Source organism: Catalinimonas alkaloidigena, assembly GCF_900100765.1.
Classification (GTDB): Bacteria; Bacteroidota; Bacteroidia; order Cytophagales; family Flexibacteraceae; genus Mooreia; species Mooreia alkaloidigena.
On sequence record NZ_FNFO01000008.1, the window covers coordinates 228,594 to 286,264 of the forward strand.

Consider the following 57,671-nt stretch of genomic DNA (forward strand, 5'->3'; position numbering starts at 1 on the left):
CCCGTCCACCACGGGTCGCCGCCCAGCGACACCAGCACCAGCCCCGCGTACAACGGTCCCAGGTACCAATACGCCACGCGTTCCAGCAGCCGTTTTTCCTGCGCGACGTAGGCGCGGGTCGCTTCCAGTTGTTGCTTGAGGCTGGACGTCTCTGCGGGGGAAGGGCGGTAGCGTTTCACGTGCCATAGCCGGTACGCGATGTAGCATCCCGCCACGACGATCACCCCGCAGCCAACCTGCGTCAGTCGCGAATCGGTAAAGTAGCCGATCAGGCCAAAGGCCAGGATTACCAGCGCATCGGCCCCGTATTCCAGCCGGTCGCGTTGCCGGATGCGCTGCGCAAGGCCGTCGTACTCCCGTCTCAGGGCCCGGACTAACTGCGGCGGATCGAGTTGAACGTCCATCTCGGCTTGTCCCTGCCAGAGGGCCTGAAGTTCCTGCTCATTCATATAATTCGAGGGGTAAACAAGTGCGTAATTTTTCTTTGATCCGCTTCATTTTCACGGCCACGTGGTTCTCCGAAATGCCCACAACCTCGGCGATTTCGCGGTAGGCCATGCCTTCGAGAAACAAAACAACCAGACTGCGGTCCGCTTCGGGTAGCGCGGCAATACACCGGTGCAGCAGCGCGTGCCGTTCCTGTCGTTCCCAGGTCGGTTCGTGCGACTCGCTCCGAAACTGAATTCCTTCCAACTGCACCTGCCGGCGCTGGTGGCGGTCCAGCTTGCATTTGGCTTTGATGCACACGTTTAGGGCGATGCGGTACAGCCACGTGGCGCGGTGAGCGTCGCCCCGGAAGGTCTCGAACGATTGCCACAATTGCAGCACAACTTCCTGAAACAGATCTTGTTGCGTGGCCTGATCGGACGCGTAGGCGCGGCAGATCCGCAACACGCGGTGTTTGTTGGCTTCGAGTAAGGCTAAAAACGGTTCCTGGTCCATGCCGGAAGCGGGATCTTTAAAGAAGTTAGTCCTCGCCTGCCGAAAAATATGACAACGGAACGCAAAAAAAGTGAGAAACCGCCCGAACGACCGGCTATTGATCGAAGGTGGCGACCTGCAGCTGCGTACCTACGGTACGATAGAGGCGGTATTTTTTCTCGTCGGCCCCGTACGTAAGGGCAATCGGATGGGGCGTGCGGAGCGGTTCCTCCAGCAACGAAACCCCTTGCCCGTTGTAAAGCCACGTAGAGCCCAGCGTAGTATCCGTCACTGCGATCACCTGCTGATCAGGCCCGAACGAATAATAAGTGACCACTTTGGGCGACGCCGATAGGTACGTTTTCTCCCAGCGTTCCGCCAGCGCGGCATTGAACAGGGTCAGGCGGTTGCCATCCTGCCGGGCCAGCACGTAAGCGCGGCCGTCGGCGGTAGGGCACAGTTGAAACCGGCTGTTGCGGCTGAGGCGCACCAGTTGTGTCCGGCGCTCGACCTTTCCTTCCAGGCTCAGACGCACCACCTCACCGCCGTCGGTCAGCAGCGTCAGGTACGAATCGCGCAGCCGTACACCCGGTTCCCAAAACGAAGCGCCGTACAAAGAATCGCCCAGGGTTACGGGGAACCCGGCGTATGTTTCGCCACGGCGGTTCAGCAGGTGTACGGTCCCGTTGCGCTGAATCACCACAAAACAGTCGCGTGTGCCCACCCGCACGTGGAAGGGAGCCGTAGCCAGCGGTGCTTTTGTGGCCAGCGGCTTCCAGCCGTCGAGCAGTTGGCCGTCGGTGTTGTAAAGGTAAATCGCTCCGCCCTGCGTAGCCGCCAAAATCCGGTACCGCCGACTTCCGTCGTAGTCGATGGCGCGCAGGTACTGAATCGGTAGCGTATCGGGCACGGTCCAGGGAAATCCTTTCACCGCATCGCCGTTCCGGTCGAGCAGCCATAGCTGGTGGGACGTAGCAAACAGGTAAGAGGGGGCTTTATCAGTCAGTTGCACTTGCGACAAATCGCTGACCAGCGGCTGTTCCAGCGCGCGGCGGAAAATCAACTGCCCCCGAGGCGACACCAGATAAAGCGCTCCGGACGAGTCCTGCATGCCGACCTCCTGCGGCCGGTGTTGTGCGTCGTGCACGAGCAGCGGGGCGGTGGTGAGTGAAGCCTCGGCCGAAACGTCGTACAACGACGCCAGCGCCCGTCCGCCTGGGGTTTCCAGCGTAGCATCGCCGGGCGTGTAGCGTAGCAGCAGCGTAGCGGGCATTTGCGTCCCGGTACGGCTCAGTTGTGCCGCCACAAAGCCGAACTGCCGCCACACAGGCGCGTACTGTTGCAACAGCGCCCGTCCTTCGGCCGAAGCCCCCGCCAGCAGGCGTTTCCAGGCCAGCCGGACGTTGACCATTACGCTGAGGTTGGCCCGCTCGGGCAACTCTTCGCGCCAGACATTCTGCTGCACCGACCGGCCCCATACTTCCTCGGCCTCAATGTCGAAGACCCAGGCTTTCAAGGTACGGACGCTGTTGGCCATCACCACCACGTCCTTCACTACGGCATAATAGGTCTGGTCAAAGCCTGAAAACGAGTTCCCGAGCCATACGGTCGGAAACTGCGCGACGGGCAACTGGCGGATTTCCGCCCCGATGTACGTCTCGACGTAAGGCTCTTCGTCGGCGCTTTGCAGTGTATCGCTCAAGGCTCGCAACTGACGTCGTGCCTCGGTCAGGTCGCTGGGGGCCAGAATCAACAACTGCTCCGGCACTTCGCTGCCGCCGCTTTCCAGCTGACAGAAGGCGACTTCACGACCCATCCAGCCGAACCAGTTGCGCAAATCGACGCCTTTCTGCCGCAACTGTTGCCAGGTGGAATCGGGCCGGGAGCCGTGCTTCTGGCGGTAACGCCACAGCGAATCGCCAAACGCCTGCGCATCAGAAATGCCCCAGTGGTACAACAGCGCCGTCCGGTTGGGCACCATGTCGAGCAGCGTAAGGGGCTGCGGCTCCTGCCCTTGCCACAGATCGATGAAATGCGCAGCGGAATCCGACGTAAACTGGCCGTTCATCAGAATTTGTTCCGCGCCGACGCTCACGTCGAACGAGGCCGATTGCGCCAGCGCCCGCCACGCCGCCGCCGTTTCGGGACGCGCCAGGACGTCGAGCCAGCGGGCCGAGCGGTCGGTGTTCAGGTACAGGTTGGCGGCATCGAGCTCCCAGTGAGCACCCTGCCGGATCTGCGGATTGAGGCGCAGGAAAGTAGGGCCTTCGTTGTTCCGGTTTCGGATCTGGTTGATGACTTCCTCCACCAGATCGGCCGAAAAACTGCCCACCAGTACGTTGTGGTAGCGCAGGTACGAAAACGTAGTGCTGTCGGCCGAAAGCTCGTGAATGGTGTAGCCCTGCAACGTGCGCCGGTGGGTTTGGATGGCCGGATTACGGCTGATTTCCCGCAGCAGCCGGTCAATTTCGCGGGAGAGGCCGGACGAACGGACGTCCAGCCAGAACAGGGCGGCGACGCGCATCCCCCGTGCATGGACCGAAGTCAGCAGAGGAATTTTGGGGCGTTCGCGTTGCGGACCTTCCTGAAACAGCGAGTCGAGGGGGTTGAGATGAGCGCTCATGACCTGTACGAGCGGCAGGCTATCCAGCGCCTGCCAGGGCGACTGCTGCGCCACTGTGTGCCAGCTACGCCACAAATCGGGCGTTTCGATCACCAGGGCGGTTTCGGCCGAAAGAAGCGTCCACGGGTCAAGCGGGGTGCGCGACTGTTGCCAGCGCCTGAAAAGCAAGAAGCCCAGCAGCAGCGCCACCACGACAAAGAAGAAAAGAAGAGTTTTTCGGTTCAAGCTAACGGCTACTTTGACGCAAAACTAGCCAATACGGCCCAACGCAACGAGTCCCATTTGAAAGGCGGAGTTTTCTCGTTTTCAGGGGGTTAGTCGGCGGCTTTGACTACGCGCTGCAAGTATCACATACACGGGACGCACGCCCTCCACTCCGCCTGCAAAGCTGTTTGCCCATCGTCCTTTCTTTTTATTTCGTCGAGCATTCCTCGTTTTTATTGCCGCATCTCTCTGGTGCTTCGTTTACCTTTGTTAAAACAAGTTTACTCGACAACCTATATGCAAAAGTTTCTATTTTTTTGGCTCGGCAGCCTCCTGCTGAGCGGTTCGCTCCTGGCCAGTGGGTTTCAGGTAGCGTTGCAGGGACAGAAACAGGTGGGTATGGCGCACACCGGCACCGGCCTGGCCCTCGACCCGGCCGCCCTCTTCTTCAATCCCGGCGCCATGAGTCACCTGCGCGAAAACGGCTTTACGCTCGGTGCCAGCGGCATCATCAGCAACATTGCGTTTGTCCGCAGTGGCACCACCACCACCTGGAACACCGACAACCCGGTCAGCACTCCCTTTGCGGTCTATGGGGTCTGGGGACCGAAAGACAGTCCCTTCAAATTTGGCATCGGGGCCTACACCCCTTACGGCAGTACCGTTCGCTGGGAAGAAAACTGGATCGGACGCAATCTGCTCGAACAGCTTTCGCTACGGGCCATCGCCATTCAGCCTACCATCAGCTACAACCTCGACGACCGCTTTGGGTTCGGCATTGGCCTGGTGTACGTCATCGGGGGCGTCAATCTGCAACGCCAGTTGCCCGTTACCGACCAAGCAGGCAACCCTGGTGAAGTGGAACTCGACGGCCGCGCCAACGGACTGGGCTTTAATGCCGGTTTTTACTTCCGCCCCCTCGAAGGGCTGTCCTTAGGAGCCACGTACCGCTCGCGTGTTGCCATGCAAGTCGACGGCGGCGACGCGAATTTCGACGTACCCGCCAGCGCCCGCGCCAGTTTTCCGGCCGGGAACACGTTCAACGCGACCCTGCCGCTGGCGGCCGTGGCCAGCATCGGCGTTGGCTACGAAGTCACCGACAAGCTTACGCTCGCCCTCGACATCAACTACACCTTCTGGGAAACGTACGATTCCCTCACTTTCGAGTACGAACAACCGCTGGTGGTGAACGGCCAACCGACCTCACGCACCGCCTCGCCCCGCGAATACCAGAATGCCTTTGCCTACCGGCTGGGTGCCCAATATCAGGCTTCGGAAGCCCTGGCGTTGCGTGCCGGTGCCTACTATGACGAAACGCCCGTCCGTACCGGCTACATGACGGCCGAGACGCCCGACGCCGACCGGGTAGGTCTGTCGGTAGGTGCAGGCTACCGGGTAGGGAAACTGGCCATCGATGCCTCGCTGCTGTTCATTCAGGGCATGGAGCGCGAGCAGACCGAGCAGGAAGTGGACGAGGCCGGCACAGCCAGTCAGGTCTTGCCCGGCCGTTACCAGTTGCAGGCGCTGATTCCCGGCGTTTCCGTTTCGTATCATTTTTAAGACTTTTCCTCCGCTTTGTATATGAAGAAGTATTCTTTTCTCGTCATAACGGGTCTGTGGTGGCTGGCGTCGGCTTGCGAACCCCAGATCGATGCACCGGCCCCCTCGTCGGGCGAACTCGACCTTTCGCGCTACGTGGCGGTCGGCAATTCGCTGACGGCAGGCTACGCGAACAGCGGCCTGTACCGCGAAGGACAATTGGTTTCGTATCCCAACCTGCTGGCGCAGCAATTTGCGCAGGTAGGGGGCGGTACTTTTGAACAGCCCCTTTTCGACGAAGCGCAGCGCAACGGCTCCGGCTACCTGACGCTTACCGGTTTTGCCAGCACGGGCGCTCCCCTCCTGACACCCGTCGCGGAAGAACGCGCCATCATCGGTATTGCTAAAAACGGCGTTTCGCCCCTCCTGATGCCTTATCAGGCGCAAAGCGGTACCACCGTGCAGAACCTGGGCGTGCCGGGCTTGCGGGTAGACAAAGTGACCGCGACCAATTACGGGGCCGACGTAGGACAGCCTTCGACTGATTTTAACCCTTTCTTTGAGCGGCTGGGGCCGGGCAGCGCGTCGTATACGACGTATGTGGGCCGCAGCGCGCCTTCGTTTTGTACGGTCTGGCTCGGCAACAACGACGTGCTGGGTTACGCTTCGTCGGGGGGCGTGGGGGCGTCCATTACGCCGGTCGGCACGTTTCGGTCCAATTTGCAGGGCGTTTTAGACGCGTTGATGCAACAGGACAGCGTACGGGGGGCCATTGCCAACCTGCCTTCTGTGACCGCAGCGCCCTACTTTACAACCTACGCGTACAACCTGTTAACTCTCACGGCCGAACAGGCCCAACAAGCCCAACAAGGATACGCGGATTACAACGCAGGCGTTCGCCAGTACAACGCGTCCGTACCGGCCGAACGGGCGCTGGATACCATTGCATTTCAAGCCGGCCCGAATCCGCTGGTCATCTTCGATGCCAGCATCCCGGCGCAATTGGGACAACGACGGCAGATCAAACCCGGCGAGCTGGTCCTCCTGACGCTGCCCACCGATTCGCTTGCGGCCGGGTGGGGCACGGCCAAGCCCGTTCCGAATCAGTACATCCTCACACGCCCTGAACTGGAGGCTGTGCGTGTCGCCACCGATCAGTTCAATGCCATCATCAGCGAACTGGCCACCGACTACAACCTGGCGCTGGTCAACATGAACCAACTTCTGAACCAGGTCCGTACCGGGCTCTCGTTCGACGGTGTGACGGTCAACGCTGGCTTTATCTCCGGAGGGGTGTTCTCGCTCGACGGCGTCCACCTCACACCTCGGGGCAATGCCCTGACTGCCAATCAGTTTATCCGGGCCATCAACGAAAAATACGGCACCGCCATTCCGTTGGTCAACGCCGTCGACTACGAGGGTGTCCGGCTACCCTGACCGCTGAGGCTCCACATAAAAAAGCGTTCTTCTGCCGACAGAAGAACGCTTTTTTATTGCACAAACGGTTCGTTTCAATCCTTCAGAAGGGGTCAGGCGTTGGTTTGCATGTCAAAAATCTTTTCCATCTTCAGCCACTTTTCACCGGGTTGAGCGTGCGGAAGGGATTTCTGAAAACGCCACATCAGGTTCTCCCACTCCTGCACTTTCGGATTGCTGGCGTCGAGCGCAGCTTTTTTCTCAAACGAGAAGTCGGGCGTGGTTTCCATGATCATAAAGAGTCGATCGGCCACGCGGTAAATCTCCATGTGCAAAATGCCGCTTTCGCGGATCGAATCGGCGATTTCGGGCCAGATGCGTTGGTGATAGCGTTCGTATTCGGCGATTTGCGCGGGGTCGTCTTGCAGATCGAGCGCCAGGCAATGGCGTACAGTAGAGGTCATAGCGTAAAAGCAGTTGCTGCTCAAAAAAACAAAATCTCTTTGTACCTGCCTGCGCGAAGCTTTGCATGCTTACCCCCCGCTGGCCAGCTCCATCAGCAGTCCGCAAAGGTACGCCGCGTAAGTACCGAGGGCGTAGCCCAGCACCGCCAACATCACCCCTACGGGAGCCAGCGCCGGATGAAAAGCCGAGGCCACCACCGGTGCCGACGCCGCACCTCCCACGTTGGCCTGGCTGCCCACCGCCGTAAAGAAGAACGGCGCGCGGATCAGCCACCCGACCAGCAGCAGCACCGTCACGTGTACCGCCATCCACACCAGCCCAATGGCGAAATAGCCCAGGTTGTTGAAAATCGCCAGGACGTCCATCTGCATTCCGATGGTGGCGATGAGTACGTACAGTAATACACTGCCCACCTTCGACGCCCCGACCCCTTCGAGCTGGCGCGCGGGCGTCAGGGAAAGCAACAATCCGCCGGTGGTGGCGATCACCACGATCCAAAACGTTTGCGACGTGAGGCTAAACTGTTCGAGCGCGGGCGCGTGGATGGCGATCCAGGGCGCAATGCTGCCAGCCAACAGGTGCGCCAGGCCGGTGACACCGAAGCCTGCCGCCACGATCAGGATCAGATCGGCTAGTTGAGGAATGCGGGCGATGCTGGCCTGGTAGTTTTCGACCCGCCGCTGGACGTCAACAATGGCCGAGCTATCGGCCCGGAACCAGCGATCGACCCGGTCGGAGATGCCCGCGCCGTACAGAAGAAAGGCCATCCAGACATTGGCGACCAGCACATCGACCACCAACATGGCCGAAAAGAGCGCTGCACTGGGTTCGAAGGTGCCCTTCATCGCGACCTGGTTGGCACTTCCGCCAATCCAGCTGCCGGCGATGGTTGCCAGCCCGCGCCAGACCGCATCCGGCCCTGAACCACCCACCAGATCGGGATCAAATATGGAGACCAGTAGTATGGCAATCGGGCCACCCACTACAATGCCGAGCGTCCCCGCCAGGAACATCACCACCGCCTTCGGCCCGAGTCGCACGATGCCTTTCAGGTCGATGGAGAGCGTGAGCAGCACCAGACTGGCCGGCAGCAGGTACCGCGCCGCCACCCCGTCCAAGTCGGACCGCGCGGCCGAAATGACGCCCAGCGAGTTGAAGATCGCCGGTACGAAGTAGCACAGCAGAAGCGCGGGCACGTAGCGATAAAATGCCTGGAAGGCCGGTTGCCGGGAAGTCCAGAAAATCGCTGCCAGAATGCCCAGCAGCAACCCTAGCACCACGGCATCGTTGGTAATCAGCGGTTCGGATGCATCCATAGAAATCTTGAAATTCGCCAAAAATGTAATTTAAAGGCCACAACCCCAAACGCACTCGCCCTTTCCATGACTACCGTCAAAGACATTCGGCTCGGCCTGCGCAGTTACGGAACCGCCCTGGCGATGATCCGGCAGCACCGCCTCTGGTACTTTTTTCTGTTGCCGGGCGTCGCCAACCTGCTGCTGTTTGCCCTGGTTTTTTACTTCGGCTGGCAGGTCGCCTACAACACGGGCCAGGCGGCCGAGGGAAAATTTGCCGACTGGGGAGCCACCGGCGGGCTGGCGCAGTCGGTGGGACTGCTGGTGTCTATCACCCTGATGCTGGCTACGCTGCTGCTCTATTTCAAGCTCTACAAATACCTCTTGTTGATTGTGCTGGCGCCATTGTGGGCCTGGATTGCCGAACGAACGCAGGAGCTGGACGGCGCACCGGCTGTGCCGTTCAGCATGCGCCTGTTTCTTAAAAATCTGACCCGCGGGCTAAAAATCGGGCTGCGCAGTCTGGTATGGGAGATGCTCATCACGGGCGGGCTGCTCCTGTTGCTTTTGGTGCCGTTTATCAACCTGATTGTGCCGCTGCTGTTGTTTCTGAACGAAGGCTTCTGGTGGGGATTTTCCGTACTGGACCTGCGCAACGAATACTTCGGCTGGAACGACCATTCGAGCGTCCGGTGGATCAACTACCACAAAGGCCTCGCCCTCTCGAACGGAATCGTCTTCCTGCTGCTACTCGCCATTCCGTTGCTGGGCCTGCTCGTTGCGCCGGTGCTTTCCGTCATGGCCGCCGGGCTGGCCGCGAACCGGGCCGAAGACGCCAGTGAGACGATGAGCCGAGAGCCCGGTGCCTAGCCTAAAGCCGACCTACCAGATCCAGACCCTGAACATCGCTTCCCCTCATGACCCAAGAAAATTTTCAACCGTACCTCTTTTTCCTGGCATCGCTGGTATTTTCCTACAGTTTTTTGCTGGTTCTGGTCAACGGATACGAGCAGTACACCTCCCTGGTGTTGCTTGAGGAAGGCCGCGAAGATCTGATCGTACGACTAGGATTTATAGCTTTCGCAACGGGAGTTTTGTATTACCCCCTCGTGCTGATCCCCGTTTTGCTACTCACGTGGCTTTCCAAGAAGCACCAGCGCCTCGCCGGTAGTGCCGTGTGGTTCTACTCGCTCATGGCGGTGCTGCTGGTGGGCGCACTGTATTACACACACAGACTCGATGTTTTCCTTGCACCACGAAGAGCTTCCTGGGAGCTGGGAATCGTCGGCATGATCCTGGCCACGGCGTTGTACTGGAACACGCTGATCCGGAAGAAAGTCCGAACCGGGTACTCCTCCTAACCGGGCCTGCGAACCCCACGCCGGCCCCATCCCGTATACGCTAGACACACGCATCACATTTTCTTTTTCATCCATGTCCATTGCCACCGTCAACCCGCTGAACAACGAAACCCTCAAAACGTTTGACGAACCCGCCCGCCCCGACATCGAATCGACCCTGGAGCGAGCGCAGAAAACGTTCCTGGAATGGCGCAAGCGCCCGTTTGCCGACCGCAGCAAACTCATGCACAAAGCGGCCGACCTGCTGCGCGAACGCAAGGAGCGGTACGCCGACCTGATGACCCTGGAGATGGGCAAGGTGCACAAGGAGGCGATTGCCGAAGTGGAAAAGTGCGCGGATGTCTGCGACTTCTACGCCGACCACGCCGCCGAATTTCTGGCCGACGAGCCGGTCGAGACGGAAGCGCACAAGAGCATGATCGTCTACAATCCGCTGGGGGTGGTGCTGGCCATCATGCCCTGGAATTTTCCGTTCTGGCAGGTGTTCCGGTTTGCGGCCCCCAACCTGATGGCCGGCAACGTGGGCGTGCTGAAACATGCCTCGAACGTGCCGCAGTGCGCCCTGGCTATTGAAGAAGTGTTTCGGGATGCCGGTTTTCCGCCCTGCACCTTTTCCACGTTGCTGATTTCGTCCGAACAGGTCGAAAGTGTAATTGCGCATCCGGTCGTCAGGGCAGTCACGTTGACGGGCAGCGAAAAAGCGGGACAGAAAGTGGCGGAAACGGCCGGCAAATACCTGAAGAAAACGGTGCTGGAACTGGGCGGCAGCGATCCGTTCATCGTGCTGGCCGACGCCGACCTGGAAAAAGCGGCGAAGGTGGCCGTGCAGGCGCGGATGATCAACACCGGACAGAGCTGCATTGCGGCCAAACGGTTCATCGTCGAACAGAAAGTGGCCGACCGGTTCCTGGAGCGGATGCGGCACCACATGGAAGCCTTGCAAGGCGGCGATCCGAACGACGACGTCGACTACGGCCCCATGGCCCGCGAGGACCTCGCGAACGATCTGCTGGAGCAAGTCGAGCAGTCGGTAGCGATGGGCGCACGTGTGGTGCTCGGCGGCAAACGCCCCGACCGCGAAGGGGCTTTTCTGGAGCCGACCATCCTGACCGACGTGAAGCCCGGCATGCCCGCTTGGGAAGAAGAATTGTTCGGCCCCGTGGCGGTGGTGATTCCCGTGCAGGACGTCAACGAAGCCATCGAAGTCGCCAATGCTTCCCCGTACGGCCTTGGCGGATCGGTCTGGACGCAGGACCTGGAAAAAGGCGAGCAGGTGGCCCGCGAACTGGAAACGGGTGGCGTGTTCATCAACGCTCTCTACAAATCGGACCAGCGGCTTCCCTTCGGCGGAGTGAAACGGTCCGGCTACGGTCGTGAGCTTTCCTACATCGGCATCCGCGAGTTCATGAACCAGAAAACGGTCTGGATCGAGGCCAAAGACAGCAACCGGCACCACGAAAAGGTCCAGAGCGAGTAAGAGGGGCATGTTCCGGGGTGGACGATGCTTTGCACCTTCGAGCCTTTCCGCTTTCAACTACTCGTACTTCAGCGTTTGGGCGGGGTCAAGGGCGGCCACGCTGTACATCTGGTAGCCGACCGTAGCGAGGGCGAACAGACCGACTATCCCGAGCGCACCTGCGGTCAGAAGCCAGGGAAAGGCAATGCGGAAGGCGTAGTTCTCCAGCCAGGAAGTCATGCCCCAATACACGACCGGAAGCCCCACCAACGCCGCTATGCCCAGCAGGATCAGAAAATCCTTATAGAACAAGACGATGATGCTGGGAATCGTTGCGCCCAGCACTTTGCGCACGCCCACCTCTTTTGTCCGTTGCACGGCCAAGAACGACGCCAGTCCGAACAATCCCAATAAAGTGATGCAGATGGTCAGTCCCGAAAACGCACCGAAGATGTCGACGAAGCGGCGGTCTTGCTCATACAGTAAGGCGAACCGATCATCCAGAAACGTATAGGCGAAGGGCGTATTCGGAAAAAACTGCGCCCAGGTTTTCTGTACATACGCCAGACCCGTCTGATACCGATCCGGGTGTAGTTTGATCACCCCACGGGCGTTGGAAGGCGCATAAAAGTAGATCGACGGCTCCACCGCATGCTTCAAAGTCGTCCGGTTAAAGTCCCGGACAATGCCCACAATCGGAAACCGGGGACTTTCGTCATCGGTCCCGAATTGCAGCGATTTTCCCAGGGCCTGGTGCGGATCGGCCACGTTGAGATGGCGCAGAAACGCCTCGTTGACCATGACGGCCGCCGAATCGGACGCCTGGTTACGGTCAAAATTCCGGCCCGCCATCAGGTGCAGGCCGACGGCCTCCAGAAAGTGCTCGTCGTTGTTTTGCGTATAGTAGGTGCCTTCCACGCGGTCGGTCAGTTCCACAATGCGCATTTGCGAAGTGGTGGTGTTGATGTCCGACGCGCCTCCTCCCGGCAGGTTGGAGGTGGTGCCGACCGCTTCGATCGCCGCATGGTAGCGCAATTTGTCGTGAAAGGCCGCCACTTTCGAATCCAACGTCGGCTGTTCTTCCACCCGTGAGGCGGCGGGCAACGTCACGCCCATCACATACGCTGTTTCGATGCCCATATCGCGCGCCTGCATGAATTGCACCTGGCGGTAGACAATGCCCGTAGCGGCAATCAGCCCGATCGACGCCGCAAACTGCACGACCAATAGCCCCTTGCGGAGCCATACCCCCCGCTGCGACGCGTGAAATCTGCCTTTCAGCACCACGGTCGGCTTGAAACCGGACAACACCAGGGCCGGATAAAACCCGGAGACGAACGTCCCTATCCCAAAAAAGAGCAACAGGTTGCCCCAAAAGGCGTACTCCAGGGTTGGCTTCAGCCTTTTTCCTACTAGCACGTTGAACAGGGGCAACGCCAGTTCGGCCAGCAAAAACGCGAGCCCTGCCGCCAGGAGATTGACCAACAGCGCTTCGAACAGAAACTGCCCGATCAGGTGCGATTGACGCGCGCCGATCACCTTCCGCAGCCCCACTTCCTTAGCGCGTTCTACCGCCCGTGCCGTCGAGAGGTTGATGTAATTGACCCACGCGATGACCAGCATAAACACGGAGATAAGTTGCACCATGGAAACCGCCCTGGCGCTGCCTGTAAGCTCCGGCTCGAACGTAAAATCTGATTTCAGGTGAATGTCTGACAGCGGATAGAGCACAAACCGGTTGAGGTTGCCCTCGCTCAGGTACTTTGCCGAGAGCGCATCGAGCTTAGCTTGCAGCGCCTTGGGGTCGGCGTGGGGGGCCAGGCGTACGAAGGTGTAATAATCAAAATACCGCCAGCTGTTGTAATCGAACCGGTCCTGAATGCTCTTGTCCGACATCAGGATCTCGAATGTGTAATGCGTATTGTCGGGCACGTCTTCCATCACACCCGTCACCGTGTACGGCTCGCCCTCTACTTCAAGGATTTTTCCCAACGCGCTTTCGTCCCCAAAATACTCCCGTGCTTTGCTTTCGGTCAGTACCAAACAGTGAGGCTGGCGCAGCATCGATTCGCGCGCGCCTTCCAAAACGCGGTAAGTCAGCAGGTTAAGAAAATTGGAATCGGCCGTGACCACTCCCCTTTCGTACTTCGGGTGTTCCCCCTTCCGAAAAATCACCTCGTCGAACTTCAGCGACGTCGTAGCGGCTTCCACCTCCGGCACTTCTGCGGTCAATGCAGCTCCTACCGGATAATACGACATGGCGTCTTTTACCTCGGCCGACCCGTTGATGCGCGAAACGCTCGACACCCGGTACAACCGATCGGCGTGCGCGAAGAAACGGTCGTAGCTCCTCTCGAAACGGACGTATTCGTTCATGAGCAGGAAGGCGGCCAGCCCAATTGCCAGGCCGGCGACGTTGACGACCGTGAACAGTTTGTGGCGCAGAAGCTGACGCGCGCCAATGGTGAAGTAGTTGCGTAACATGAAGAGAGAGAGAGAGAGAGAAAAGCCAAGAAGGACTTGAAGAAGAGGACTCGTGGTGCAGCAGTTATGGAGGCGTTCCGCCAAGTTCACTATGTGGTGAGGTCATTCCGGTTTCCGGTTCCAGTAGACTTTCAGGTTGTGGGAATCGCGGCCGGCGGCAATGATGTCCAGGCGTCCGTCGCCGTCGAGGTCGGCCACGTTGAGGTCCTCGCAGGCCATCCCGTTTTCGTCGACCCAATGTGCCGTCCATGCCGTTCCGCTCGCATCGGTCGGCACAAACAGTTGGATGCCTACTTTGCCGTCGGCGTCCGGATTGCGCCACCCGACCACGATCTGGTCATAGCCTAGCGCCAGCAGATCGGCACACGCCAACGCATGTCCCTGGTTTAACCGATCCGTCAACACCTGCCGCTTGCCCTCCCGGTAGACCACCAACGCATTGCCGTGCATCGGCTCAATCGTCGCTACAAACGGTGTTTTTCCTTTTCCCAGCCGGACTTCGCCCGCCCCCTGGGTCATCCCTGCGAGGGGTTTGCTTTGCCACGTTCCGCGGTGGTACGTCAGCTCCAGTACGCCTTCTTTCCCGGCCAGCAGCAGGCGAGGCCGCCGGGTAAGGTCGACCGCCAGGTTGTGTGTCATGTGCATTTCCTGATTCACCGTCAGCGTATCCCAGCGGCGCGCCGGTGCGGCCGATAGTGCAGCCTCCGGAAACCGGTAGGCCAGGACTTTCACCCCCGCCCCTTCACCGTTCTGATTGCCCCGCCCGTGCAGCGGCACCACCACCAGATCCCACTGCTGTTGGCTCGTAGGCACCCAGCGCATGCGGTGAACGGTCGGTTCGTGAGGTAACGCCACGGCCTGCCACGGCTGGGTCGGGTCGGCGGGACGCACCAGGTAATGCACCGACCCGGACTGGGTTGCATCGCTCGTTTCGCCGGGATTCCATTGCGCTCCGACCGCCACTTCCACCCGACCGTCGCCGTTGAGGTCTTTTGCGGCCAGACACACATTGTCGTGTTCTGTCAGGTTCTCGGCCATCACGAACCGCCGCCAGTCCCGGTTGCGGTACCAGAAGATTTGTTTCTGATCGGCCAGCAACACATCCGGGCGCTGGTCGCCATCTACGTCGCCAATGGCCAGACCATACCCGATGCGAATGCTGCTGTCCAGCGTTTGTGCTTCGAAGCGCGGCTGTGCCCAGAGCGGAAGCGAAATCAGCAGAAGCAGAAAATAACGCATGGCGGGAAAGGTTGAAGTGGACTACTAAACGTAGGAAAAAAGCGGCAGAAAGCGACATGCGTACGAGCCTCGGCCTGCCGTAGCCGGGTTAAAAACCCAGACGCCGCACCGACTTCGCTTCGCCGGCTGGTTGTCGGCGAAGCGCCACCGCTCCTCTTGCCTGAATGTATAAAATTTGTCAACTTGGGGCTTCCCACCCGTTTTTCACCTTCCAACTTTTACTGCTTACCTATGTCTGTTTTTACAAAACTCCTCGTTCCGGCGGCGTGCGGAGCCCTGCTGCTCAGTTGCCAATCGTCCAACTCTACCGGCAAAGAAACGGCCCTTGCCGACTCAACGGCCCACGCCGATTCCGTACACTTTGCCGTATTTACCGTCGATACCCACGTGGACACGCCCATGCAGATGATGGATTCGACGTTCGACCTCACCGAAACGCACGACGCACACGCCACGGGCAGCCAGGTCGACTTTCCGCGCATGAAAGAAGGCGGATTGGATGCGGCCTTTTTTGCCGTGTACCTGGGTCAGGGTGACCGTACGCCGGAAGGCCATGCGGAAGCCAAGCGACGTGCGCTGGCCATTTTCGACACCATCCACAAAGCGGCCGAACGCCATGCGGACCTGGCCGGCATCGCCATGACGGCCGATCAGGGCGAGCAACTGGTGGAAGACGGCAAAATTGCGATGTTTATCGGGATGGAAAACGGCTGGCCCGTGGGCAACGATCTGTCGCTGCTCAAGACCTACTACGACCTGGGCGGGCGCTACATCACCCTCAGTCACACGTCGAACAACGACATCTGCGACTCGTCGACCGACAAAGAAGGTCCGGAATACGGCGGCCTGAGCGCCTTTGGCGAAGAAGTGGTGAAAGAGATGAACCGGCTGGGCATGATGGTGGACGTCTCGCACGTTTCCGACTCGACGTTCTGGGACGTGATGGCGCTCACGACCGCCCCTGTCATTGCGTCGCATTCCAGTGCATACGCCCTCTGCGACCACCCCCGGAACATGAAGGACGACATGCTGAAACGGCTGGCCGAAAACGGCGGCGTGATCCAGGTCAACCTGCTGGGCGACTACGTCAAGAAGATGGAACAAGACCCCGCCCGCGACTCAGCCTTTGCGGCCCTGCGCGAGAAATACCCCAACTTTGGCGACCTGTCGCCGGAAGATCGGGAAAAGGCGCGCGAAGAATTCAGGGCGTTGAACAAAGCTTATCCTAAAAAGTTGCCTACTATTGCCGACGCCGTCGATCACATCGACCACATTGTGGAAGTGGCCGGCATCGACCACGTGGGCATCGGTGCCGACTTCGACGGCGGGGGTGGCCTGGCCGACTGTTATGACGTGAGCGAGTACCCGAAGCTCACGGAAGAGCTGGTGCGCCGCGGCTACTCCGACGAAGACATTGCCAAAATCTGGGGCGGCAATCTGCTGCGCGTCATGCGGGCGGTAGAACAGGCCGCCGAAGCGCCGTCTGCCCCCACGGCCTCTATGTAGTTGACTATTTTACCTTTACCCTTTTTATGCGAACCTTTCTTTTGATCGTAATGGGTTGCCTGGGCTACGTCGCAACGGCGGGAGCGCAGGCAACCGTTACCCAACCCAACGAAGACAGCCTCTATTTTGTCACGCACTACCGGCAGGACAGCGCGATGATCGAAATGCGCGATGGCGTAAAGCTGTACACGGAATACTTTATTCCCGTCGATGCCTCCAAGAGCAAGCAGTATCCCATTCTGATGACGCGTACGCCTTACAACGCTTCGCGGGGCGGGTCGGGGCTGTACAGCCGCTCGGGATACGTGAAGCTGATGCGCGAGGGCTTTATTTTTGCCTTTCAGGACGTGCGCGGACGTTGGCGCTCCGAAGGCGACTTTGTGCACGTGCGGCCCGAGGGCGACAACCCGAACAAGAAAAAACAGAAAGAGCCCGACGAAAGTACGGATACCTACGACGCCATCGACTGGATGGTGAAACACCTCCCCGGCAACAACGGCAACGTGGGCATTTTCGGCGTTTCGTATCCGGGGTTCTACAGCACCGTTGCGGCCCTGAGCAACCACCCCGCCCTGAAGGCCGTTTCGCCGCAGGCCCCGGTAACGGAGTGGTTCATCGGCGATGACGTGCACCACGGCGGCGCGTTTTTCTGGATGGACTTTTTCGTGTTCCTTCCCCGGTTCGACCAGGACAACCCCTATGGCGTGAATGACCGCACGTTCGGCGTACTGCCGTTCAAGTCGCCCAACAACTACGAGTTTTTCCTGCACGAGGTGCAAACGCCCAAGGGTGCGAACGAGAAGTTTTTCAAAGACAGCATTGCGTTCTGGAACGACATTCTGGCGCACCCCGACTATGATGAGTACTGGAAAAGCCGCAATCCCCTGTCACACGCCAAAGGGGTAAAGCCCGCCATGCTGACCGTGGGCGGCTGGTACGACGCTGAGGACTTGTACGGTGCGCTGGAAACCTACGAGCAACTGGAAGCGCAAAATCCCGGGGCCACCAACAAGCTGGTGATGGGTCCGTGGTGCCACGGATGCTGGTGGCGCGACGCGCAATCGCTGGGCGACATCAGTTTCGGAGCTCCGACGGGCGAATACTTTGTCGATTCGCTCTTCCTGCCGTTTATGAATTACCACCTGAAAGGGAGGGGCAACGCCCCTGCACTGGCCGAAGCCACCATGTTTGAAACGGGCGCCAACCGGTGGCAGAAGTTTCCGACCTGGCCGCCAAAAGAGCTGGACCGCATGACCTATTACCTGGGCGACAACGACGCGCTTACGACGTCGGCGCCTACGGCCAATACCTCGTTTTCCGAATACCTTTCGGACCCGGACCACCCGGTACCTTACCAGAACGCGATCCACTGGCAGCGGACGACCAGCTACATGCTAGACGACCAGCGCTTTGCGTCCCGTCGCCCCGATGTGCTGACGTTTATGTCCGAGCCGCTCACGCAGGATATCACCTGGGCCGGGGCCGTCGTGGCCGAACTGATGGCCAGCCTTTCCACCACCGATGCCGACTTCGTGGTGAAGATCGTCGATGTGCATCCGGATGACGATACGCTGGCCCTGGCCTCGCTGGAAGGCACGCCCCCGGTGATGGGCGGCTACCAGGAACTGGTGCGGGGCGAAATTTTGCGCGGCCGGTACCGCAATGGTTTCGAGCGGGGCATGGCGTTTAAACCGGGAGAGATTACGCCCGTCACGGTGACGCTTCCCGATGTGCTGCACACGTTCCGGCCCGGGCACCGCATCATGGTGCAGATCCAGAGCTCGTGGTTTCCGCTTGCAGACCGCAATCCGCAGCAGTTCATCAACATCTACAAAGCCGATCCGGAAGACTACATTCCTTCGACCATCCGCATCTACCACGACGCCCAGCATCCGTCGGCGATTAAGGTGGGGGCCATTCCGGCGTGGCCGAAGTAAGCACGATGGAATTTTCTAAGAAAACGTCGGGCCGAGCAAAACGGTCCGACGTTTTGCGTTAAGCACGTTCGGGTTACGGTTGCCGGTAGAGAACGCCGCCCTTCATCACCAACCGGACCTGCCGCAGGGCAGCAATGTTTTTTACCGGATCGCCTTCGACGGCGACCAGATCGGCCCACAGGCCAGGCGCAATGTGGCCTACCTGATCGGCGACGCCAAAGACCTGCGCGTTCACCGACGTGGCGGCGCGCAACACCTCCAGGGGTTTCATGCCGTAATCGACCATCATCTCCAGTTCGCGGGCGTTGTCGCCGTGCGGAAAAACGCCTACGTCGCCGCCGGCGCAGATCGTAACCCCCGCCTGTAAGGCCGCCCGAAAGCTTTCGCGTTTTTCCTGAAGTCGCGCGGGCTCTGGCTCCGTGCCTTTCTGCCAGCCCCGGTACTGCATGATGGCATCGCCAGCGGCCAGGGTCGGGCACAGCGCCACCCCACGTTCTTTCATCAGTTGGAAGACTTCCGGCGTGCCACCATCGCCGTGTTCGATGGTGCGGACCCCCGCCAGCGTGGCGCGCCGCATGCCGTCTGCCGTACTGGCGTGGGCCACAACCGGACGGCCGCTGCTGCGCGCCGTTTCGACAATGAGGTCCAGTTCTTCTTGCGAATAGGTCGGCTGCGATTCGCCATGCAGCCCCCAGCGGTAGTCGGCATACACTTTGATCACGTCGGCCCCGGCACCGATCTGCCGCCGAACCGCCTTTAACAGGTCATCGGTGCCGTCGGCCGCTTCTGCCCCGAGGGGTGTGTCGTACTTCGGTTCGAATCCACTGGGACCGTAACTGCCCGTGGCGACCAGCGCACGCGTGGCAATCAGCATGCGAGGTCCGGGAATTATGCCTTCGTCGATGGCACGTTTCAGTCCTACGTCCGCGTAGCCCGCGCCTTCCGTACCCAGGTCGCGAACCAGGGTAAACCCGGCTTCCAGCGTTTGCTTGGCGTGTACAGTGGCGCGGGCGACGCGCAACGCCTCCGGCTCGTACAGCACCTGCGTGTCCCAGGGCGTTTGGTTGTACGGATAGAGGAACAGATGCGAGTGGCCTTCGATCAGCCCGGGCAACAGCGTCATGCCCGGCAGTTCCAAAATTGTCGCGCCGGCGGGAGCTTTGACCCGGGAAGCGGGTCCCGCGGCCGTGATGCGCTCGCCTTCGACCAGCACCACCCAGCCTGCATGCGGCTCCGTGCCATCGAACACCCGGTCGGGTCGTAAGAGGAATACCGTAGGCTGGTCGGCCTGAGCGCGCAGCGAAATCAGTAGGAAAATGCAAAGTAGGAGGCGAGGCAACGATGTCATGCCCCGAAGATAAATCTGCCCGCGGCCATGCAACGCCTTTTCGAACGAAATTCGACGAATCGTGGCAATAGGCGGATTGCTCACCGAACAGGTAGCTGATTATGAGTCGATTAGCTGGCCAGTGCTCGTAACAAAGGCCATCTGGCGGATCAAGCACATCAGGCTTGCCTCGGGCCGCGAGCGGAGATTTCGCTTTTTCCCGCTTTTCGCTCATTTATTTTGATAATTTCGCTTGTGCGTGCCCTTGTGTCCCGGCACGTTTCCTTACCGTCGACCTATGCAAGAGGGCATCCATCCGGCCTGGTTTTTTCTGATTTGCCTGTTAGTCTGCAACGCCGTTACGCTCTCGCTGGTCATTGTGCTGTTTGTGCGGCAGCAACGCCACCAGGAACTCCTGCTCGGTCAGCATCAGACCGCCCAGACGCTGCTGACGCAACTGCCCCGCAAGCTGTCGCGCCGCCTCCTGCGGCGTCTGCTCCAGGAACTGCCGGCCGCCCTGCAACACCAACTGGTTCGCACCCAGGAGGTACGCCAGGCCGCACACCTGTTTCATCAACATTACCAGCAGTACCACGCGCAACTGGAAGAGGTGCTGTTCCTGTCGAAATACGCCGATGCGGCCCCGTACCAACAGGCGCTAAACGCCCTGGCCGAGAAAAAACGAACGCTGCGCGAGAGTTACCGGAAGTTGCAGGGCGTGGCGCACGACCCGGTGTTGCAGGACCAGAGCGAAACCCTGCACGAACGCTGCAATGTGCTGTTCGATGACGTTATGCTCTACGCGCACGGGTACCTGGGGCTGCTGCGAAACGTTGCCCACCGGAATTTTGCGATCGACCACCACACCCAATGGAGCGAGGCGCAGAAGGAACAGCAGCGGACCGTGGTGGCGCACGAGCGGCTCGCTCAGACGCAGGAGTACCTGCAACACCCGACCCAGCGGCTGCTGCGCGATGAAATTACCGGCCACCTGGCGCAGATCAGGGCAGACCGCCAGCGCTTTGCGGAACGCATGGGCCTGGAGCAATCACCTGCATGACCCCAACGAAAGTTGCGGGCGTTCGTACGATTTGCTATGAAGCTAGCCGACTACTCGCCCGCGCCTCCCGACGAGGCCGACAAAAGCAAGATCAAAGAAGAAACCGAGCATCTGTTGCAAACCATTCAAGAGCGGCAGAAAATGCTCTACGCGCAGGGAAAATACAGCCTGTTGGTGATTTTGCAAGGCCTGGACGCTGCGGGAAAAGACGGTGCCATCAACGATGTGTTCAGTGGGTTGAACCTGCTGGGCATAGGCGTGACGGCCTTCAAGGCGCCTTCGGAGTTAGAGAAGTCGTACGATTTTCTGTGGCGGGTGCATCGGGAAGTGCCCGCGCGCGGCATGATCCGGGTCTTCAACCGCTCGCATTACGAAGACGTGTTGGTGCCGAAAGTGGAACAGTGGGTCGACGAAGAAACCGTCACGCGGCGCTACGCGCACATCAACCACTTCGAACAGCTGCTGGCCGACCACGGCACCGTTCTGCTGAAATTTTACCTGCACAAGTCGCAGGAAGAACAGCTGAAAGACCTGACCGAGCGCGTTACCAATCCGCAGAAGTACTGGAAACATAACGACGGCGACTGGCAGATCATCCCGAAACGGGACCTATACCTGGACGCTTACGAGCAGATTTTTGCGCACTGTTCTGAGGTAGCGCCGTGGCACATTGTCCCGGCGAACAAAAACTGGTACAAGTCCTATTGCATTGCCAAACAGGTGGCCGCCACGCTGGAAGCCCTGCCACTGGCCTGGCCTTCCCTGGGGTAAGCCCCACTCCGCCCCGGTGGCATTTGTGTCTCTTCCGCCCTACTTTTTGACTTGACTCGAGTCGCAATTACTCATAGAATTCAGGCTAATTTTTGTCCAACGAATGCTCTATTTGGCAGAACCCCGCCGAAAGTTTCGACAAAAATTTTCGAAAAAAAGCTTGTAATTATCTAATCTCTTTCTCAACTTAAAGTCCTGGTTCCTAGAAGTTTTGTTCTAGAAAGCTGATTTTCTCTCCTGCCTGGAGACCTCTAGTGCCGTAATTGTTTATCTCCAATTACGGTCGCATTTCATTACCGCTCGTTTCCCTTTTCATTTCTCTCCTAAACGCTAATGCGTATGCACTCGCCTATGTCCATGCCACAGGTACCTGTGTCGGCTTCCCCCAAGCCTGCTTCTGCCCAATTCGACCGCCTGGTTCGTCAATGGCAATCTCGGCCCTACGCCGCCGGTCCCGACGCCTTCGATTTTCACGAATGGCTTCACAACGATCCGGTGCTCCGGCTATTCCTCACCCAAAGCCCCTGCCTCACCTGGGTACTCGACATGCGTACGTTGCAGTACGACTTCATCAGCCAGAATGTGGAGGAAATGCTGGGGTACGAAGCCGAGGCTTTTCAGAAGGGCGGCGTGGCGTTCACCATGTCGCTGCTGCATCCGGACGATTTTCCGAAACTCACCGCCCTGATGCAACGCCTCTGGGACTACCTGCTGGCCCAACCGGCCTCAGCCCTGGCCACGTACCAGCTCAGCGGCGACTACCGCATCCGCAAGGCCGACGGCGGTTACATTCGTCTGCTCGAACAAAACTCGATTTTGCAGGTAGACCGGAACGGGCAAATCACCCACCTGCTGGGCATGGGGTCCGACATCACCTCCTGGAAAAAAGACCATAACCTGTTTGCGTCGGTGCACTCGACGGAATTAAACAAGTGCCTGCAATGCACGTCGGAAGATCCGCAACTTAAGGAGTGTCAGCAGCTAAGCGTACGCGAACGCGAAATCGTGGAGTTGATGTCGCATGGCCACAACAGCAAACAGATTGCCGACCGGCTTTCGATCAGCTTCCATACCGTGAATACGCACCGGCAAAAAATGTTGGAAAAGACCCACACGCGCAACTCCGGCGGGCTGATTCAGTTTGCCATTCGCCACGGCATCATCTAGACCATGGCTTCCTGCGGGGAGGCGGCCACGGCAGACACCAGCGGCATGGTCAGGTACGTAGTGGTGCCCTGCCCGGGCGAGCTTTCGATCCGGAACGTCGCATCGATCATCTTGGCACGGTAGTACATGTTGTTCAGCCCGGAGCCCTGGCCCGACTTTCGTAACGTATCCACCTCGAAGCCGCGGCCGTCGTCGGCGACGCGGATGGCTAGTTGCTCGTTGTGGTACTGCAAGGCGATGGAAACCGATTTTCCCTCGGCGTGTTTGAGCATGTTTTGCAGTGTTTCCTGCACGATGCGGAACGCCACCAGTTGTCGCGAGGGGTCGATCGGCTGCTCGTTGCCCTCCAGCTGAAAATGCGTTTCGAACAGGCCGCTTTTGCCGATCAATGCCAGCTCCCGTTGCAACGCCTGCGACAAAGACTGCTGCCGCAGGTGCTCGGTGTTGAGCGAATGCGACAGGTTTCTGACTTCTTTGATCACCTGGTTGACCAGCTCGCGCAAGGACGTCAGTTTTTGCGCTGCCGGGGCCTCCGGCTCGACCGGCACGGAAAACAGGTGGAGTTTGGTAAGTGCCAGAAGCTGGCCAATGTTGTCGTGCAGTTCCTGCGCGATGGTCCCCATGGTGCGTTCCTGCACCTCTAGCTGCACTTTCAGCAGTTCGCGCTGGTATTCTTCCCGCAGTTGGGTCAGCTCTTTCTGGTGCTGCACGTAACGGCGCTGGTAGGCAAAGAAGAAAAACACAATGAACCCGCCCAGCAACAGCGAGAGAATGACACTCGTCAGGATGATGAATACTATTTCCGACTGATCGTATTGCATAAGCGTCTCAGGAGGTACGGCGTAGAAGTAAGCAAACTAGACATGCGCACGCAATAAGTCTACGGGCGAGCCTCAAACCGAACTGCGTTTGAGTGGCCCATGTGCACGCGCTCCGCACAGAAACCCTGCGATGTAGAAAGTAAATTTGACGATGTTCAGCATCATACCGATGATGAAGAAATTTCGCGCAATCACCGGAAAGTTATGGATCAGGTAGTTGATCATACCATACATGGGGATGTTGCCGAGGCAGTAGAAGAGCAGCCCCGTACTGATCCAGAACATCGGCTGGCGTTTCAGGTCCGGAAACACCGGATCGATCAGCAGCTCGACGAAGTACTTCACCACCATCAGGACGATCCCGATGCAGCCTACCACGTACGGATACGTATTGAACGTTTGCCAACCCTGCACACCGATCAGGTTGATCAGAAAATAGACCGGATAAGCAAGGCTGTAGACACCCGCTACCATTTTCAATCGCCGGTTACGGATGGTCCGGTAGTAGATGTAATTCAAGAAATTGAATTCGACGAAAATGAAGATGTTGTAGACCCAATGGTTGTTGATGCCCTGCCATGCCAAACTTGTTCCCCATCCTTCTAAAAACATTATTGTAATCAGGTACCAAAGAAACCCTTTTAAGTAATAGGGCGAAAGGAAACGATACGTAAGCGCAGCTACTAAGGAAGAACTGATAAAAAAGAAAAAATAGATAAAATCCATTCGATTCGTCCGCAGGTTAAGCTCTCTAAAATAAAGTAAAACCACAACAGCACGCTATATTTTCTATCAGGTACTGTTGTGGTTTGTGAGTCGACAGACTTAACCTCGAAGCAAGTACATCAATGTTTAGTGCATCGCGCCATTGCAGTTGGGTGGGCAAAGCTTGCCCCCATTTTCCAGGGTCTCGTCCTGGTCGTTGTCGGTGTCGCCCTCACCCGTAGATTCCGTGGAAACCATAACCAGGGTGTGCTTCAGGTCCTCTTCGGCGGCGTAATAGAACCGCACGCCGGACAGGTTTTGAGTCATGGTGCCTTCCTGTTTCAATTGGGCCGCCGTTTTGGCGATGCCGAGCATTTTCAAAAGTTGATCGGCACTGAACCAGCACGCGCGAGCGTCCTGGAACGTAGGGTTTACTGCCCTGATGGTGGTTTGGTACGGCTGAAGACGCGCTTCCTGGTAGCGCTCGATCATTGCGATCAGATCTTCTGCTGTGGGATTGTCAGCCATGGTTAACGTTGAGAAGATGAATAATTGAACATAGAGTTATAAGAAACCTTGAAATTAAGCTTCTCTCTTTCCCATACAACCGCCAACCCGTACCGGTCGCCTATTCACCAAATGATATATCTTTGATAATCAGTGCATTATAAGATAGTAAGCTACACCCTGGCGTAGTTTCTCCCCCAAAGCGGCGTAGTATCCGACCCACGTGAGCGTAGAATTACGCCGCATTTTGCCGCTTTGGTGCGTTCCTCCAGTCGAGCTAGTAGGTTGACACTAAAGCGCTTAACTTCACCACCACCCCTTGTGATCTCACGATTTTTCCCCACTTCTCATGACAACGCTCCAACGCATCCCCCCCTCTCCCAAGGTCATGAACGACCTTTACCTCGAATATCTGCACGACAACCCGGGCATTCCGTTTGCCGAGTTTCTGGAACAGAAAGGCCTGGTGAACCATTCGCACGAGCACCCCGGCATGGACGACAGCCTGCGCTTGCCGCTGGGGTTGGCAACGGCCGCCCCACTGCCGCAGCTCATCGACATTCCCCGGTTGCCGGTCCGGGGCGCGGTGAAGGTCAAAGTGCTGCTGGTCGATTTTGCCGACCGGGCCGGAGCGCTTCCCGCGGCGCATTACGAAGAACTGCTGTTTTCGCAGGGCAGCCTGCCGACCGGCAGCATGCGCGAGTACTACTCGGAGGTGAGCCGCGGCGCCATCGACATCACCGGAAGTGTGCACGGCTGGCTGCGCCTGCCGCAGCCATACGCTTTTTACACCAACAACGCCTCGGGCACGGGCGGCTATCCGGGCAATGCGCAGAAAATGGCCGAAGATGCCGTCCAGACCGCGTTGGCCAGTGGCGTTACGTTCGAAGCATCGCTCGACGTGCTCCACGAAGGACAAGTCACGGCGCTGTTCATCATCCATGCGGGCGTGGGCGCGGAAACCATCGGTAACACGCCGGAAGGGCGGCGCGAAATCTGGTCACACAAATGGGCCATGCAGCAGCCGGTCACCGTCGCGCCGGGTCTGGTCGCCAGTACGTACCTGACCGTTCCGCACGACTGCCGGATAGGCGTTTGCGCGCACGAACTAGGCCATCTGGTGATGCAGTGGGAAGATTTTTACGACATCAACGGCCAGTGGTCGGGCACCGGTTTCTGGGACCTGATGGCGAGCGGCTCGTGGGGTGCGGGCGGCGTGCGACCCACGCATCCCATCGGTCTGCACAAACTGCAACACGGCTGGGTCGAAGCGCTGGACGTCACCACGACGGTACAGCAGCTGACCCTCCCCCCGGTAGAAGCGAGTGGTCAGGTGGTTAAAGTAGTGAGCCCCGCCTACCGCGACGGTCAGTACCTGATTCTGGAAAATCGCGCCAACATCGGTTTCGATAAGGAATTGCCGGGCGAAGGGCTGCTGGTCTGGCGCATCGACGAGGCGGGAATCATGACCAACGTGGCAGCACCGGGTGCCTTGCTGATTCAGGCCGACGGGTTGCACCAGCTGGAAAACAGCAACCTGATCAACCAGGGCGACGACGGCGACCCGTTTCCCGGACTGGCCGATACCCGTCAACTGGACGACGACGGCAACATCTCGACTTCCTTCCCCGCAGGACCTTCGGGCGTGACGCTGACCAACATTGCGTGGGACCTGACCAGCAAAACGGTGACGCTGGATATTCTGTTCGAGAACGCCCCGCCCCTTCCCGAACCCATGACGCCCGGCCTGATCGTCAAAGTCGACATCCGTGGGCGCGGCATCGAAAGCTATACGGAAAATCAGCTGGCAGGCTGCAAGTATCCGTTCTTGCAGGTCGAGCGGTTCTCGGTCCAGTTCAATCAAGCGATTTCCGACCTAGGGCTGGAGTACCACGCGGTGCTGGGCAACAATGCGGATACCGGTTTCGTGGCGGGTGGCGCGTTCTGCGGGCAGGAAGGCGAGCGCATCATCGGGTTTGCCGTCCGGCTGACCGGCGCGCAGGCCAACCGGTACACGGTAACGTATCGGGGGAAGTTCGGCATCCAGAAACCTACCGAATGGGTCAGCGACGGAACGCTGTGCGCCCCCCGGGGCGGGCGGCGCTACGGACTGAAGGGACTGTACGTGAAGATCGAAAAACGGTGACGCTTAAGCGTAGCCGATCAGTTTATACACCACGTAGCCAACCATCTCGTGAATCAGCAACCCCCACTCGGCAAAGGCTTGTTCGGTGGGGGCAATCCACTTTTCGAACGAATAGGGAAGCGAGGAACTGTGGAAATCGGTCGCGAAAGGATCAGCCTGAATGCCCACCTTTCGGAAACAAGCTTCGGCCCGGCGCAGGTGAAAGGCCGACGACACCAGCAGGTAGCGCTGACCGGGAAACCGGCGTTGCAGGATGGCCGCTGAATAGAGCGCGTTTTCGCGGGTATTGACCGACTGCGTTTCTACGGTGATGACCGAATCGGGAACGCCACACAGCAGCATCACGTCCCGCATGTTTTCGCTTTCGCGCAGAAACTTGCCGTCGAGCGTGCGCCCTCCCCCGCTCAGCAGAATGTGCCGCACCTTGCCGAGTTTGTACAGTTGTACTGTGTGCATCACCCGGTCGGCCCCACGCCCGAAGTGCACACGATCGTCCGGCCTCTGCTCTCCGTTGGTGACGCCCCCCAGCACAATTGCCACGTCGTAGGTGCTGTCCAGCGCGGCGTAGGGCGTGCCCGGCCGCTCCCACCATGCGTACAATTCGTTGATCGGAATGGTATGTCCCAGTATAAAAACCAGTGCCAGTGTCCCTATGAGTATACGTTTGCGTCGCCGCGGATGCCGGGTAAGCAGGGCCAGCCCCAGCAACAGCATTACCCACGTCAGGGGCATCACCAGGTAGTAAAGTGTTTTGGAGAGAATGTAAAACACGAAGATTACGTTAGAGAAATCATGCGGAGCAAAGGTAGGTATTTGAGCCTGGTGGCGGGCTGGTGGCTGGCGGGGTTGTGCTGGGCACAAGCGCAGGACGTCACCCAAACGTACGACGACGGACGCCTGAAGGCGCAAGGCACACTACAGGAAGGGCACCGGCACGGACGCTGGACGTTCTACTATCCCGACGGCACGGTCAGCGCTACCGAACAGTACCGACACGGGCAACTGGAAGGGCTCGTTCAGTATTACGACTTCGCGGGGCGGCTGATCGGCCGCGAGCAGTGGCACGAAGGCGCGCCCGAAGATTCGGCGGTGTACTACCATCCCAACGGGCAGGTCGAGAAAACGGGCGTGTACCGGGCCGGCCTCTACGAAGGCGACTGGTTATTTTACAATCCCGACGGCAGTTTGCGGCAACGGGGGCAGTACCACCAGGGATTTCCGCACGGCGAGTGGTTTATCTACGACGAAACCGGCACCTTGCAGCAACATGGTTTTTACCGCCACGGTCAGGAAGACGGCCCGTGGGAATTTTACGACGCTAAAGGGCGGCTCCAGTACAAAGGAACGTTTGCAGCGGGCCACAAAGTAGGCGACTGGCAGGAGTACGACCGGCGCGGACGCGTTCGGGACACGCAACACCACCCTCTGCCATGAGCACGGACGATACGCCCACCCACCCTGTCGATTCGACCGTTCTTACCGAATCTGTTTGCAGGACCCGCTTTAGCGCCGGTAAATTAGTTTATTGCGTAGCCTTGTTCGACCATTGTGTTGAGAACCGCTACTTTACCATGTTGAAAAGATCAGATGAAACAGGCTGTTTTGCCGTCAACGCGCCTCCCGTATTTTCCTAGTATGAAAACGTTAGCCCGCGAACAGGTATATTGGATTTGTCAGATTGTCGGCTGGAGTGCCTACGGCTTAATCTCCCTCTTTATCTCCTACTTTGCGGCGTCTGGCGAAGAAGCGCCCGCGCTCCAGATCCAGGAAATACTTTCGAGCCTGATGGTCGTGATCCTGGGCATCGGGCACACCCACTTTTTCCGGCATTTGTTGAAACGCTGGGGCTGGACGCAACTTTCGCTCGACCAGTTGATTGTCCGGGTTCTGATTGCCGACGTAGTCATGGCCGTTTCGCTCGTGTTCATCATGTTCATGATCGACCTCATTCTGGGGCTGGTGCCGCTGCCGCTCCGCAACATCGATCTGGGCAGCCTCCTGCTGTCGCTGCCGGGGTTCAGCCTGACGTTTTTCATGTGGTCGCTCATGTATTTTGCCATCACGTCGTTCCGGAACTACAAGCGCGAAGAAATTGAGCGCCTCAAGTGGGAACGCTCCATCAAAGACTTCGAGCTGAACAAGCTGAAGTCGCAGATGAACCCCCATTTTGTGTTCAACGCCCTCAACAGCATCCGCGCCCTGGTGGAAGAAGATCCGGAGAAGGCCAAATCGTCGATCACCCAACTGTCGAATATCCTGCGAAATTCACTGATTGCCGGCCGCAGCAAAACCATTTCGCTCGAAGAAGAAATGCGTACGGTGAACGATTACCTGTTGCTGGAAAAGTTGCGTTTCGAAGAACGGCTGGACGTCAACATTCACCTGGCCCCCGAAGCGCTGCAAATCCGCGTCCCCCCCATGATTGTGCAGACCCTGGCCGAAAATGCCGTGAAACACGGGATCTCCAAAAAAACCGAGGGGGGCTTTATCGAAATTGCGGGCCACATGGAAAACAATTGCCTGCAACTGTCCATCCGGAACACCGGGGTGTTGAAGTCGCTTAACAGCGGAGGATTTGGTATTTTGAATACCAAACAGCGTCTGGAGCTTCTGTACGGCTCCGAAGACTACTTCACCATCACCCAGGAAAGCCCTGATGTTGTCCACGTAAACTTAAAAATACCTTGCTGATGAGAACTTTAATCGTCGACGACGAACGATTAGCACGAAACGAATTGCGTCGCCTGTTGCAGGCTTACGACCAGATCGAAATTGTGGGGGAGGCGGTCAACGGAGAAGACGCGCTGGAAAAGATCAAAGAATTACGCCCCGAACTCCTGTTTCTGGACATTCAAATGCCCGGTAAGAATGGCTTCGAGGTGCTGATGGAATTGAAAGAGAATGTACCGGAAGTCATTTTTACGACGGCCTACGACGAATACGCACTAAAAGCGTTCGAGTTCAATGCGCTGGACTACTTGTTGAAACCTATCGAACCGCAACGTCTCGATGCGGCCATTCAACGCCTGGAAGCCAACGAGCCCAACGAACGTCCGCTTACGCAGGGCTCTTCGGCAGAACCCGAACAAAAGATTCTGGGCGAATTCGATCAGGTATTTGTGAAGGACGGGGACAAATGCTGGTTTGTTACCCTGGGCAAAGTGCGCTTGTTTGAATCGATCGGCAACTACGTACGGCTTCACTTCGATCACCACAAGCCTCTGATTTTGCGGTCGCTCAACGCCCTGGACGAGCGGCTGGACTCTAACGTATTTTTCCGGGCCAACCGCAAACACATCATCAACCTGCGGATGATTGAAACCATTGAGCCTTATTTCAGTGGAGGACTGGTGGTGCGTCTGAAGGGCGGGGATCGGATCGAGATTTCGCGGCGTCAGGCCATTCGGTTTAAGGAACTGCTCAGCCTCTAATCACGTAAGGGCATAAAAAAAGACAGTCAGACCCACCACAATCTGACTGTCCAAACAACCTACTTTATACACCAAATTAACCAAAAGCGGTAAAGAAAGGACTTGAACCTTTGTTGGCTGCCGGTTTCAGCTCCTTACCCAACAACGTGTGATTTTGGTCGCCGCGTTGTTTTGATGTATTGCAAAGATAGATGCGTCAGGCCGATTTTTAAAATAATTGAAATCTACCCCCTTAATTTTTCAATTATTTTTATAGCTGTCCTATGTAGATTTAATTTTTTCTAAAGACAGCGCAAAATTGATAAGTCGGATTACCAATCTGACAACGATTTCAACCAACGCAACCGCCTACGCGAATCTCCCTGATAATCAAGCACATTTGCATGTAGAGTTATCCAAATCCCTATGCCTAAACGCGCGATTTTCAATCAAAAATTTTGTATATCTACGATAGCTAATTAATCCGGTTGCTTGCGAAGCACTCCTACCGACGATTCTTCGGTCAAAGCGGCATTCACTACTTGTTCGCTGATCTGAAAGAGAAGAAGAGGAATGAGAAAAGAAAAATCTTAGGAGAATATCCTCTGCGATTGAGGTCCCTACCGTGGCATGTATAGTGGGTACAAAAAAAAGACAGCCAGACCCCACCACAAGTCTGGCTGCTCAAACAACCTACTTATACACCAATTTATTTTTTTAGCTGTTCATGCCGAGTAGCCATTTGACTAACACCGACAATGCAAATATACGACCTATCTCGACATTATTGACATTTCCGCATTTTAAGAAGGAAAATATTCATAAAATTTATTTTTAGATCTTATTATTAAAAATATGATACCCAATCGCTTGGTTTCATAACAAATATTAATAGATCTTCAAGAACCCAGTTTTGCATATTCGCATACCAGAATACACACTTCAATTCATAACCATCAGAGGAACATTCGACTTTAGCTACCCTGCGCCCACAGGGAGTTGCTAACTTCACACCCGGAAATATGATGAGATCTGCTGGGAAGGAAAGTGGGCTAGAGTAGGTATAAACAAAAAAAAACAGCCAGATCCACCACAATCTGACTGTTCAAACAACCTACTTTATACACCAAAAGCTGTAAGGGAAGGATTCGAACCTCCACGGAGCGGTTAGCGTTGGCATTTCAGAAAGGAAGGTTCCTTGCTGAACCGCCAAAGTTTATCCCGAACTCTCCACCCCCGAGACAGGAGGGCATGTCTGCCAATTTCATCACCTTACAGTGTGAGCCGGACTATTTCCGACTTGATTTATGACAAAGGTAAATACACCAGATTTATTTTGAAAATATTCAACAAAATTTCCTTAATTTTTTTATTATTTTTAATTTTGGCGAGCATAATTTAACAATCAACAAAACAACCTCAGCGCAAATGGCCGCAAATTCAGAAATTGACAATGTTGACCTGAAAATCCTGAAATTACTGATGGACAACGCCAATATTCCTTATACCGAAGTGGCAAAACGGGTCTTTGTTTCCGGGGGTACCGTACACGTGCGGATGCGCAAAATGCAGGAATTAGGGGTAGTAACGGGATCGCAACTTAAAATTGATTATACCAAGCTCGGGTACGACATCAGCGCCTTCCTCGGCATCTACCTGGAAAAGAGTTCGATGTACGCGGAAGTGGCCGAGAAGCTGCGCGAGATTCCTGAGATTGTCAGCATGCACTATACCACCGGACTATATTCTATCTTTGCACGAATCATTTGCCGGGATACCATTCATCTCCGCAGTGTGCTGCACGACAAAATTCAACGCGTGCCTGGTATACAACGTACCGAAACGTTTATCTCGCTGGAGGAAACCCTCGAACGATCGGTGCGGCTGGACCAGGACCTGAAATAGGCAACCTTCTTTGCACATAGGTTTACCTTATATTAGGATAGGAAATATCTATGGGCGACCCTCTGTAAAAAGTGGCGCAAAGGAAACCTTCAGACCGAATTTTTGTTATATTTTTGTAAAACGTAGAATCATTCTAAATTAGATTCATGGCCAAGGAAACCGAATTATTAGAAAGCCTAACGCAGTCGGAATACAAGTACGGATTCGTCTCGAACATCGAGGCCGACGAAGCCCCGAAAGGGCTGAACGAAGATACCGTTCGCTTTATTTCGGCGAAGAAGGGCGAGCCGGTGTGGCTGCTGGAATGGCGTCTGAAGGCGTTCGCGCTGTGGAAGAAGATGACAGAACCTCGGTGGCCTAACGTCAACTATCCGGCAATCGATTACCAGGACATTATATATTATTCTGCGCCCAAGCAGAAAACCAAGCCCAAAAGTCTGGATGAGGTAGATCCCGAGTTGCGCGCTACGTTCGAAAAACTGGGCATTTCGCTCAACGAACAGAAGCGTCTGACCGGCGTAGCGGTCGATGCTGTTCTCGACAGCGTCTCGGTCGCGACTACCTTTAAAGAGAAGCTCAGCGAAATGGGCATTATCTTCTGCTCAATGAGCGAAGCGGTAGAAAACCACCCAGAACTGGTCAAGAAGTATCTGGGATCGGTGGTACCGGCCAGCGATAACTATTTCGCAGCCCTGAACTCGGCGGTGTTTAGCGACGGTTCGTTCTGCTACATTCCGAAAGGTGTGCGGTGTCCGATGGAACTTTCGACCTATTTCCGCATCAATGCGGCCAACACCGGTCAGTTCGAACGGACCCTCATTGTGGCCGAAGACAGCAGCTATGTCAGCTACCTGGAGGGCTGTACCGCCCCCATGCGCGACCAGAATCAGTTGCACGCGGCGGTGGTGGAAATCGTCGCCAAAGAAAATGCCGAAGTGAAGTACTCGACAGTACAAAACTGGTATCCGGGCGACAAAGACGGCAAAGGTGGCATTTACAACTTTGTGACGAAGCGTGGCATCTGCCTTGGTAACAACTCCAAAATTTCGTGGACGCAGGTAGAAACGGGCTCTGCCATCACCTGGAAATATCCTTCCGTAATCCTGAAAGGCGACAACTCGGTCGGCGAGTTTTATTCTGTGGCGGTGACCAATAACATGCAACAGGCCGATACCGGCACGAAAATGATTCACCTGGGACGTAACACTAAAAGCCGCATCGTTTCGAAAGGCATTTCGGCAGGCCGCAGCCAGAACTCGTACCGGGGTCTGGTGCAGGTGCACAAACGTGCGGCCAATGCGCGGAACTTCTCCCAGTGCGACTCTCTGCTGATGGGCGACAAATGCGGCGCCCATACGTTTCCTTATATAGAGGTAAAAAACTCATCGGCCATGGTGGAACACGAAGCCACTACGTCGAAAATCGGTGAAGATCAACTCTTCTATTGCAACCAGCGCGGTATTTCGACCGAAGACGCCGTAGCGCTGATCGTGAACGGATACGCGAAAGAAGTACTTAACCAACTTCCGATGGAATTCGCAGTAGAAGCGCAGAAGCTCCTCGCCATCTCGCTGGAAGGCAGCGTAGGGTAAGCGACCGCGACGACATTAGGCATCAGTCAGGTAGCTTCCCCCGAGGCTACCTTTGTTTTACACCCCACCCCCATTGAATTTTCTGTACCGATTTATCTGTCATTATGCTTACTATAAAAAATCTGCACGCAAAAATTGAAGATAAGGCCATTCTGAAGGGAATCGACCTGGAAGTGAAACCGGGCGAAGTGCACGCCATCATGGGGCCGAACGGTTCCGGCAAAAGCACCCTGGCTTCTGTACTGGCCGGCCGCGAAGAATACGAAGTGACCGAAGGCGAAGTAACCTTTCAGGGCATGGATCTGCTCGACATGGCTCCGGAAGACCGCGCGCGCGAAGGCATTTTCCTGGCCTTTCAGTATCCCGTCGAAATTCCGGGTGTCAGTACGACCAACTTTCTGAAAACCGCCGTCAACGAAGTGCGGAAACACCGTGGCCTGCCGCCGCTGGACGCCGTCGCTTTCCTGAACAAGATGAAAGAAAAGATGGCGCTGGTCGAGATCGACAAGTCGCTGCTGAGCCGCTCGCTGAACGAAGGATTCTCGGGTGGAGAGAAAAAGCGTAACGAGATTTTCCAGATGGCGATGCTCGAGCCTACGCTCTCGCTGCTGGACGAAACCGATTCGGGCCTCGACATCGACGCGCTGCGGATCGTCGCCAACGGGGTGAACAAGCTCCGTTCGGCCGACAAAGCCACCATCGTCGTGACCCACTACCAGCGCCTTCTCGACTACATCGTCCCCGACTTTGTACACGTACTTTACAACGGTCGTATCGTTAAGTCGGGCGGTAAAGAACTGGCCCTGGAACTGGAAGAAAAAGGGTACGACTGGATTAAAAACGAAGTAGACGCGACTGCATAAGCATTTTCTGATGGCAACTGTAACGGATCAACAAGATTTAAAAGCGCTCTGTCTGGAGCATTTTGCTCAGGTGGAGGAGAAAAATTCGCCCCAGAGCCAATCAGCCCTTCAGCAGCAACGGCGGGCCGCGATGGAGGCCTTCCAGGCGCTCGACTTTCCTACGACGAAACACGAAGAGTGGAAATATACCAACGTTGCGCCGCTGCTCAAGACACCCTACGACCTGAAACAGAACGAAGCGGTGTCGAGCATGCTTGGCGAAGAGCGTCAGCAGCTGTTCGACATTCCTGAAGCGAATGTCCTGGTGTTTGTCAACGGGAACTACGAGGCGCATCTTTCGCGCATCCTCTCCCCCGTTCATGAACTGACGCTGCTGAACCTGGCTTCGGCCGAAGAGAAAAACGAGCCGGCGCTGTACGAGCACTTTGGCAAGTTGGCGGACGCCGAACACAACGCCTTCACGGCCTTGAACACCGGCTTCTCTCAACAGGGGGCTTATTTCTACGTGCCGAAAGGCCAGGAGGTGGAACGACCCATCATCATTCACTACGTTTCCGACGCCAAGCGTGGCCCGGTGCTGTCGAACCCGCGCAATTTGTTCGTGGTGGGGGCCAACAGTCGCGTGCAGGTCATCGAGAATTTCGTAACGCTCGGCGACCAGCCGGCCTTCGACAATGCCGTGACCGAGATTTACGTGAGTGAGGGCGCCTTTGTCGATTACTACAAGCTGCAGAATTGCGCCCCCGCGGCCAGCCACGTCGGCACCACGCAGGTGCATCAGGAACGGAACAGCCACTTCGACAGTTTTATGATTACGCTGCAAGGGCAACTGATCCGCAATGACCTGAACATTGTGCTGGACGGCGAAGGCTGCGAAGGCCACATGTACGGGCTCTACCTGCAGAAGGGCAAAACGCACGTCGACAACCACACGCTGGTCGATCACCGCAAACCCAACTCGTTCAGCAACGAATTGTACAAGGGCATTCTGGACGACCGTGCGACGGGAGTTTTCAACGGAAAGATTTACGTACGGCAGGACGCGCAGAAAACCAACGCGTTCCAGTCGAACCGCAACATTCTGCTTTCCGAAGAGGCGACCATCAACACCAAGCCGCAGCTGGAAATCTGGGCCGACGATGTGAAGTGCTCGCACGGCGCAACGACGGGTCAACTCGACGAAGAGGCGCTGTTTTACCTGCGCGCACGGGGGCTGGGCGAAGGCCAGGCCAAGGCGATGCTAATGCATGCGTTTGCCAGCGACGTGGTCGACAAAGTGCGAATCGAGCCGCTGCGCAACTATTTGGAACAATTGATCACCGAACGTCTGGAGGGCTCTGCTTCTCAGGACTAACCTTTTTACCGTATGGCTACGCTAACTTCGTCGGTAGGCACCTCGTTTGATGTCGAAAAAATCCGGCAGGATTTCCCGGTATTGCACCAAGAGGTGAATGGTAAGCCGCTCGCTTATTTCGATAATGCGGCGACGACCCAAAAGCCTCAGGCTGTGTTGGATGCGCTGACGCACTACTACACGCAGGACAACGCCAACATTCACCGGGGTATTCACACGCTGGCGGAGCGGGCAACGGCGGCTTTTGAACATACCCGCGAAACCGTACGCACTTTCTTAAACGCTCCCTCGGCCGAAGAGATCATTTTCACGCGCGGCACTACTGAAGGCATCAACCTGGTGGCTTCCTCGTGGGGACACACCCATCTGCAGGCGGGCGACGAGGTCATTATTTCCGGCATGGAGCACCACTCCAACATTGTGCCGTGGCAGATGGTCTGCGAAGCACGCGGCGCGACCCTGAAGGTGATTCCCGTGCGGGCCGACGGTTCGCTCGACTTGGAAGCGTTCGAGGCACTGGTTTCGTCACGCACCAAAATGGTCGCGGTGGTTTACGTATCCAATTCGTTGGGAACGATCAACCCCGTCAAAACCATCATCGACAAAGCCCACGCCGTCGGCGCGCGGGTGCTGATCGATGGGGCACAGGCGTCGTCGCACTTGAACATTGATGTACAGGCGCTCGACTGTGACTTCTACGTCTTTTCAGGACATAAAATCTACGGACCGACTGGTGTGGGTGCCCTGTTCGGCAAGCGTGAAGTGCTCGAAGCCATGCCGCCCTACCAGGGTGGTGGGGAGATGATCAAAGAGGTGACGTTTGAAAAAACCACCTACAACGACATTCCCTACAAATTTGAAGCGGGCACGCCCAACATCGCCGATGTGGTCGCCATGAAAGCCGCCATCGACTACCTCCAGGCCCTGGGGAAAGATAACCTGGCGGCTTACGAGCACGAATTGCTGACCTACGCAACCCAGGCGGTGCAAGACATTCCCGGTCTAAAGTTGGTGGGAACGGCTTCTGAAAAGATCAGCATTCTGTCGTTTGTCCTGGAGGGCATTCACCATTTCGACATCGGGATGATGCTCGACGCCCGCGGCGTGGCGATCCGGACCGGACACCACTGTACGCAACCGCTGATGCATCATTTTGGCCTTGAGGGAACGGCGCGCGCTTCTTTTGCCTTTTATAACACGACCGAAGAGGTCGACCGGATGGTGGAAGGCCTCCACCGGATCGCCAAACTAAAAGGATAAGCATGGCTTCTATCGCAGAGATCCAAGACCAAATCGTTGACGAATTCGAGATTCTGGGTGACGACCGCGAAAGCACCGTTTTTTACATCATGGAGCTGGGGCAGAAGTTGCCACCGTTCGACGAGCAGCACAAAGTAGACGATAACCTCATCAAGGGATGTCAGTCGAAAGTGTGGCTCACTACTGATCTGGACGGTGATCGGGTTCGCTACCACGCCGATAGCAATACCGACGTGACCAAAGGGCTGATCAGCCTGTTGATCCGGGTGCTGTCCGGGCAACGCGCCGACGACATTGTGCAGGCCGATCTGAATTTTATTGACCGGATCGGCATGGGCAAAGTGATTGGCTCACAACGGTCGAATGGCCTGTCGGCCATGATCAAACAGATGAAGCTTTACGCCCTGGCTTACAAAGCCAAGCTGGAAGCCTAGATTTTTAGAAAGATGGAAGAACAAACACTCGATGCTAAACAAGACCTTCGTTCTCAGGTAGTTGAGGCATTAAAGACGGTCTACGATCCGGAAATTCCGGTCGACGTATATGAGCTGGGCTTGATTTACGACATTAAAGTCTACCCGGTCAACAACGTCTACATTCTGATGACGCTCACCTCACCTGCCTGCCCATCGGCAGAAGAAATTCCCGGTGAAATCGAGCGGAAAGTGCGCGCATTGGAAGACGTCAACGATGTCAACGTCGAACTCACGTTCGATCCTCCCTACTCGCAGGACATGATGTCCGATGCCGCCAAGCTGGAGTTAGGTTTTTTATAAGCCCCATTAATTCAATAATAAACTCAGATTTTTATCCATATGTATCCCGAAGAATTGGTAGCGCCCATGCGGCACGATCTTACGGAAGTTGGTTTTCAGGAACTGAAAACCCCTGAACAGGTCGACGAAATCCTGGAAAACCAGGAAGGCACCACCTTGGTGGTCATCAACTCGGTGTGTGGTTGTGCCGCTGGTGCAGCCCGTCCCGGCGTGAAAATGGCGTTGCAAAACAGCAAAAGTAAGCCCGATCAGCTCGTGACCGTATTTGCCGGTGTAGACCGTGACGCAACGGCCCGGGCGCGTGAATATACGTTGCCTTATCCGCCGTCTTCGCCTTCGATTGCCCTGTTTAAAGACGGCGATCTGGTGCATTTTATCGAACGTCACCACATCGAAGGCCGCACCGCTCCGATGATTGCCAACCACCTTGAGTTGGTCTTCCAGGAGTTCTGCGACTAACCTTTACAACATGCTAGAGGAAAGGGGCCTTTTTTAGGCCCCTTTTTTGTTGCAGGTTCTTTATTTTTCGTAAGCCTACGTATAAGATCATCGCGTGCGTACCACCCGCTCCATACCGTACTTTTTTATCCTGCTGGGGGGCTTGCTGGCCGGCCTGAGCGCCGGGGTATGCCGGGCACAGTCGCCGGAGAGCCCGGCCGTTTGGGTATGGCCCTACCGCACCGATACCATCCTTTTTATTCCCTTTCCGGATACGCTGTTGGCCGAGCAAGACAGTGTGCGCCTTTATGCCGAAAGCAAACAGTTGCAAGACGCCGCTGCCGATTCGCTGGCCTGGGAGCAGAATCGTGAGTTTTACGAGCATATGCAAGCGTGGTTCTATAAACGGAAAGTCACTCGCTGGATTTTCGATGCCTTGTTTCAAAACCCAGGGCCGGTGGTGGGCAGTCAGCCGGTGCAGCCTGATCCTACACCGGTCTCTACGTACGAGCAATACAACGGCATGATCATCCGGCGCATCGACGTGCAACGACTGGACGTGTTCGGCCCATCGGTAAACGATACGGCACGTGTGGGCAAGGGTTTTATCGCCAAGCTCGGCAACCGACTGCACCTGGACACGCGCCGGCACGTGATCCGCGGCGACCTGCTGGTTTCCAGGGGTGAACCGTTCGATGCCATCAAAATTCGTGACAGCGAGCGTCTGTTACGCCAATCGAGTTATCTGCTCGATAGCCGGATCATCCCGATCACCACCGAATTTTCCGATAGCATCGATCTGCTGGTGGTAACGCAAGACGTGTGGACGATCAACGCCGAAGGTGCCCTCAACGGCAGCGGCGGCTCCCTCAAGCTCAGCGATAACAACATTCTGGGCTTTGCGCACCAACTCAGTCAGCAGGTGTCGTACAGTCGTGCGTACGGCTGGGGGTATGCGGGGCAGTACCGGGTCCCCTACGTAGGCCGCAGTTTGGTGACGATCCAGGCCGACTTTATTTCCCGCTGGGACCAGAAATACATGGGCATTCAGGCGGGGCGACGCTTCCTGACCCCTTCCACACGCTACGCCGGCAACATTGAAGTCGGTCGCCAGCGCCTTCTGGCCCAACTGGCCGACGACACCACCGGCATCCGGATTCCCTATACCTACAACCTGGCGGACATGTGGCTGGGGCGTGCCTTCCGGTTTGGTTTCGGTAGCCACGCGTTTCGGGAGCGCGCGCGACTGGTAGTCGCCGGGCGCATCATCGGGCAGGATTTCACTGAGCGACCCATCGTGCGCGAAGACACCAATCTCTTTTTCCAGCACCGCCTGACCATGCTGGGCAGCATCGGCTACTCGGACCGGAGCTATTACCGCGACGTGCTGATCTATGGCTTTGGCCGGACGGAAGATGTCCCCTACGGAACGGCCGCGACTTTTACGTTCGGGGCCGAACAGACCGAATTCGGGTACCGTCCCTACGTGGGCGGGCGCTTTGCCAACGGCGAGTACCACGACTTCGGATACTTTTACTGGAACATCGGCGCGGGCAGCTTTTTCCGCCAGCAACGGGCCGAACAGGCCGCGCTGGACACAAAAGTTTTTTACTTCACGCCCCTCATGCACCTGAAGCGCTACCAGTTCCGACAGTTCGTCACCCTCCGCAGTCTGTGGGGATTCAATCGGTTCGAACAGGAATGGCTGGAGATGCGCGGCATTTCGGGCATCACGCGCGGCAACCTGCGCGGCAACAAACGCGTCGTCGCCAACTTGGAGTCGGTGCTTTTTACGCCTTACAACCTGCTGGGCTTCCGCATCGCGCTGTTCGGTTTTGCCGATTTTGGTATGGTCGCGCTGGAGAAAACGTCGTTGTTTCAGACGCCGGTGTACCAGGGATATGGCCTCGGGGTGCGCATCCGAAACGAACATCTACAATTCAACACGTTTCAGTTCCGCCTGGCGTGGTACCCCAATTTCCCCAACAACAGCATTCCGCTACGCACTTCGTTCAGCGGCATTCCCACCCTGCGCCTGGAAGATTTCGACATCGGTGCCCCGCAGATCCTGACGTATTGGTAATGCCTGTACTTTTTCCTGAACTTTGAGGCTACTTCCGGGTTGTTTCTCTGAACCATCGCCCCGTTGCCATCGTTACCACTCGGGTTAGCCCACTGTCTATGAAAGTAGCCGTTTATCGCAAAGAACATTTTAACGCCGCACACCGTCTGCACAACCCCGCATGGAGCGAAGAAGAGAACCAACGTACGTTTGGCAAGTGCAATCTGCCCAATTTCCACGGCCATAATTACGACCTTTACGTACGCGTTACGGGCGAGATCGATCCGGTGACCGGATACGTCATCGATCTGAAATACCTGAGTGACCTGATTCGCCAGCACGTCACCAGCCGGTTCGATCACCGCAACCTGAACCTGGACGTCCCGGAATTTCGGGAGCTGAACCCTACGGCCGAAAATATCGCCGTGGTGATTTACAACCTGCTTCGCCCCCACATTGACCCGAAACACGATCTTAACATTACCCTTTATGAAACCGAACGAAACTTCGTCGAGTACCCTGTCGACTGAACGCAACGGCTACAGCCGCAACGGCCAGTCGCCGCAGGAGCTTGGCGATGACCATATCAGCACCGGCGACGAGACGCCCCTGCGCGAAGACGCGTTCGACATGGACGACGAAACCAAAATGGAACTGATCGAGAAGCACTTCGCGCAGATCATGCACATTCTGGGTCTGGATCTGGACGACGATAGCCTGCGCGGAACGCCCCGGCGGGTCGCGAAAATGTACGTGCAGGAGATTTTCAGCGGGCTGCACCCTGACAACAAGCCGCATGCCACCCTGTTCGAAAACCAGTACCGCTACAACGAGATGCTGGTCGAGAAAGACATCACTTTCTACTCCAACTGCGAGCACCACTTCGTCCCGATTTTCGGTCGGGCGCACGTTGGCTACATTTCGAACGGCAAAGTGATCGGGCTTTCGAAGATCAACCGCATTGTGCAATACTTTGCGAAGCGACCGCAGGTGCAGGAACGCCTCACGGTGCAGATCATCAACGAACTGAAGCGCGTGCTCCAGACGGAAGACGTCGCCGTGGTAATCGACGCCAAGCACATGTGTGTGTCGTCGCGGGGCATTCAGGACGATACCAGCACAACGGTCACGGCCAAATACAGCGGTAAGTTCCAGGAAGAAGCGACCAAGAGCGAATTCCTCAGCCACATTTACAATACGCAGCCCAAGTAAAACAATTTTACTGGTTTCGGCTTTTGTAAGGGTAGCCTCGTGCGGGCTACCTTTTTTATGGCTTCGTAGTTATGGATTTTACAGACAAGACGATCCTGATCATCGGCGGAAGTTCGGGCATCGGGCTGGCCCTCACGCGGCAACTCACTGCGGCGGGAGCTACCGTGATAGCGGCCTCGCGGCATCAGTCGGACGAACTCCGCGAAACGGGCGCACGCTTCGTGGAACTGGACGTGACCCAGCCGGTTACCGACGCGCTGGCGGACCTGCCCGATGTGCTGCACGGCGTGGTGTACTGCCCGGGCTCCATTACCTTGAATTCGTTTCTGCGGCTGAAAGAGGCGGATTTCGAGCATGACTTTAACCTTAACGTACTGGGGGCCATCCGAGTGTTGCATCAGGTAGCGAAACCCTTGAAGGAGGCAAAAGGGGCCAGCGTAGTATTGTTTACCACGGTCGCTGCGCGGGTCGGCATGGGCTTCCATACGTCCGTCGCCACGGCCAAAAGTGCGCTGATTGGCCTGGGGCAATCGCTGGCGGCCGAGTGGGCACCGATGCAGATCCGCGTTAATCTGGTGGCTCCTTCGCTGACCGACACGCCGCTGGCCGGACGCCTGCTGGCAAGCGACGACAAACGAGAAGCCGCCCGCAAGCGGCATCCGCTCGGGCGCTTCGGGCAACCCGACGACATTGCGGCGTCCGCCCTGTTTCTGCTGTCGGACGAGTCCAGTTGGATGACCGGACAGGTGCTGGGGATCGATGGTGGTCTGTCGACGTTACGGTAGCTTGGTAGAGCGGTTAGGGCAACTCGGCGAGAGGATCGGTCGGTCAATCTTTTTCCGGCAAAAGCAGGCTGCGGAAACCCGGTTGGATGACGTCTATTACTTTAGTAGCTTTAGATTCCTCCTCCCGGCCCTGCCATGAAAAAACTTTTACTGCTGCTCTTTCTGTTAAGTCCGCTCCCGCTTTTTGCCACTCATATTGTGGGAGGAGAACTTACGCTATCGCACCTGAACGACGACCGCTACCGCCTGCAACTCAACCTGTATTTCGATGCGGTCAATGGAAATTCCGATGCGGTCGATCCCAGCATCATTGTTGGGGTTTTCAACAAATCGAACGATCTGCTCGTTGGGCAGTTTGTGCTCCCGTACCGCAGTGTCAGCTATGTGCCTTATACTAAAGAAGAGTGTGCGGTGGGCGAACTCTCTACCCGCCTCTACGTCTTTTCGTCTATCGTCGAATTGCCCGAGGCGGTGTACGATGAACCACAGGGATATTACCTAATCTGGGAACGGTGCTGCCGCAACGATGATATTGTCAACATCATCGATCCGGGCGGATCGGGGCAAACGTTCTATCTGGAAATTCCGCCGGTGGTGAAAGATGGGCAACCGCTCATCAACTCTTCGCCTATTCTGTTTCCGCCGCTGAGCGATTATGCCTGCCTGGGCCACCCCTTTAACTTTGACTTTTCGGGTACCGATCCCGATGGTGATTCGCTGGTCTATTCCATAACCCCTCCGCTGAAAGGCAACAGCTTGCCTGTCCCGAACAGCATGATCGTGCCTCCATCGCTGCCCGGCCCCTACGCCACGGTCAACTGGGGCGGGGGCTACTCGGATCAGGTACAAATTCAGGGCACGCCGCCACTGGCCATCGATTCGCTCACCGGCCTGTTGCAGTTTACGCCCACTACGCTCGGCCTGCATGTGTTCGCGGTCAAATGCGAAGAGTATCGCAATGGCGTCAAGCTTGGCGAAGTACACCGGGAGTTTCAGCTGTTGGTCCGCCAATGCTTTCCCAACGCCGCGCCGCAGTCGATGGTGCTGTTGCCCGGCACCCAGGAAATCTACCAGGAAGGTGAGGTGATTACGATCAACCCGGGCGACGACCGCTGCCTTACGCTGGTGGGGATTGACCTGGATACGACTCAAAACCTCTCGGCCTGGGCGCGTTCGGTTAACTTTAATAGCCCCGTTACCCTGACGGTGACCGGTGGCGGCCCGGTGAACTACCCCGGCCAACCCGGCGACTCGGTCTACATGGAGATCTGTTTCGACAGTTGCATCGCCAGCTCGGACGTGCCACTTCTGATCGATTTGATCGTGCAAGACGACGGCTGCGCCCGCCCGCTACTCGACACGACCCGCATTACACTCAACATTCCCCCCTTACCTAACGAACCACCCGCCATACGCTCCGTGACGTGGGTACCGGGCGATACTGTTTCGATCGGCATCAGCGAACAAGTTCGCTATCAGGTCATCAGCGGCGATCCGGAACGCAAAATGGCTATACTGCGAGCCTACGGAGAAGAATTCCGTCTGAACGACGTGGGCATGAACTTCCGCGTCACGGCTGTGGGCGATTCGTTGGAAGGTACCTTGCAATGGCAACCGACCTGTTCGCCGGAGATTCTGGGTGTGCATCAGGTCAACTTCGTCTGTACCGATGGCGATTGCATCAATCCTAAATCGGATACGACCACCGTCTGGATTGAAGTGCTGCCTGAAGACAACGAACCCCCGCTTGTCCGCAAACTGCTGGAAGGCGACAGCATTGTGATGGAGGTCGGCGAAACCCTTTCGTTCAACGTAGAAGGCCAGGACACCGAAGGGCGGCGGGTCGTGTTGAATGCCGACGGGCTGGGCTTTCAATTGCAAAACGCCGGCATGCAGTTCAGCAGCAATCCGGGTACCACCGAAGCGACGGGCACGTTCCGCTGGACCAGTACCTGCGAGGCGATCACGGCCGGATGGATGCAGGTGCAATTCATCGCGCGCGATGAGCATTGCCTTTACCCGGGTGCCGATACCACCTCGGCGTGGTTGAAGGTAGAAAACGACGACCCCATTGCCATTATTTACTCCGACCTGGACACCACCGTTACGTCCATCCCCATGCTGGAAGTATTGGCCGGCAAAGACACTACTTTCAACCTTTTCTGCGAAGACATCGACACGTCGCTGATGGTGCTGGAGGCGCACGGCGTCGGGTTCGACCTCGCCGAGTTCGGCATGAGCTTTACCAGCCAACAGGGCACGCGCTTTCTGACATCGCCGTTCCAATGGAAAACCGATTGTAGTTACCTGCCGCAATCGCCCTTCCGGGTGGTCTTTACGCTCGGCGAACAGGGCTGCCCCGAGTACCGTCGCGATTCGGTCGTGGTCGATCTGGTCGTAATCGACTCGGCCGACCGCGATCTGATCAATCCTCCGAACGTGTTTACGCCCAACGGCGATGACAAAAACGAGGTGTTTGTGCTTACGGACCTTCCTCCCGACAATTGCAACGACCAGTTTTTAGCGGTGCGTATCTACAACCGCTGGGGCAAAGAAGTCTACCAGAACGATACCCGCGATTTCGCCTGGACCGGCGACGGCCTGCCCATCGGCATTTACTACTACGTTGTGGAGTACCGCCGCCGCAAAGTCAAGGGCTGGGTGCAAATCATGAGGTGATGTGAGGTATCGCTCCCAGTAAGGTTGTTTTCTACGTCAGTCGGAGGCGCTTTTGGTTTGCCCATAGCCCGCGGGCCATCGAACGGCAAACGAGGCTATTTCTATTTTATCTCAAACGTAATTTCTAATCAACTCGTGGGCGATCACGTCTTGCTTCCGACGTGACCGCTCGCCCGTCCGACGCATGCAAAAACACTTTTTAGTACTGGCTTGCACCGCTCTGTGTTGTGTTTCCTACAGTCAACAGCGCGTTGCCGAATACGATTGTGGGCCGATTGAAACGTTTATTCCGGTGGTCGACTCAGCACACTCGACTCTGGAAGGACAGGCCGAAGGGATTCTCCTCAAAAACCGTTATTACCAATGCCTGTACCACCCCGGCGAACAAGCGTTTCAGATCGTCGCCTTCTAAAAAGAAAAGGCCCCGCCAACATCCAGCGGGGCCTTTTTAATTTGGGCTACAACCGCTTCGGCTAGGCCGATTCTTTCATGGGGGTAGCTTCCGTATGCACCGTAGCACCCAGCAGGTTCAGAATTGAATAAAGGCCAAAATACGTACGGTTCACGTACAGCGTGTCCTTGACGCCCCGCGCCACCTTCGACTCCCGAATCTCGGGCATGGCCGAGAGCTTCTCGCTGAGGGCGTAGATCTCCTCGAAGTATGCGTCGTTGCTGAAGTCGAACGTAGGTTGGCTGAAAGGCCGGCCCAGCAATTCGATCATCGTCAGGAAAATGTCCCGGAAAAAGTCCTTTTCCTTTTCGGTATCCTGCGGAGTGAAAAATTCCAGTTCGTACAGAATGCGGTCGAGGCGCTCCTGGTCGCCCAGCGTATTTTTATACAAAAGCGCGAAGTAGTTGCGGTAGAACTGCGGCGGCAACACCTTCACACACCCGAAGTCGATCACGCCTAACGTCCCGTTGGCGCGCATCAGGAAATTACCGGGATGCGGATCGGCGTGGACTTGCTGCAGCGTATGGATCTGATACTCGTAAAAGTCCCAGAGCGCCTGCCCCAACCGGTTGCGCGTTTCCTGCGAAGGGTGCGTTTTCAGGAAATCGTCCAGATGCAACCCCTCCATCCAGTCCATCGTCAGGATGCGACGCGACGAAAACTCCGGATAGTAAGTCGGGAAATCGAGGTCGTGCAGGTGGCCACACGCCTGGGCAATTTCCTGCCCGCGGCGCAGTTCAAGTTCGTAATCGGTCTCTTCAATCAGTTTTTCCTCCACTTCTGCCATGTACTTGTCGACCTCTTTCTCGTTCAGGTTCAGCAGACGAATGGCAAACGGGCGCACCATCTTCAAATCGGACGAGATGCTGTTGGCTACGCCGGGATACTGGATTTTAACGGCAAAGCGCGTCCCGTCTTTCCACGCTTCGTGTACCTGCCCGATCGACGCGGCGTTCATCGCCTCCATGTTGAAGCGATCGAACATGGCCTGCGGTGCTTTGCCAAACGCTTCGCGGAAGGTTTTGACGACCAGCGGCCCCGAAAGCGGCGGCGCACTGTATTGTGAAAGCTGAAATTTTTCGGCGTAGGCACGTGGCAGCATGTTTTTGTCCATGCTCATCATCTGCGCGACCTTCAACGCACTACCTTTCAGTTCGCTCAGCGAATTGTAAATGTCTTCGGCGTTGTCGTTGTGAAGTTCGTCGCGCGTTGTGGAAGGATCGACGAGGCGTTTGGCGTAATGCTTCACGTAGTTGCCGCCGACCTGGATACCCGTACGCACAAAGCGACTGGCCCGGTTCACTTTACCGACCGGAATACTATTTTGTGATTTCTTCATGAAAGCGGAATTAAGGCTGGCTGACCGTCCGGCGATTCTGGAAAATAAAACGGGCAAAGTCGAACGCCGAGTCGATGGTGTTTCGTCCGATGAGATCGAACGACAGGTGCACGGCCTTTTCGATGGCGGCATCGGTCTTCTCAAACCCGGCACTTTCGTCGTTCCGCCAGAAGCGCAGTACAAACAGCAACTGGTACCACAAGCCGTCGCCGTAGCGGTCGGTCAGGTAGGGTCGCTGTGCAACTTCGCCGGTTTCTTCGCCTTCCCGCACCAGTTCCTTCGCATACGTTCGGAAGTCGTCGTGCAGGTAGGCGAGTTCGGCATTTACCTCGGGCATGGAACGCGCGGGGGCCATCCGGTTCAGGATGTAGCTCCGGTTTTCCTTCAGCACTTCTACAAAGGTGTAGTAAAACGCCAGGAGTTTTTCGCGTACTGTGTAGGTCTGATACACTTCGTCTTGTTGCAAACGGCCCAGCGTATCTTCCATAAAACCCCGCCAGATGTCTTTCTCCAGCGCAGCAAACGAATTGTACGACTCGTAAAAATTCGCTTCGGTGATTTTCAGCTTTTTGGCGAATGCATACACCGAGGGCGGACGATGCCCGACGGTCAGTTGATAATCGATGTAAGCACGGCGAATTTTATCGTTCTTTCCCATGTTTCTTCAACTTTCAGAAGGGGGAAATAGTTTGATCGGCAGCGGACTTCTCGCCCACAAAAGCGGTTCCGCTTAGCTTTTCATGTTCACGAACTGCAACGGCACCCCGATGTCGGTACCCTTGGCCTTCAGAAAGGCAATGACGCTTTGCAGATCGTCGATTTTTTTACCGCTCACGCGCACCTGATCGTCCTGAATACTGGGCTGCACCTTCAGGCCCTGGTCCTTGATCATCTTCGTAATTTTCTTGGCGGTTTCTTTGTCGAGGCCCTCTTTCACCGTGATGTCCTTCTTCAGCACCTTCCCCGACTGGTAAGATTCGGCGCTAAAGTCCAGGCATTTCGGATCAATATTTTGCTTCACCATCCGTTTGATGAGTATATCTTCGATGGTCTCGACCCGCATTTCGTTGTCGGTCGTAATGTGCAGCACCAGGGCTTTTTTGTCCAACTCGAGCGAGGTATCGGTGCCGTTGAAGTCGTAGCGTGTCGAAATTTCTTTCTTGGCCGTGTTTACGGCGTTGTCCAGCGACTGGTGGTCAATTTTAGAAACAATGTCAAACGAAGCCATAGGAGTATCGTTAGTAAGGTCTGTGCAATGCAAAGATACAAGGCCCCTCACAAACGCCGGCAGATGCGCTGCGTAGCCTGTCGGGATTCGATTTACTTTTACACGCATTTATAAAGATTCAGCTTCTATCGCCACCGTGACCACATGCACCCCGTTCCGCCTGACCGCACGTCTGTGCTGGCTGGGGCTGTTTTGGATCGGCAGCCTGCTTGCGGCACAGGCACAGGGCACGCCGGGCTTCGCTCTGGAGCCCGACTTCGGTTGCGTGCCGCTCTCCGTGCAGGTAACGGACGACGCCTCGAAAGCCCCGCCCGGTGGACGCACGCCGGCGTATGACAACGGCCAGGACACAGACACCAGCACCTTTTCGGCCGTCGACCCTGTTTTTTACTACGACGCACCGGGCGTGTACCTTGTCAAGCAACTGGTCGACGGCACGGCACCGCTGGCCGAGCGCATTGCCCGGCGGCGGCTGGTCGTGCTCGACACCGTTGTGCCCAACGCGCAGGTTGCGTTTTGCGAAGGCAACCGCGTACGCCTGACGGTCGACGACCGCGACGATGCGCGTTTCCTGCTTCCCGGGCGCGACTACGGAACGTACGCGGTCGGCGATACGACCCTTGTTTACGATCAGTACCGGATTCGGTGGGGCGATGGGCAGGAAGAAGTCGTACAGAAACGGCAGTTTGTACTTACCCACACCTACAACGACGGGAAATTCGACCACACCGTCCAGGTGCAGGGCCTGTACTCCGTTTCCGCGTGCGGTGGGACGGCCCGCCTGCCGGTGCGGTCGTTTCAGGCTCTGGCGTGGCCCGCGTTGAACCGCGCGGCGGTGCAAGCCGACGGCAGCGTCCTTTTGCAACTGCAAGTGGGCATTACGGGCCGGTACCGGCTGCTGCGCCAGACGGCGAATGGCCTCACTGCCCTCGATACGCTCGCCAACGAAGGTCCGCAGGACTATGCCTCTACCGCCATCGACGCCCGCAACCAGTCCGCCTGCTTCCGGTTCGAAGCCTTCGACGTATGTGGAAACACCCTTGCTTCCCCAAACCTTTGTACCACCCGCCTCACGGCCACGCCCAACGCGGCCCAGAACAGCATTACGCTAAGCTGGCCACGCGACCAGAGTGGATTCGCGTTTCGTCACTACACGATTTACCGGGACAATCGGCCCTTTGCAACCCTTCCGGACCGTGACCAGACTTCGTTTGTCGATACGGGACCGTTGCAGTGCGGCCAGCGTTACCAGTACCACCTTGTGGTGACGATGACCTACCCGCGTCAAACTGCCGAGATCGAATCGCATTCGCTACCGGTAGAGGTCACTGCCCAGTCGACCGTTCAGCCCGAGCCGGTGCAGCAGGTACAGGCCACCGTCAATCTGGAAAATCAGGTAGTGCTTTCGTGGCGCGCGCCGTCGCCAACGCCCAGCGCCTACCAGATCCGTCAGATGAACCCGGCGGGGAAACTACTCACCCTATTTACGGCGGGCGGCCCTGCTTTTACAGACCAACAGGCCGATCTTGCCAGCCAACCCTACTGCTACGAAGTGCTGTTCACCGATACCTGCGGCAATGTGTCGCGTACCAGTACCCGCGTGTGTCCGATCCGCCTGACGGGCGATCGCAACGAGACGAGCGTACGCCTGACCTGGACCGAGTACGAAGGGTGGCCCGGGGGCGCACAGCAATATTTTGTAGAGCGCATTGGTGCTGATGGCACCGTACTCGACTCGGCGCCGGCCAACGGGCGCAGTTTTCAGGAGTCACTCGACGACTTGCTCGACGCCGAGGAGCAGGTGCTGCGGTACCGCATCCGCGCCGCGCCCAACGACAACCGCTACACCGACTCGTACTCGAACCTCGTGACGTTTCGCCTCCCCTACCGCATCTACTTTCCTACTGCTTTTACGCCCAACGGCGACGGCCTGAACGACACGTTCCATGGTTTCGGGCGATTTGTGGAGCAGTTTACCCTGCGCATCTTCGACCGCTGGGGCGAGGTGGTGTTTCAAACGAACGACTTTACCGACGCCGGCTGGGACGGTACGTTCCGCGGCATGCCCCTGCCCCCCGGCCTTTACCCTTACACGGTGAGCGGTACCGACGAAACGGGTCGTCCCCTGACCTTGTCGGGCAAAGTGCAACTGATTCGCTAAAGCCGCCGTGTGGCTTATTTTCCGTCCATCCGCCTGTTTTTTACGTAGTTTTGTGCGAACCACGTGGTGAAGATTTAGCGTTTTCAGATATGTTCGATTTAAATAAAATGATGGGGCAGTTCAAAGAGGCCCAGACGAAGATGCAAGAGCTTCAGGAGGAAATCGCGGTCATGACGACCAGCGCCGAGGCCGGAGCAGGCATGGTAAAAGTGACGGTCAACGGGCGGCGGCAAATCGTCAGTCTGGAGATCGACCCGGATCTGGTCAAGCCCGACGACCGCGAAATGCTGCAAGACCTGGTGGTAGCGGCTGTCAACAAGGCTCTGGCCGACATGGAAACTATTGCGAAAGATGAGATGCAGAAGCGCGCTTCCAGCATGTTCAACATTCCGGGACTCAACCTGGGCGGCGGTTTCCCTTTCTAATCAATGCCGCAAACGGCCATCGTCATTCTGAACTGGAACGGACGCCACTATCTCCAACAGTTTCTGCCTTCTGTGGTGCGGCACCGGGGCGACAGCCGCGTCATTGTGGTCGACAACGCCTCTACCGACGATTCGGTGGCGGTACTGACGCACACGTTCCCCGAAGTAGAAATCCTTCAGCTTCCGACCAACGCCGGCTTTGCGGGTGGCTACAATCAGGCGCTTCAGCAAATCGAGGCTGAGGTCTACGTTCTGTTGAACTCTGACGTGGAAGTGACAGAAGGATGGCTCGAATCGCCCCTGGCGTTGCTCCGACAGCACCCCCGGGCCGCCGCCTGCCAGCCCAAGATTCGCAGTTTCCACGCTCCCGACTATTTTGAGTACGCCGGGGCGGCGGGGGGCTACATCGACCGGCTGGGCTATCCGTTTTGCCGGGGGCGGCTGTTCAATACGCTTGAGCAGGATACGGGGCAGTACGACGACGACCGTGAGGTGTTCTGGGCCAGCGGGGCGTGTCTGTTCATCAAGGCTGATGCCTTTCACGCCGTGGGTGGTTTCGACGAGGACTTCTTCGCCCACATGGAGGAAATCGATCTCTGCTGGCGGCTGCGCAACCTGGGCTACCGCATTTATTACTGTGGTCGCAGCACCGTCTACCACGTGGGCGGCGGCACGCTCGAACGCTCCAATCCCCGGAAAACGTACCTCAATTTTCGGAATGGCCTGACGCTGTTACTCAAAAATGTACCTGCCTCACAACTACCCTTTATTCTCTTCACCCGCATGGTGTTGGATGGCATCGCGGGCATCAAATTTCTGCTGACCGATAGCCTCAAAGACACCCGCGCCATTCTGAAAGCCCACGCTAGTTTCTACCGAAATGTGGCCCGTCACTGGCGCAAACGGCAGCGTATCAACACGCAACCGCTCGACGTAGGCGTCCTGCCGGGCAGCCTGGTCTGGAGTTATTTTATCAAAGGCAAACGGCGCTTTTCTCAACTACTTCCTTAAAAAACAAAAAAACTGTTGTATCATTTCAGGAAGAAGCTGCGTAGAAAAGCGAATGAATAGCGCGCGGAAGCGGAACCTGAAGAAATTGTATCTTCTTTAGATTTCCCATACGGTTCGGTGACCGCGCCTCAAATTCTGCCGGATTTTTAGCACAAAGGCTAACACCAGGTACATAATAACGGGTGAACCCAATGTCAGAAAAGACGCGTAGATGAAAAATAAGCGGACGTTTGTGGTGGAAATCCCTACCTTATCGCTTAGTTGGGTGCAAACGCCAAACGCTTTATCCTCAAAAAATAAACGGATTTTTTCCATCGTCTCAAGAGGACATGAAGTTTATAATGTGGAATATAGCAAATGCCAGAGCACCGTCAAAAAAGTTCCCGGACTTTTGAAAACCCGGAATATAACGATATTTTCGCAGCATTAAAACAATCAATAATCCTCACCTATGAATTATCTCAATAGACTAATTTCCAGTTTAACCCTTTTGGGAATGGTCAGCCTTTCGGGGTGTGCACTGAACAAAATGGTGAAGATGGCTCAGGATCAGGAACTAACCGTTACGCCGTCGCCGCTGGAAGTTCATGCGGATACGGTACGGTTTACGACCTCGGCCAAGCTTCCGCTCAAGATGTTAAAGAAGAACAAAACCTATACCGCCGACGTCAAATACAATTATGGTGGTGAGTCTGTAGATGCGGGGAACATTGTGTTTAACTGGGCTGATTACCCCAACGCGAAGACCGAGAACCCCTCGAAATCAGAGACTTTTTCTTTCCCCTACCAGGATGCGATGCGTCGCGGTGATCTGGTCGTGATTGGCACGGCCGCCAGCGCCAACGGTAAGTCGAAGTCGACGCCTGAATTCAAAATTGCTGACGGGGTCATTACGACTTCTAAGCTGGTTCAGCCTTATTACTTCTACGCATACGCCGACCACGAATACAACACGGGCGAAGAGCTTGAGCCTACGTACGTGCAGTTCTTCTTCCAGCAAGGTAGCTCTTACCTGCGTCCGACTGAGGTACGCAGCTCACGCGGACGTTTCCTGAACGCGTTCATCGCCGACAAAAACGTAACGCGCAGCGTAACCATCACGGGTACTCACTCTCCGGAAGGTGCTGAGCGTATCAACGCACGTCTGGCCGACGACCGCGCCGAAGCTATTGAGAAATACTATCGCCGCCAGATGGGCCGCTACGACTACCAGGGCATGGCCGACTCGATCGAGTTCCTGCCTAAAGCAGTAGTTGAAAACTGGGACTCGCTGAAAGCTGAACTGGGCCGCGACGAGCGTTTGACACAAACCCAGAAAGATGAGATCCTGAGCATCATCAATGGTTCAGGCAGCTTCGAAGACAAAGAAGACGCGCTGCACAGACTGTCGTCTTACCGGTACTTGCTCAGCACGGTATACCCGAAAACGCGTACCGCTACCACAGAAATCCTGACGGTGAAAGAGAAGAAAAGCCTTCCTGAAATTTCGGCCCTGTCGAAAGGCATTACACAAGGTTCGGTTAGCATGGACACGCTGTCTGACGCTGAACTGGCCTTCTCTGCGACCCTGACGCCGCTGCTGGAAGAAAAAGAAGCCATCTATCAGGCCGCTATCAAGAAGAACGATCGCTGGCAGGCACACAACGACCTGGCTACGGTTTACCTGCAAATGGCTGCCGAGCAGACCAGCGAGTCTTCGATGAGCAACTACCTGGAGCAAGCCAACACGCAACTGGGCATCGCCAAGAATCGCCAGGAATCTCCTGAAGTATATGCCAACATGGCGACCCTCAACATGATGCAGGGCGACTACGACATGGGCATGCAGAACCTGCAAAAGGCGATGAATATGAACCCCGACGAAGAATTACGTCAAGGCCTGAACGGCATGATGGGCACGTTGCAAATCATGCGTGGCATGTACAGTGAAGCGGCCCGCAGCCTGAGCAGCGCTCCTGACACTGCCATGGTGCTGTACAACCGCGGTCTGGCTCAGTTGTTGAGCGACGACTTCAACAACGCACGTGCCAGCTTCGACGAAGCCATTCAGTCAGATTCTGAACTGGCGTTGGCTTACTACGGTAGCGCCATTGTAGCCGCCCAACAAGGCAACGAGCAGGCCATGGCCGATATGCTGCGCCAGGCGATTCAAAAAGACGCTTCGCTGCGCGCCTATGCCATCGACGACCTGGAATTCCAGAAATACTTCGATTCGCAGACGTTCAAAGACGCCGTGCAGTAATCAAACTTGATCTTTCTAAAAAAGGCCCATTCGAAACCGGATGGGCCTTTTTTAATGCAAAAAATCCGCGGCCCCTTTTGAAATTAATCCATAATTTTACCGACCCTTATGGGACGCGCATGCGTTTCCTCGGGATCAACCGCCTAAATTACGTTCATTCATGAGAGAAATACAGTTTCGCGAAGCGTTGCGCGAGGCCATGTCGGAAGAGATGCGCAGAGACGAGAGTATCTTCCTGATGGGAGAAGAAGTCGCTGAGTATAACGGAGCCTATAAAGTAAGCCAGGGAATGCTCGACGAGTTCGGGGCGGCCCGGGTGATCGACACGCCCATTTCGGAGCTGGGCTTTGCCGGCATCGGCATCGGTGCAGCCATGAATGGCCTGCGTCCCATCATCGAGTTCATGACGTTCAACTTCTCGCTCGTGGCCATCGATCAGGTGATAAACGGCGCCGCCAAAATGATGTCGATGTCGGGTGGTCAGTACTCGGTGCCGATCGTTTTCCGCGGCCCTACCGGGAACGCCGGGATGCTGTCGTCGCAACACTCACAGAACTTCGAAAACTGGTACGCCAATACGCCCGGCCTCAAAGTCGTGGTGCCTTCAAACCCTTACGACGCCAAAGGGCTTTTGAAAACCGCCATTCGCGACCCCGATCCGGTGATTTTCATGGAGTCGGAATTGATGTACGGCGACAAAGGCGAAGTGCCGGAAGAAGAATACCTGATTCCGATCGGCAAGGCTGATGTGAAGCGGGAAGGCTCGGACGTAACGGTTGTTTCGTTTGGCAAGGTGATGAAGATCGCACTGGAAGTCGCAGAAGAAATGGCGAAAGACAACGTTTCGGTCGAGGTGATCGACCTGCGCTCGGTTCGCCCGATCGATTACGCGACCATCATCGAGTCGATCAAAAAGACCAATCGCCTCGTCATCGTGGAAGAAGCCTGGCCGCTAGCCTCAATCTCGGCCGAGTTGGCGTACCACATCCAGCGCTACGCGTTCGACTACCTCGATGCCCCCGTGTATCGCATCACCAGCCGCGACGTACCGCTGCCGTATGCACCCACGCTCATCGACGCCATTCTGCCCAGCACAAAGCGCACCATCGAGGCCATCAACGCGAGCCTCTACCGTAGCTAGGAATTTTCAAGATGCTGATAAAAAATCCCCTCTTCCGAGGGGATTTTTGTTTTTCGCCTGCCTGATCAGTGCTGGCGCGCCAACTGATACCGTACTTCCAGACGAGCACTGGTGTTGGCCGTCAGAAACGGGTTGGCCATCTGCCAGCCGGCGGTTTTGCTGGTTAGTGTCGCCGCCAAGGCCCAATGCGAACCCACCTGGTAGCCCGCCGTCAACGCCAGCGCCCCACCCCATTTTCCCTCCGTATCGAAGAAGCCCTGCCGACCGGGTTGTTGCCAGCCCTGCGCACTTCCGGAAAGGAGCCAGCGTGAGTCGGCCGGAACGTAATCGAAGAGGTCGACCTCCACGCCAGGATACGTATGGTGCTGATTTCGAAACGTATGGACCGCCGCCAGGAGTTTGTAACGCACCGTGCGCAGCGGTACAAACAGCGAGATGGCGTGCCCGAAGTGGGTCGGGACGTATTGCGGAAACACCAGAAACGAGAACCGCTCTCCGAATCGAATGCGATTCACTCCAAAAATGGCTGGGTTCAAAAAATTAATCAGCGACAGCTTTTTCTGCGCTTCCAGGTAATGTTGTGCTTCTGGCGAAAGATCCTGGAAGCCTACCCGTCGGTTTACGCCCTCGCCATTTGGAAACGGATCACGCTCGGTATACGGGCGATCGGGCCCAAACAAGTCGTAAGCCCAGGCGGTCAGGTCGGCACCGGCAAAGTCGCGGTTCACGTCCTGCGCTGCTTCGTGCGGTGGCGCAAGCACTTTGACCGAATCGCTGGCAGCCGAGGTAGAAAAGCGAAAGTAATTCCAACCATAGTAAGCATTGTAGAGGTAAAGCGCGTTCTTGTAGATCGTTCTGGGTTCGTGTACATCGCGCACCAGATTGTACTGGGTCAGGTAACTTTCCGCCTGCAAACCCGCTACGTAGGCATACAGCAAGTCGGGCAGGTGATCCCGCTTGAGCACCGTCAATTGCGCATCGCTTACGCCGAATACTGTTCCGTCCCACCGCGTAAACAGCCAGTTCCCATTTTTGGGAGAAGCGCCGTTCATGCCCAACACCGCGCGGTGAAACTCTTCGTGTGCCCAAACGCCCAACGGCAGGGGGAGTTCGCTTCCGTAACGCACCAACCCCAGGCTCATCAGGTACTTTAGCGAGCCGTTCAGCAGCTTTCGGCCGCCGGTGGTGTGATCAGAAACCGGCAGAACCAGATTGCTCAGGCCATCAATCCCCCAGTAACTGAGGTCATAGACATCGCTACTAAGTTGCGCGGCCTGTTGCATGGAAGGCATCCGGTACGGCAGGTCGCGGTTTTGCGGAAAGTCATAAAGTGGTAAGGCAAGGCGTAACCGATACACTTCGGTCGATTGCCCCCACGAAAGGCCGCTTCCTACGAACAGGAAGAAGACCCAAAAACGAAACAATTTCATCGGATTTTGCTTGAAGAAAGGAGAAATAAATGGCCGACAAGTCTGAGCGCAGGCGTGTGGAGTAAGGGAGAAGAAGAGAGGACTACTTAAGGCTGAGCGGCGCGGGTGCCAGCGGCGATCAACTCCAGGGTGTGTGCTAGAGCGGGGTCCTGCCCGGCCAGCACGTCCTGAATCGTCGGGACAATTTCGTAGTCGGGTTGGATGCCCCCTGCCTGGTGAGGGGTCGCTTCAACGCCTGCCATGTAGTAGGCCACCAGCGGAATGCCCAGCTCCAGGTTGGCATGCGGGAGCTTCGCGATGGTGAAAACGCCACTGTTGTCCCCTTGCAGCGCACCACTGGTCTCCTGTCCTACAAACACAGCGCGTTGGTTTACCTGAGCACAAGCCGCAAACTCGGTCGTGACCGAAAAGCTGCGCCCGTTGATCAACACGTACACATCGCCCAGAAAAGCCTCGTTCTTGGGTTTGCCGGGTTTCAGGCGCGCCCGATTACGCCACTCGGCACCCGTGGGTGTTTTGTGCAAAAACGGCCGTACCATTTTGTAGATGGAAGGATGGTAGCCCGGAAAGGTCAGCTTCTGCCCCGTGGCTACCAGGCGATCGTAGTATGCAAAGGGTTGATCGGTCATATAGCTGTACAGCAATTTTCCCCACAGATCCCGGCCGCCTTCGTTGTCGCGCAGATCCAGAATCAGGTGTTGTGCTCCCTTCTCTTTGATCTCCCGAAACGAAGCTTCCAGGAACTGCTCAAAGTCTTGTTCTTTTTTATCGACCCAGAAGCTGGAAATTCGCAACAGGGCGGTCTGGTCGTCCACCCAGTTCAACCGTAACGGCAGTTGGGCAGGAGTGGCGTGTGCCTTTTCGTAGTGATGAATCGCCTCTAGTGTCACGGCCGGGAGGGTAGTCGTTTGCGTTTCGCCTCCGGCCCGGTACGTCACCTCATACTGCGGGCCCGTT

Annotated in this window: 51 protein-coding genes (2 of these 51 cut by a window edge); 33 read left to right on the top strand and 18 right to left on the bottom strand. The window is 56.7% G+C overall.

Features of this window, described 5'->3' with window-relative positions:
• From BLR44_RS19430 to BLR44_RS19440, 3 genes are all read right to left on the bottom strand, one after another.
• Positions 1 to 449, bottom strand: the 5' portion of a protein-coding gene (locus BLR44_RS19430) for a hypothetical protein (RefSeq protein ID WP_089685170.1). It extends 130 nt beyond the left edge of the window; the window shows 449 of its 579 coding nt (coding positions 1–449); its start codon is at positions 447 to 449; its stop codon lies beyond the left edge, outside the window.
• The gene (locus tag BLR44_RS19435; RefSeq protein ID WP_089685172.1) at positions 442 to 942 is read right to left on the bottom strand and encodes an RNA polymerase sigma factor; all 501 of its coding nucleotides are present in this window, start codon (positions 940 to 942) and stop codon (positions 442 to 444) included. The genes BLR44_RS19430 and BLR44_RS19435 overlap by 8 nt, the downstream gene beginning before the upstream one ends.
• Positions 943 to 1,036: 94 nt before the next feature.
• Positions 1,037 to 3,769, bottom strand: a complete 2,733-nt coding sequence (locus tag BLR44_RS19440) for a hypothetical protein (RefSeq protein WP_143017379.1) — start codon at positions 3,767 to 3,769, stop codon at positions 1,037 to 1,039.
• 276 nt (positions 3,770 to 4,045) lie between these two features.
• Between BLR44_RS19440 and BLR44_RS19445 the strand changes: the two genes are divergently transcribed.
• Positions 4,046 to 5,308, top strand: coding sequence for an OmpP1/FadL family transporter (locus tag BLR44_RS19445; protein ID WP_089685177.1), 1,263 nt, complete (start codon positions 4,046 to 4,048; stop codon positions 5,306 to 5,308).
• Positions 5,309 to 5,329: 21 nt separating this feature from the next.
• Positions 5,330 to 6,724 (top strand): SGNH/GDSL hydrolase family protein, encoded by a 1,395-nt coding sequence (locus BLR44_RS19450; RefSeq protein WP_089685179.1) that lies wholly within the window; start codon positions 5,330 to 5,332, stop codon positions 6,722 to 6,724.
• A gap of 92 nt (positions 6,725 to 6,816) precedes the next feature.
• Here BLR44_RS19450 and BLR44_RS19455 read toward each other — a convergent pair whose 3' ends face one another.
• On the bottom strand, positions 6,817 to 7,167 hold the full coding sequence (locus BLR44_RS19455; RefSeq protein WP_089685181.1) for an L-rhamnose mutarotase: 351 nt from the start codon (positions 7,165 to 7,167) through the stop codon (positions 6,817 to 6,819).
• A 69-nt stretch (positions 7,168 to 7,236) separates the two neighbouring features.
• The gene (locus BLR44_RS19460) at positions 7,237 to 8,484 is read right to left on the bottom strand and encodes a DUF819 family protein (protein ID WP_089685183.1); all 1,248 of its coding nucleotides are present in this window, start codon (positions 8,482 to 8,484) and stop codon (positions 7,237 to 7,239) included.
• A 66-nt stretch (positions 8,485 to 8,550) separates the two neighbouring features.
• Between BLR44_RS19460 and BLR44_RS19465 the strand changes: the two genes are divergently transcribed.
• The 3 genes from BLR44_RS19465 (at position 8,551) to BLR44_RS19475 (ending at position 11,301) form a co-directional block, all read left to right on the top strand.
• Complete coding sequence (locus BLR44_RS19465) at positions 8,551 to 9,333, top strand: EI24 domain-containing protein (RefSeq protein WP_089685185.1); 783 nt, start codon at positions 8,551 to 8,553, stop codon at positions 9,331 to 9,333.
• Positions 9,334 to 9,380: 47 nt separating this feature from the next.
• Positions 9,381 to 9,824: a hypothetical protein gene (locus tag BLR44_RS19470; RefSeq protein ID WP_089685186.1), complete on the top strand. Its 444-nt coding sequence runs from the start codon at positions 9,381 to 9,383 to the stop codon at positions 9,822 to 9,824.
• Positions 9,825 to 9,897: 73 nt separating this feature from the next.
• Complete coding sequence (locus BLR44_RS19475) at positions 9,898 to 11,301, top strand: NAD-dependent succinate-semialdehyde dehydrogenase (protein WP_089685188.1); 1,404 nt, start codon at positions 9,898 to 9,900, stop codon at positions 11,299 to 11,301.
• A 57-nt stretch (positions 11,302 to 11,358) separates the two neighbouring features.
• On the opposite strand, the gene BLR44_RS19480 is transcribed toward BLR44_RS19475, so the two are convergent.
• Both BLR44_RS19480 and BLR44_RS19485 read right to left on the bottom strand, forming a co-directional pair.
• Entirely contained in the window at positions 11,359 to 13,764 is a 2,406-nt protein-coding gene (locus BLR44_RS19480; protein ID WP_089685190.1) for an ABC transporter permease, read from the bottom strand.
• A 102-nt stretch (positions 13,765 to 13,866) separates the two neighbouring features.
• Positions 13,867 to 15,003: an FG-GAP repeat domain-containing protein gene (locus tag BLR44_RS19485; RefSeq protein WP_089685192.1), complete on the bottom strand. Its 1,137-nt coding sequence runs from the start codon at positions 15,001 to 15,003 to the stop codon at positions 13,867 to 13,869.
• Between the two features lie 231 nt (positions 15,004 to 15,234).
• On the opposite strand from BLR44_RS19485, the gene BLR44_RS19490 reads away from it, so the two are divergent.
• The gene (locus BLR44_RS19490; protein WP_089685194.1) at positions 15,235 to 16,509 is read left to right on the top strand and encodes a dipeptidase; all 1,275 of its coding nucleotides are present in this window, start codon (positions 15,235 to 15,237) and stop codon (positions 16,507 to 16,509) included.
• A 26-nt stretch (positions 16,510 to 16,535) separates the two neighbouring features.
• Positions 16,536 to 18,446 carry a CocE/NonD family hydrolase gene (locus BLR44_RS19495; protein WP_089685196.1) on the top strand — a complete coding sequence of 637 codons (1,911 nt, stop codon included), beginning with the start codon at positions 16,536 to 16,538 and terminating at the stop codon, positions 18,444 to 18,446.
• A 73-nt stretch (positions 18,447 to 18,519) separates the two neighbouring features.
• On the opposite strand, the gene BLR44_RS19500 is transcribed toward BLR44_RS19495, so the two are convergent.
• Positions 18,520 to 19,794 (bottom strand): metal-dependent hydrolase family protein, encoded by a 1,275-nt coding sequence (locus tag BLR44_RS19500; RefSeq protein ID WP_089685412.1) that lies wholly within the window; start codon positions 19,792 to 19,794, stop codon positions 18,520 to 18,522.
• Positions 19,795 to 20,071: 277 nt separating this feature from the next.
• Between BLR44_RS19500 and BLR44_RS19505 the strand changes: the two genes are divergently transcribed.
• The 3 genes from BLR44_RS19505 (at position 20,072) to BLR44_RS19515 (ending at position 22,771) form a co-directional block, all read left to right on the top strand.
• On the top strand, positions 20,072 to 20,833 hold the full coding sequence (locus tag BLR44_RS19505) for a hypothetical protein (RefSeq protein ID WP_089685198.1): 762 nt from the start codon (positions 20,072 to 20,074) through the stop codon (positions 20,831 to 20,833).
• Positions 20,834 to 20,869: 36 nt separating this feature from the next.
• The gene (locus BLR44_RS19510) at positions 20,870 to 21,604 is read left to right on the top strand and encodes a PPK2 family polyphosphate kinase (protein ID WP_089685200.1); all 735 of its coding nucleotides are present in this window, start codon (positions 20,870 to 20,872) and stop codon (positions 21,602 to 21,604) included.
• 339 nt (positions 21,605 to 21,943) lie between these two features.
• On the top strand, positions 21,944 to 22,771 hold the full coding sequence (locus tag BLR44_RS19515) for a helix-turn-helix transcriptional regulator (protein ID WP_218127125.1): 828 nt from the start codon (positions 21,944 to 21,946) through the stop codon (positions 22,769 to 22,771).
• Here BLR44_RS19515 and BLR44_RS19520 read toward each other — a convergent pair.
• The 3 genes from BLR44_RS19520 to BLR44_RS19530 form a co-directional block, all read right to left on the bottom strand.
• On the bottom strand, positions 22,768 to 23,592 hold the full coding sequence (locus BLR44_RS19520) for a sensor histidine kinase (protein WP_089685204.1): 825 nt from the start codon (positions 23,590 to 23,592) through the stop codon (positions 22,768 to 22,770). The genes BLR44_RS19515 and BLR44_RS19520 overlap by 4 nt on opposite strands.
• Before the next feature lie 72 nt (positions 23,593 to 23,664).
• Complete coding sequence (locus BLR44_RS19525; RefSeq protein ID WP_143017380.1) at positions 23,665 to 24,204, bottom strand: hypothetical protein; 540 nt, start codon at positions 24,202 to 24,204, stop codon at positions 23,665 to 23,667.
• 240 nt (positions 24,205 to 24,444) lie between these two features.
• Positions 24,445 to 24,825: a hypothetical protein gene (locus tag BLR44_RS19530; RefSeq protein WP_143017381.1), complete on the bottom strand. Its 381-nt coding sequence runs from the start codon at positions 24,823 to 24,825 to the stop codon at positions 24,445 to 24,447.
• A gap of 328 nt (positions 24,826 to 25,153) precedes the next feature.
• Between BLR44_RS19530 and BLR44_RS19535 the strand changes: the two genes are divergently transcribed.
• Positions 25,154 to 26,950 carry a M6 family metalloprotease domain-containing protein gene (locus tag BLR44_RS19535; RefSeq protein ID WP_089685211.1) on the top strand — a complete coding sequence of 599 codons (1,797 nt, stop codon included), beginning with the start codon at positions 25,154 to 25,156 and terminating at the stop codon, positions 26,948 to 26,950.
• A 3-nt stretch (positions 26,951 to 26,953) separates the two neighbouring features.
• Here BLR44_RS19535 and BLR44_RS19540 read toward each other — a convergent pair whose 3' ends face one another.
• Positions 26,954 to 27,721: a YdcF family protein gene (locus tag BLR44_RS19540; RefSeq protein ID WP_089685213.1), complete on the bottom strand. Its 768-nt coding sequence runs from the start codon at positions 27,719 to 27,721 to the stop codon at positions 26,954 to 26,956.
• Positions 27,722 to 27,742: 21 nt separating this feature from the next.
• Between BLR44_RS19540 and BLR44_RS19545 the strand changes: the two genes are divergently transcribed.
• The 17 genes from BLR44_RS19545 to BLR44_RS28670 all read left to right on the top strand — a co-directional run bounded on the left by BLR44_RS19545 (position 27,743) and on the right by BLR44_RS28670 (position 45,698).
• Positions 27,743 to 28,384, top strand: a complete 642-nt coding sequence (locus BLR44_RS19545) for a toxin-antitoxin system YwqK family antitoxin (RefSeq protein WP_176956126.1) — start codon at positions 27,743 to 27,745, stop codon at positions 28,382 to 28,384.
• 201 nt (positions 28,385 to 28,585) lie between these two features.
• Positions 28,586 to 29,641, top strand: a complete 1,056-nt coding sequence (locus BLR44_RS19550) for a sensor histidine kinase (RefSeq protein WP_176956127.1) — start codon at positions 28,586 to 28,588, stop codon at positions 29,639 to 29,641.
• Entirely contained in the window at positions 29,641 to 30,381 is a 741-nt protein-coding gene (locus BLR44_RS19555; RefSeq protein ID WP_089685219.1) for a LytR/AlgR family response regulator transcription factor, read from the top strand. Before BLR44_RS19550 ends, BLR44_RS19555 begins: the two co-directional genes overlap by 1 nt.
• 1,407 nt (positions 30,382 to 31,788) lie before the next feature.
• Positions 31,789 to 32,265, top strand: coding sequence for an Lrp/AsnC ligand binding domain-containing protein (locus BLR44_RS19560; RefSeq protein ID WP_089685221.1), 477 nt, complete (start codon positions 31,789 to 31,791; stop codon positions 32,263 to 32,265).
• Between the two features lie 146 nt (positions 32,266 to 32,411).
• Positions 32,412 to 33,857: a Fe-S cluster assembly protein SufB gene (gene sufB / locus BLR44_RS19565; RefSeq protein WP_089685223.1), complete on the top strand. Its 1,446-nt coding sequence runs from the start codon at positions 32,412 to 32,414 to the stop codon at positions 33,855 to 33,857.
• 104 nt (positions 33,858 to 33,961) lie between these two features.
• Positions 33,962 to 34,720 carry a Fe-S cluster assembly ATPase SufC gene (gene sufC / locus BLR44_RS19570; RefSeq protein WP_089685225.1) on the top strand — a complete coding sequence of 253 codons (759 nt, stop codon included), beginning with the start codon at positions 33,962 to 33,964 and terminating at the stop codon, positions 34,718 to 34,720.
• A gap of 10 nt (positions 34,721 to 34,730) precedes the next feature.
• Entirely contained in the window at positions 34,731 to 36,074 is a 1,344-nt protein-coding gene (gene sufD, locus BLR44_RS19575; protein ID WP_089685227.1) for a Fe-S cluster assembly protein SufD, read from the top strand.
• Positions 36,075 to 36,086: 12 nt separating this feature from the next.
• Positions 36,087 to 37,334, top strand: a complete 1,248-nt coding sequence (locus BLR44_RS19580) for a cysteine desulfurase (RefSeq protein ID WP_089685229.1) — start codon at positions 36,087 to 36,089, stop codon at positions 37,332 to 37,334.
• Between the two features lie 2 nt (positions 37,335 to 37,336).
• Complete coding sequence (locus BLR44_RS19585; protein ID WP_089685231.1) at positions 37,337 to 37,768, top strand: SufE family protein; 432 nt, start codon at positions 37,337 to 37,339, stop codon at positions 37,766 to 37,768.
• A gap of 12 nt (positions 37,769 to 37,780) precedes the next feature.
• Positions 37,781 to 38,110, top strand: coding sequence for a DUF59 domain-containing protein (locus BLR44_RS19590; protein WP_089685234.1), 330 nt, complete (start codon positions 37,781 to 37,783; stop codon positions 38,108 to 38,110).
• A 39-nt stretch (positions 38,111 to 38,149) separates the two neighbouring features.
• Positions 38,150 to 38,569, top strand: coding sequence for a BrxA/BrxB family bacilliredoxin (locus BLR44_RS19595; protein ID WP_089685236.1), 420 nt, complete (start codon positions 38,150 to 38,152; stop codon positions 38,567 to 38,569).
• Between the two features lie 94 nt (positions 38,570 to 38,663).
• A complete protein-coding gene (locus tag BLR44_RS19600) occupies positions 38,664 to 40,631 on the top strand; it encodes a BamA/TamA family outer membrane protein (RefSeq protein ID WP_089685238.1) in 1,968 nt (655 codons plus the stop codon).
• A 98-nt stretch (positions 40,632 to 40,729) separates the two neighbouring features.
• Positions 40,730 to 41,140: a 6-pyruvoyl trahydropterin synthase family protein gene (locus BLR44_RS19605; protein WP_089685240.1), complete on the top strand. Its 411-nt coding sequence runs from the start codon at positions 40,730 to 40,732 to the stop codon at positions 41,138 to 41,140.
• Positions 41,100 to 41,822 (top strand): GTP cyclohydrolase I FolE, encoded by a 723-nt coding sequence (folE, locus tag BLR44_RS19610; RefSeq protein WP_089685242.1) that lies wholly within the window; start codon positions 41,100 to 41,102, stop codon positions 41,820 to 41,822. Before BLR44_RS19605 ends, folE begins: the two co-directional genes overlap by 41 nt.
• 71 nt (positions 41,823 to 41,893) lie before the next feature.
• On the top strand, positions 41,894 to 42,607 hold the full coding sequence (locus tag BLR44_RS19615) for an SDR family NAD(P)-dependent oxidoreductase (RefSeq protein ID WP_089685243.1): 714 nt from the start codon (positions 41,894 to 41,896) through the stop codon (positions 42,605 to 42,607).
• A 135-nt stretch (positions 42,608 to 42,742) separates the two neighbouring features.
• Positions 42,743 to 45,286, top strand: coding sequence for a T9SS type B sorting domain-containing protein (locus BLR44_RS19620; protein ID WP_089685245.1), 2,544 nt, complete (start codon positions 42,743 to 42,745; stop codon positions 45,284 to 45,286).
• A 184-nt stretch (positions 45,287 to 45,470) separates the two neighbouring features.
• Positions 45,471 to 45,698 (top strand): hypothetical protein, encoded by a 228-nt coding sequence (locus BLR44_RS28670; protein WP_143017384.1) that lies wholly within the window; start codon positions 45,471 to 45,473, stop codon positions 45,696 to 45,698.
• Positions 45,699 to 45,759: 61 nt separating this feature from the next.
• On the opposite strand, the gene BLR44_RS19625 is transcribed toward BLR44_RS28670, so the two are convergent.
• The 3 genes from BLR44_RS19625 to BLR44_RS19635 form a co-directional block, all read right to left on the bottom strand.
• Positions 45,760 to 47,076 carry an ABC1 kinase family protein gene (locus BLR44_RS19625; RefSeq protein WP_089685247.1) on the bottom strand — a complete coding sequence of 439 codons (1,317 nt, stop codon included), beginning with the start codon at positions 47,074 to 47,076 and terminating at the stop codon, positions 45,760 to 45,762.
• A 10-nt stretch (positions 47,077 to 47,086) separates the two neighbouring features.
• Positions 47,087 to 47,734: a TetR family transcriptional regulator C-terminal domain-containing protein gene (locus BLR44_RS19630; protein ID WP_089685249.1), complete on the bottom strand. Its 648-nt coding sequence runs from the start codon at positions 47,732 to 47,734 to the stop codon at positions 47,087 to 47,089.
• Positions 47,735 to 47,806: 72 nt separating this feature from the next.
• The gene (locus BLR44_RS19635; protein WP_089685251.1) at positions 47,807 to 48,304 is read right to left on the bottom strand and encodes a YajQ family cyclic di-GMP-binding protein; all 498 of its coding nucleotides are present in this window, start codon (positions 48,302 to 48,304) and stop codon (positions 47,807 to 47,809) included.
• Positions 48,305 to 48,440: 136 nt separating this feature from the next.
• Between BLR44_RS19635 and BLR44_RS19640 the strand changes: the two genes are divergently transcribed.
• From BLR44_RS19640 to BLR44_RS19650, 3 genes are all read left to right on the top strand, one after another.
• Complete coding sequence (locus BLR44_RS19640) at positions 48,441 to 50,465, top strand: T9SS type B sorting domain-containing protein (protein WP_089685253.1); 2,025 nt, start codon at positions 48,441 to 48,443, stop codon at positions 50,463 to 50,465.
• A gap of 89 nt (positions 50,466 to 50,554) precedes the next feature.
• Complete coding sequence (locus tag BLR44_RS19645; RefSeq protein ID WP_089685255.1) at positions 50,555 to 50,890, top strand: YbaB/EbfC family nucleoid-associated protein; 336 nt, start codon at positions 50,555 to 50,557, stop codon at positions 50,888 to 50,890.
• A gap of 3 nt (positions 50,891 to 50,893) precedes the next feature.
• Entirely contained in the window at positions 50,894 to 51,901 is a 1,008-nt protein-coding gene (locus tag BLR44_RS19650) for a glycosyltransferase family 2 protein (RefSeq protein WP_089685257.1), read from the top strand.
• Positions 51,902 to 51,997: 96 nt separating this feature from the next.
• On the opposite strand, the gene BLR44_RS29420 is transcribed toward BLR44_RS19650, so the two are convergent.
• A complete protein-coding gene (locus BLR44_RS29420; protein WP_089685260.1) occupies positions 51,998 to 52,216 on the bottom strand; it encodes a PspC domain-containing protein in 219 nt (72 codons plus the stop codon).
• A 181-nt stretch (positions 52,217 to 52,397) separates the two neighbouring features.
• On the opposite strand from BLR44_RS29420, the gene BLR44_RS19660 reads away from it, so the two are divergent.
• Both BLR44_RS19660 and BLR44_RS19665 read left to right on the top strand, forming a co-directional pair.
• The gene (locus BLR44_RS19660) at positions 52,398 to 54,143 is read left to right on the top strand and encodes a tetratricopeptide repeat protein (RefSeq protein ID WP_245706116.1); all 1,746 of its coding nucleotides are present in this window, start codon (positions 52,398 to 52,400) and stop codon (positions 54,141 to 54,143) included.
• Between the two features lie 160 nt (positions 54,144 to 54,303).
• Positions 54,304 to 55,284: a pyruvate dehydrogenase complex E1 component subunit beta gene (locus BLR44_RS19665; protein ID WP_089685265.1), complete on the top strand. Its 981-nt coding sequence runs from the start codon at positions 54,304 to 54,306 to the stop codon at positions 55,282 to 55,284.
• Positions 55,285 to 55,349: 65 nt separating this feature from the next.
• Here the strand turns inward: BLR44_RS19665 and BLR44_RS19670 are convergent, their stop codons facing one another.
• Positions 55,350 to 56,714 (bottom strand): hypothetical protein, encoded by a 1,365-nt coding sequence (locus tag BLR44_RS19670; RefSeq protein ID WP_089685267.1) that lies wholly within the window; start codon positions 56,712 to 56,714, stop codon positions 55,350 to 55,352.
• Between the two features lie 86 nt (positions 56,715 to 56,800).
• Positions 56,801 to 57,671 carry the 3' portion of a S41 family peptidase gene (locus BLR44_RS19675; RefSeq protein ID WP_176956128.1) on the bottom strand. Its footprint extends 566 nt past the window's final position, so the window shows 871 of its 1,437 coding nt (coding positions 567–1,437); its start codon lies beyond the right edge, outside the window; its stop codon occupies positions 56,801 to 56,803.

Bases quoted from the DNA above. Each gene is read 5' to 3' on its own strand.
- BLR44_RS28670 (WP_143017384.1), top strand. From the start codon at position 45,471: ATGCAAAAACACTTTTTAGTACTGGCTTGCACCGCTCTGTGTTGTGTT.
- BLR44_RS19645 (WP_089685255.1), top strand. From the start codon at position 50,555: ATGTTCGATTTAAATAAAATGATGGGGCAGTTCAAAGAGGCCCAGACG.
- folE (WP_089685242.1), top strand. From the start codon at position 41,100: ATGAAACCGAACGAAACTTCGTCGAGTACCCTGTCGACTGAACGCAAC.
- BLR44_RS19435 (WP_089685172.1), bottom strand. From the start codon at position 942: ATGGACCAGGAACCGTTTTTAGCCTTACTCGAAGCCAACAAACACCGC.
- BLR44_RS19580 (WP_089685229.1), top strand. From the start codon at position 36,087: ATGGCTACGCTAACTTCGTCGGTAGGCACCTCGTTTGATGTCGAAAAA.
- BLR44_RS19535 (WP_089685211.1), top strand. From the start codon at position 25,154: ATGACAACGCTCCAACGCATCCCCCCCTCTCCCAAGGTCATGAACGAC.
- BLR44_RS19550 (WP_176956127.1), top strand. From the start codon at position 28,586: ATGAAAACGTTAGCCCGCGAACAGGTATATTGGATTTGTCAGATTGTC.
- BLR44_RS19595 (WP_089685236.1), top strand. From the start codon at position 38,150: ATGTATCCCGAAGAATTGGTAGCGCCCATGCGGCACGATCTTACGGAA.
- BLR44_RS19450 (WP_089685179.1), top strand. From the start codon at position 5,330: ATGAAGAAGTATTCTTTTCTCGTCATAACGGGTCTGTGGTGGCTGGCG.
- BLR44_RS19480 (WP_089685190.1), bottom strand. From the start codon at position 13,764: ATGTTACGCAACTACTTCACCATTGGCGCGCGTCAGCTTCTGCGCCAC.
- BLR44_RS19585 (WP_089685231.1), top strand. From the start codon at position 37,337: ATGGCTTCTATCGCAGAGATCCAAGACCAAATCGTTGACGAATTCGAG.
- BLR44_RS19650 (WP_089685257.1), top strand. From the start codon at position 50,894: ATGCCGCAAACGGCCATCGTCATTCTGAACTGGAACGGACGCCACTAT.
- BLR44_RS19620 (WP_089685245.1), top strand. From the start codon at position 42,743: ATGAAAAAACTTTTACTGCTGCTCTTTCTGTTAAGTCCGCTCCCGCTT.
- BLR44_RS19525 (WP_143017380.1), bottom strand. From the start codon at position 24,204: ATGTTTTTAGAAGGATGGGGAACAAGTTTGGCATGGCAGGGCATCAAC.
- BLR44_RS19665 (WP_089685265.1), top strand. From the start codon at position 54,304: ATGAGAGAAATACAGTTTCGCGAAGCGTTGCGCGAGGCCATGTCGGAA.
- BLR44_RS19510 (WP_089685200.1), top strand. From the start codon at position 20,870: ATGAAGCTAGCCGACTACTCGCCCGCGCCTCCCGACGAGGCCGACAAA.
- BLR44_RS19500 (WP_089685412.1), bottom strand. From the start codon at position 19,794: ATGACATCGTTGCCTCGCCTCCTACTTTGCATTTTCCTACTGATTTCG.
- BLR44_RS19485 (WP_089685192.1), bottom strand. From the start codon at position 15,003: ATGCGTTATTTTCTGCTTCTGCTGATTTCGCTTCCGCTCTGGGCACAG.
- BLR44_RS19475 (WP_089685188.1), top strand. From the start codon at position 9,898: ATGTCCATTGCCACCGTCAACCCGCTGAACAACGAAACCCTCAAAACG.
- BLR44_RS19515 (WP_218127125.1), top strand. From the start codon at position 21,944: ATGCACTCGCCTATGTCCATGCCACAGGTACCTGTGTCGGCTTCCCCC.
- sufD (WP_089685227.1), top strand. From the start codon at position 34,731: ATGGCAACTGTAACGGATCAACAAGATTTAAAAGCGCTCTGTCTGGAG.
- BLR44_RS19465 (WP_089685185.1), top strand. From the start codon at position 8,551: ATGACTACCGTCAAAGACATTCGGCTCGGCCTGCGCAGTTACGGAACC.
- BLR44_RS19520 (WP_089685204.1), bottom strand. From the start codon at position 23,592: ATGCAATACGATCAGTCGGAAATAGTATTCATCATCCTGACGAGTGTC.
- sufB (WP_089685223.1), top strand. From the start codon at position 32,412: ATGGCCAAGGAAACCGAATTATTAGAAAGCCTAACGCAGTCGGAATAC.
- BLR44_RS19560 (WP_089685221.1), top strand. From the start codon at position 31,789: ATGGCCGCAAATTCAGAAATTGACAATGTTGACCTGAAAATCCTGAAA.
- BLR44_RS29420 (WP_089685260.1), bottom strand. From the start codon at position 52,216: ATGGAAAAAATCCGTTTATTTTTTGAGGATAAAGCGTTTGGCGTTTGC.
- BLR44_RS19495 (WP_089685196.1), top strand. From the start codon at position 16,536: ATGCGAACCTTTCTTTTGATCGTAATGGGTTGCCTGGGCTACGTCGCA.
- BLR44_RS19555 (WP_089685219.1), top strand. From the start codon at position 29,641: ATGAGAACTTTAATCGTCGACGACGAACGATTAGCACGAAACGAATTG.
- BLR44_RS19670 (WP_089685267.1), bottom strand. From the start codon at position 56,714: ATGAAATTGTTTCGTTTTTGGGTCTTCTTCCTGTTCGTAGGAAGCGGC.
- BLR44_RS19605 (WP_089685240.1), top strand. From the start codon at position 40,730: ATGAAAGTAGCCGTTTATCGCAAAGAACATTTTAACGCCGCACACCGT.
- BLR44_RS19445 (WP_089685177.1), top strand. From the start codon at position 4,046: ATGCAAAAGTTTCTATTTTTTTGGCTCGGCAGCCTCCTGCTGAGCGGT.
- sufC (WP_089685225.1), top strand. From the start codon at position 33,962: ATGCTTACTATAAAAAATCTGCACGCAAAAATTGAAGATAAGGCCATT.
- BLR44_RS19660 (WP_245706116.1), top strand. From the start codon at position 52,398: ATGGTCAGCCTTTCGGGGTGTGCACTGAACAAAATGGTGAAGATGGCT.
- BLR44_RS19505 (WP_089685198.1), top strand. From the start codon at position 20,072: ATGCAAGAGGGCATCCATCCGGCCTGGTTTTTTCTGATTTGCCTGTTA.
- BLR44_RS19590 (WP_089685234.1), top strand. From the start codon at position 37,781: ATGGAAGAACAAACACTCGATGCTAAACAAGACCTTCGTTCTCAGGTA.
- BLR44_RS19455 (WP_089685181.1), bottom strand. From the start codon at position 7,167: ATGACCTCTACTGTACGCCATTGCCTGGCGCTCGATCTGCAAGACGAC.
- BLR44_RS19625 (WP_089685247.1), bottom strand. From the start codon at position 47,076: ATGAAGAAATCACAAAATAGTATTCCGGTCGGTAAAGTGAACCGGGCC.
- BLR44_RS19635 (WP_089685251.1), bottom strand. From the start codon at position 48,304: ATGGCTTCGTTTGACATTGTTTCTAAAATTGACCACCAGTCGCTGGAC.
- BLR44_RS19460 (WP_089685183.1), bottom strand. From the start codon at position 8,484: ATGGATGCATCCGAACCGCTGATTACCAACGATGCCGTGGTGCTAGGG.
- BLR44_RS19615 (WP_089685243.1), top strand. From the start codon at position 41,894: ATGGATTTTACAGACAAGACGATCCTGATCATCGGCGGAAGTTCGGGC.
- BLR44_RS19530 (WP_143017381.1), bottom strand. From the start codon at position 24,825: ATGGCTGACAATCCCACAGCAGAAGATCTGATCGCAATGATCGAGCGC.
- BLR44_RS19545 (WP_176956126.1), top strand. From the start codon at position 27,743: ATGCGGAGCAAAGGTAGGTATTTGAGCCTGGTGGCGGGCTGGTGGCTG.
- BLR44_RS19470 (WP_089685186.1), top strand. From the start codon at position 9,381: ATGACCCAAGAAAATTTTCAACCGTACCTCTTTTTCCTGGCATCGCTG.
- BLR44_RS19630 (WP_089685249.1), bottom strand. From the start codon at position 47,734: ATGGGAAAGAACGATAAAATTCGCCGTGCTTACATCGATTATCAACTG.
- BLR44_RS19490 (WP_089685194.1), top strand. From the start codon at position 15,235: ATGTCTGTTTTTACAAAACTCCTCGTTCCGGCGGCGTGCGGAGCCCTG.